The 57,671-nt window shown below is 37.5% G+C and carries 53 protein-coding genes, 2 pseudogenes and 1 riboswitch (2 of these 56 only partly in view); of the genes and pseudogenes, 16 read left to right on the plus strand and 39 right to left on the minus strand.

Annotated elements, in window-relative coordinates; all coding sequences use genetic code 11:
* Positions 1 to 668: the 5' portion of a VanW family protein gene (locus tag M948_RS37975; protein WP_021291778.1), read on the minus strand. Its footprint begins 205 nt before the window's first position; the window shows 668 of its 873 coding nt (coding positions 1-668); the start codon lies at positions 666 to 668; the stop codon falls past the left edge of the window.
* 311 nt (positions 669 to 979) lie between these two features.
* Positions 980 to 2,194: an NAD(P)/FAD-dependent oxidoreductase gene (locus M948_RS37980; RefSeq protein ID WP_021291780.1), complete on the minus strand. Its 1,215-nt coding sequence runs from the start codon at positions 2,192 to 2,194 to the stop codon at positions 980 to 982.
* Positions 2,195 to 2,511: 317 nt separating this feature from the next.
* On the opposite strand from M948_RS37980, the gene M948_RS37985 reads away from it, so the two are divergent.
* On the plus strand, positions 2,512 to 3,015 hold the full coding sequence (locus M948_RS37985) for an AMP-binding enzyme (RefSeq protein WP_021291781.1): 504 nt from the start codon (positions 2,512 to 2,514) through the stop codon (positions 3,013 to 3,015).
* Positions 3,016 to 3,271: 256 nt separating this feature from the next.
* Positions 3,272 to 4,555, plus strand: a complete 1,284-nt coding sequence (gene uraA / locus M948_RS37990; RefSeq protein ID WP_021291782.1) for a uracil permease — start codon at positions 3,272 to 3,274, stop codon at positions 4,553 to 4,555.
* Between the two features lie 260 nt (positions 4,556 to 4,815).
* Here the strand turns inward: uraA and M948_RS37995 are convergent, their stop codons facing one another.
* The 8 genes and pseudogenes from M948_RS37995 to M948_RS43730 all read right to left on the minus strand — a co-directional run bounded on the left by M948_RS37995 (position 4,816) and on the right by M948_RS43730 (position 13,106).
* Entirely contained in the window at positions 4,816 to 6,018 is a 1,203-nt protein-coding gene (locus tag M948_RS37995) for a cation:proton antiporter (protein WP_021291783.1), read from the minus strand.
* A 229-nt stretch (positions 6,019 to 6,247) separates the two neighbouring features.
* Positions 6,248 to 7,225: an ATP-grasp domain-containing protein gene (locus M948_RS38000; protein WP_021291784.1), complete on the minus strand. Its 978-nt coding sequence runs from the start codon at positions 7,223 to 7,225 to the stop codon at positions 6,248 to 6,250.
* Positions 7,226 to 7,238: 13 nt separating this feature from the next.
* A complete protein-coding gene (locus M948_RS38005) occupies positions 7,239 to 8,291 on the minus strand; it encodes an LLM class flavin-dependent oxidoreductase (protein ID WP_021291785.1) in 1,053 nt (350 codons plus the stop codon).
* Between the two features lie 87 nt (positions 8,292 to 8,378).
* A riboswitch (SAM riboswitch) is annotated at positions 8,379 to 8,497 on the minus strand.
* A gap of 68 nt (positions 8,498 to 8,565) precedes the next feature.
* Positions 8,566 to 9,923, minus strand: a pseudogene (gene dacB, locus M948_RS38010) (D-alanyl-D-alanine carboxypeptidase/D-alanyl-D-alanine-endopeptidase).
* The gene (locus tag M948_RS38015) at positions 9,924 to 11,591 is read right to left on the minus strand and encodes a YndJ family protein (RefSeq protein WP_021291787.1); all 1,668 of its coding nucleotides are present in this window, start codon (positions 11,589 to 11,591) and stop codon (positions 9,924 to 9,926) included.
* Positions 11,578 to 12,192: a DUF4166 domain-containing protein gene (locus M948_RS38020; RefSeq protein ID WP_021291788.1), complete on the minus strand. Its 615-nt coding sequence runs from the start codon at positions 12,190 to 12,192 to the stop codon at positions 11,578 to 11,580. Before M948_RS38020 ends, M948_RS38015 begins: the two co-directional genes overlap by 14 nt.
* Entirely contained in the window at positions 12,179 to 12,643 is a 465-nt protein-coding gene (locus M948_RS43725) for a DoxX-like family protein (RefSeq protein ID WP_231378691.1), read from the minus strand. Before M948_RS43725 ends, M948_RS38020 begins: the two co-directional genes overlap by 14 nt.
* Positions 12,644 to 12,749: 106 nt before the next feature.
* On the minus strand, positions 12,750 to 13,106 hold the full coding sequence (locus M948_RS43730) for a hypothetical protein (protein WP_231378692.1): 357 nt from the start codon (positions 13,104 to 13,106) through the stop codon (positions 12,750 to 12,752).
* Between the two features lie 181 nt (positions 13,107 to 13,287).
* On the opposite strand from M948_RS43730, the gene M948_RS38030 reads away from it, so the two are divergent.
* Positions 13,288 to 14,538, plus strand: a complete 1,251-nt coding sequence (locus tag M948_RS38030) for a DNA polymerase IV (protein WP_021291789.1) — start codon at positions 13,288 to 13,290, stop codon at positions 14,536 to 14,538.
* Positions 14,539 to 14,726: 188 nt separating this feature from the next.
* Here the strand turns inward: M948_RS38030 and M948_RS38035 are convergent, their stop codons facing one another.
* A complete protein-coding gene (locus tag M948_RS38035) occupies positions 14,727 to 16,337 on the minus strand; it encodes an alkaline phosphatase D family protein (RefSeq protein WP_021291790.1) in 1,611 nt (536 codons plus the stop codon).
* Positions 16,338 to 16,619: 282 nt separating this feature from the next.
* Here M948_RS38035 and M948_RS0122100 point away from each other — a divergent pair, with 282 nt between their 5' ends.
* Positions 16,620 to 17,252, plus strand: coding sequence for a sigma-70 family RNA polymerase sigma factor (locus M948_RS0122100; protein ID WP_021291791.1), 633 nt, complete (start codon positions 16,620 to 16,622; stop codon positions 17,250 to 17,252).
* A gap of 63 nt (positions 17,253 to 17,315) precedes the next feature.
* Positions 17,316 to 17,558 carry a helix-turn-helix domain-containing protein gene (locus M948_RS38040; RefSeq protein ID WP_021291792.1) on the plus strand — a complete coding sequence of 81 codons (243 nt, stop codon included), beginning with the start codon at positions 17,316 to 17,318 and terminating at the stop codon, positions 17,556 to 17,558.
* 388 nt (positions 17,559 to 17,946) lie between these two features.
* Here the strand turns inward: M948_RS38040 and M948_RS38045 are convergent, their stop codons facing one another.
* From M948_RS38045 to M948_RS38090, 10 genes are all read right to left on the minus strand, one after another.
* Positions 17,947 to 18,879: an aldo/keto reductase gene (locus M948_RS38045; protein ID WP_021291793.1), complete on the minus strand. Its 933-nt coding sequence runs from the start codon at positions 18,877 to 18,879 to the stop codon at positions 17,947 to 17,949.
* A gap of 145 nt (positions 18,880 to 19,024) precedes the next feature.
* The gene (locus M948_RS38050) at positions 19,025 to 20,227 is read right to left on the minus strand and encodes a phosphopentomutase (protein ID WP_021291794.1); all 1,203 of its coding nucleotides are present in this window, start codon (positions 20,225 to 20,227) and stop codon (positions 19,025 to 19,027) included.
* A gap of 5 nt (positions 20,228 to 20,232) precedes the next feature.
* Positions 20,233 to 21,393, minus strand: a complete 1,161-nt coding sequence (locus M948_RS38055; protein ID WP_021291795.1) for an alanine racemase — start codon at positions 21,391 to 21,393, stop codon at positions 20,233 to 20,235.
* 19 nt (positions 21,394 to 21,412) lie between these two features.
* On the minus strand, positions 21,413 to 22,543 hold the full coding sequence (locus tag M948_RS38060; protein ID WP_021291796.1) for an aminotransferase class V-fold PLP-dependent enzyme: 1,131 nt from the start codon (positions 22,541 to 22,543) through the stop codon (positions 21,413 to 21,415).
* Between the two features lie 2 nt (positions 22,544 to 22,545).
* On the minus strand, positions 22,546 to 23,460 hold the full coding sequence (locus M948_RS38065) for a phosphotriesterase family protein (RefSeq protein ID WP_021291797.1): 915 nt from the start codon (positions 23,458 to 23,460) through the stop codon (positions 22,546 to 22,548).
* Between the two features lie 23 nt (positions 23,461 to 23,483).
* Entirely contained in the window at positions 23,484 to 24,773 is a 1,290-nt protein-coding gene (locus tag M948_RS38070) for a YhfT family protein (RefSeq protein ID WP_021291798.1), read from the minus strand.
* 17 nt (positions 24,774 to 24,790) lie between these two features.
* On the minus strand, positions 24,791 to 25,150 hold the full coding sequence (locus M948_RS38075; protein WP_021291799.1) for a DUF2620 domain-containing protein: 360 nt from the start codon (positions 25,148 to 25,150) through the stop codon (positions 24,791 to 24,793).
* Positions 25,147 to 25,527 (minus strand): PRD domain-containing protein, encoded by a 381-nt coding sequence (locus tag M948_RS38080; protein WP_021291800.1) that lies wholly within the window; start codon positions 25,525 to 25,527, stop codon positions 25,147 to 25,149. Before M948_RS38080 ends, M948_RS38075 begins: the two co-directional genes overlap by 4 nt.
* A 61-nt stretch (positions 25,528 to 25,588) precedes the next feature.
* Positions 25,589 to 26,521, minus strand: a complete 933-nt coding sequence (yhfZ, locus tag M948_RS38085; RefSeq protein ID WP_021291801.1) for a GntR family transcriptional regulator YhfZ — start codon at positions 26,519 to 26,521, stop codon at positions 25,589 to 25,591.
* 79 nt (positions 26,522 to 26,600) lie between these two features.
* The gene (locus M948_RS38090) at positions 26,601 to 27,953 is read right to left on the minus strand and encodes a TRAP transporter large permease subunit (RefSeq protein ID WP_021291802.1); all 1,353 of its coding nucleotides are present in this window, start codon (positions 27,951 to 27,953) and stop codon (positions 26,601 to 26,603) included.
* A 136-nt stretch (positions 27,954 to 28,089) separates the two neighbouring features.
* Between M948_RS38090 and M948_RS38095 the strand changes: the two genes are divergently transcribed.
* Positions 28,090 to 29,673, plus strand: a complete 1,584-nt coding sequence (locus tag M948_RS38095; RefSeq protein ID WP_021291803.1) for a glycosyltransferase family 2 protein — start codon at positions 28,090 to 28,092, stop codon at positions 29,671 to 29,673.
* 25 nt (positions 29,674 to 29,698) lie between these two features.
* Here the strand turns inward: M948_RS38095 and M948_RS38100 are convergent, their stop codons facing one another.
* The 4 genes from M948_RS38100 to M948_RS42950 are packed head-to-tail and all read right to left on the minus strand — an operon-like array spanning position 29,699 to position 32,694.
* Entirely contained in the window at positions 29,699 to 30,865 is a 1,167-nt protein-coding gene (locus tag M948_RS38100) for an NAD(P)/FAD-dependent oxidoreductase (protein ID WP_021291804.1), read from the minus strand.
* A 25-nt stretch (positions 30,866 to 30,890) separates the two neighbouring features.
* Complete coding sequence (locus M948_RS38105) at positions 30,891 to 32,081, minus strand: NAD(P)/FAD-dependent oxidoreductase (protein ID WP_021291805.1); 1,191 nt, start codon at positions 32,079 to 32,081, stop codon at positions 30,891 to 30,893.
* The gene (locus tag M948_RS38110) at positions 32,078 to 32,380 is read right to left on the minus strand and encodes a (2Fe-2S)-binding protein (protein ID WP_021291806.1); all 303 of its coding nucleotides are present in this window, start codon (positions 32,378 to 32,380) and stop codon (positions 32,078 to 32,080) included. Before M948_RS38110 ends, M948_RS38105 begins: the two co-directional genes overlap by 4 nt.
* On the minus strand, positions 32,377 to 32,694 hold the full coding sequence (locus M948_RS42950) for a (2Fe-2S)-binding protein (RefSeq protein WP_081674785.1): 318 nt from the start codon (positions 32,692 to 32,694) through the stop codon (positions 32,377 to 32,379). The genes M948_RS38110 and M948_RS42950 overlap by 4 nt, the downstream gene beginning before the upstream one ends.
* A 129-nt stretch (positions 32,695 to 32,823) precedes the next feature.
* Here M948_RS42950 and dpsA point away from each other — a divergent pair, with 129 nt between their 5' ends.
* Positions 32,824 to 33,699, plus strand: coding sequence for a dipicolinate synthase subunit DpsA (gene dpsA, locus M948_RS38115; RefSeq protein WP_021291808.1), 876 nt, complete (start codon positions 32,824 to 32,826; stop codon positions 33,697 to 33,699).
* Between the two features lie 45 nt (positions 33,700 to 33,744).
* On the opposite strand, the gene M948_RS38120 is transcribed toward dpsA, so the two are convergent.
* Positions 33,745 to 34,116, minus strand: coding sequence for a hypothetical protein (locus M948_RS38120; RefSeq protein WP_021291809.1), 372 nt, complete (start codon positions 34,114 to 34,116; stop codon positions 33,745 to 33,747).
* A gap of 141 nt (positions 34,117 to 34,257) precedes the next feature.
* Positions 34,258 to 35,010 carry an SDR family NAD(P)-dependent oxidoreductase gene (locus tag M948_RS38125; protein ID WP_021291810.1) on the minus strand — a complete coding sequence of 251 codons (753 nt, stop codon included), beginning with the start codon at positions 35,008 to 35,010 and terminating at the stop codon, positions 34,258 to 34,260.
* A gap of 194 nt (positions 35,011 to 35,204) precedes the next feature.
* Here M948_RS38125 and M948_RS38130 point away from each other — a divergent pair, with 194 nt between their 5' ends.
* Positions 35,205 to 35,858, plus strand: coding sequence for a TetR/AcrR family transcriptional regulator (locus M948_RS38130; protein ID WP_021291811.1), 654 nt, complete (start codon positions 35,205 to 35,207; stop codon positions 35,856 to 35,858).
* 289 nt (positions 35,859 to 36,147) lie between these two features.
* Here the strand turns inward: M948_RS38130 and M948_RS38135 are convergent, their stop codons facing one another.
* Both M948_RS38135 and M948_RS38140 read right to left on the minus strand, forming a co-directional pair.
* Complete coding sequence (locus M948_RS38135; protein ID WP_021291812.1) at positions 36,148 to 37,608, minus strand: CoA-acylating methylmalonate-semialdehyde dehydrogenase; 1,461 nt, start codon at positions 37,606 to 37,608, stop codon at positions 36,148 to 36,150.
* Between the two features lie 70 nt (positions 37,609 to 37,678).
* On the minus strand, positions 37,679 to 39,049 hold the full coding sequence (locus M948_RS38140; protein WP_021291813.1) for an aspartate aminotransferase family protein: 1,371 nt from the start codon (positions 39,047 to 39,049) through the stop codon (positions 37,679 to 37,681).
* Between the two features lie 233 nt (positions 39,050 to 39,282).
* Here M948_RS38140 and M948_RS38145 point away from each other — a divergent pair, with 233 nt between their 5' ends.
* The 5 genes and pseudogenes from M948_RS38145 to M948_RS38165 all read left to right on the plus strand — a co-directional run.
* The gene (locus M948_RS38145; protein ID WP_021291814.1) at positions 39,283 to 40,914 is read left to right on the plus strand and encodes a PucR family transcriptional regulator; all 1,632 of its coding nucleotides are present in this window, start codon (positions 39,283 to 39,285) and stop codon (positions 40,912 to 40,914) included.
* Between the two features lie 152 nt (positions 40,915 to 41,066).
* On the plus strand, positions 41,067 to 41,285 hold the full coding sequence (locus M948_RS38150; RefSeq protein WP_021291815.1) for a hypothetical protein: 219 nt from the start codon (positions 41,067 to 41,069) through the stop codon (positions 41,283 to 41,285).
* Positions 41,285 to 42,790 (plus strand): sodium:solute symporter family protein, encoded by a 1,506-nt coding sequence (locus M948_RS38155; protein ID WP_021291816.1) that lies wholly within the window; start codon positions 41,285 to 41,287, stop codon positions 42,788 to 42,790. The genes M948_RS38150 and M948_RS38155 overlap by 1 nt, the downstream gene beginning before the upstream one ends.
* 16 nt (positions 42,791 to 42,806) lie before the next feature.
* Positions 42,807 to 44,420 (plus strand): amidohydrolase, encoded by a 1,614-nt coding sequence (locus M948_RS38160; protein ID WP_021291817.1) that lies wholly within the window; start codon positions 42,807 to 42,809, stop codon positions 44,418 to 44,420.
* Between the two features lie 33 nt (positions 44,421 to 44,453).
* Positions 44,454 to 45,455, plus strand: a pseudogene (locus tag M948_RS38165) (C45 family autoproteolytic acyltransferase/hydolase); the annotation flags it as partial.
* A 324-nt stretch (positions 45,456 to 45,779) separates the two neighbouring features.
* Here M948_RS38165 and M948_RS38170 read toward each other — a convergent pair.
* The 10 genes from M948_RS38170 to M948_RS38210 form a co-directional block, all read right to left on the minus strand.
* Positions 45,780 to 47,225 (minus strand): aldehyde dehydrogenase family protein, encoded by a 1,446-nt coding sequence (locus M948_RS38170; RefSeq protein ID WP_021291819.1) that lies wholly within the window; start codon positions 47,223 to 47,225, stop codon positions 45,780 to 45,782.
* Between the two features lie 21 nt (positions 47,226 to 47,246).
* Positions 47,247 to 47,993, minus strand: a complete 747-nt coding sequence (locus tag M948_RS38175) for an SDR family NAD(P)-dependent oxidoreductase (RefSeq protein WP_021291820.1) — start codon at positions 47,991 to 47,993, stop codon at positions 47,247 to 47,249.
* Positions 47,994 to 48,001: 8 nt separating this feature from the next.
* On the minus strand, positions 48,002 to 49,066 hold the full coding sequence (locus M948_RS38180; protein ID WP_021291821.1) for a tartrate dehydrogenase: 1,065 nt from the start codon (positions 49,064 to 49,066) through the stop codon (positions 48,002 to 48,004).
* Positions 49,067 to 50,290: a M20 family metallopeptidase gene (locus M948_RS38185; RefSeq protein WP_021291822.1), complete on the minus strand. Its 1,224-nt coding sequence runs from the start codon at positions 50,288 to 50,290 to the stop codon at positions 49,067 to 49,069.
* A 13-nt stretch (positions 50,291 to 50,303) separates the two neighbouring features.
* Entirely contained in the window at positions 50,304 to 51,770 is a 1,467-nt protein-coding gene (panF, locus tag M948_RS38190; protein ID WP_021291823.1) for a sodium/pantothenate symporter, read from the minus strand.
* Positions 51,767 to 52,063: a YhdT family protein gene (locus M948_RS38195; RefSeq protein ID WP_021291824.1), complete on the minus strand. Its 297-nt coding sequence runs from the start codon at positions 52,061 to 52,063 to the stop codon at positions 51,767 to 51,769. Before M948_RS38195 ends, panF begins: the two co-directional genes overlap by 4 nt.
* 490 nt (positions 52,064 to 52,553) lie before the next feature.
* Positions 52,554 to 52,997, minus strand: coding sequence for a VOC family protein (locus tag M948_RS38200; RefSeq protein WP_021291826.1), 444 nt, complete (start codon positions 52,995 to 52,997; stop codon positions 52,554 to 52,556).
* Between the two features lie 374 nt (positions 52,998 to 53,371).
* On the minus strand, positions 53,372 to 53,647 hold the full coding sequence (locus M948_RS43740; RefSeq protein ID WP_231378693.1) for a GNAT family N-acetyltransferase: 276 nt from the start codon (positions 53,645 to 53,647) through the stop codon (positions 53,372 to 53,374).
* Between the two features lie 9 nt (positions 53,648 to 53,656).
* Entirely contained in the window at positions 53,657 to 53,803 is a 147-nt protein-coding gene (locus tag M948_RS43745; protein WP_021291828.1) for a hypothetical protein, read from the minus strand.
* Positions 53,804 to 53,862: 59 nt separating this feature from the next.
* The gene (locus tag M948_RS38210) at positions 53,863 to 54,573 is read right to left on the minus strand and encodes a class I SAM-dependent methyltransferase (RefSeq protein ID WP_021291829.1); all 711 of its coding nucleotides are present in this window, start codon (positions 54,571 to 54,573) and stop codon (positions 53,863 to 53,865) included.
* Positions 54,574 to 54,969: 396 nt separating this feature from the next.
* On the opposite strand from M948_RS38210, the gene M948_RS38215 reads away from it, so the two are divergent.
* The 3 genes from M948_RS38215 to M948_RS38225 form a co-directional block, all read left to right on the plus strand.
* Positions 54,970 to 55,341, plus strand: a complete 372-nt coding sequence (locus M948_RS38215; protein WP_308437220.1) for a hypothetical protein — start codon at positions 54,970 to 54,972, stop codon at positions 55,339 to 55,341.
* 143 nt (positions 55,342 to 55,484) lie between these two features.
* The gene (locus tag M948_RS38220; protein WP_021291830.1) at positions 55,485 to 56,261 is read left to right on the plus strand and encodes a DUF2268 domain-containing protein; all 777 of its coding nucleotides are present in this window, start codon (positions 55,485 to 55,487) and stop codon (positions 56,259 to 56,261) included.
* Between the two features lie 253 nt (positions 56,262 to 56,514).
* Positions 56,515 to 57,671, plus strand: partial view of an MDR family MFS transporter gene (locus M948_RS38225; RefSeq protein WP_021291831.1) — the 5' portion only. The gene runs 103 nt beyond the window's last position; 1,157 of the gene's 1,260 nt are visible here — the first part of the coding sequence; the start codon lies at positions 56,515 to 56,517; its stop codon lies off the right edge, out of view.

Here is a 57,671-nt window from a genome sequence, read left to right on the forward strand (position 1 = left end):
ATTTGAATGCCTTTTAAATCCACTGCGTTGAAGAGGGTTGATGATACTTGGCATATACCTCCTCCAATACCTTCAGATAATTCTCCTTTTACAATAACTGGCGCTCGCTTATAACCTCTATTAGTCGTTCTTTCACCTACTACCTCATTAAAAGAAAATACTTCTCCTGGGAAAATAACATGATTATTGATTGCTTCTGCAGCTAATGCAATATTATGAGACCTTTCCTTATTCCCCTTTTTAAAATAAGTTACATAGCTGCCTAATTGATTTGTTCGAATTTCTTCCAATAAAGCCTTATCAACACGAGGATAAATTGGCTGCGTTGGGACATGGAATCCTTTAGCATCGTGATTATAAAATGTTTCTCTAAATTGAATATGAAACTGGTCCTCATCTATCGTAAATCCCGGTTTTTCACTTATGATACGACCATCATCAGCTATCTTCGCATTCGTTGGCGCCTCATAGACCCTTTTCTTTAAATTGGTTAAGAGGGACGCTAACTTATCCTGATTAATAAATGGTGTATCGGTATAATCAAGAGAATATTGATCTACTTCTAATTTTTCAATATAAATCGGCTTCGTATCTTCCGTTTCCTCAGCAGACAGGTTATATGGCAAGAAAATGATTAGTAACACACAACATATTTTTATTAATTTCATTTAATGACCTCCCTCAATTAGTATGAGAAAGTCTAGGAGAAGTCATTCGAAGAATTAATTCTAGGAAGTAAAACGTTATTGTTTACCAATACAACCATGCTCTAGTACAAAACACCATAAAAAACCACCTCGTGTAAATACACAAGGTGGTTTTTTCCTTACCTAAAGTCTCTAGAGTCTTCCATATAATCACTTAATACTCTATAGCCAATTACCGAAGCTATTACAAAAAATATCCCGCACAATGTTTTATTTTTCATTTCCCAAATACCTCCTCATTTGATTTCCTTGTTCTTTTTAAAATGAGTGTCTTAAAACGGACGAAATTTTCCTTTTTTAAGGACTAATTTAGTACCGCCCATTAGGAATAGTGAACGATTATCTACTACCTTTTTCATTGCTGCAGCTGCTTTTCCTTGAAGTTTGTAATCATCGAATACATTACCAATTCCATCAGACATACCGAGTGAAGCTACTGTCCCTTTATCATTAAAAACAAAGTCAGTTAACGGCTGATTTGTAAGTAATGCGCTTAAGTTAGCAGCAACAACGTCTGCTTCCTGCATTGCCAATTGTCCAGTCGGCGGATATGGACGATCTGCTTTTTTGTTCCAAACCCAAGAGCAGTCCCCAATCACAAAAATATTTTCTTCTCCTTGCATACGTAAGTCACTATCAACATTAACTTTTCCTTTTGTTAATTCAAATCCTGATGCACCTAAGACAGAGCTTCCTTTAACTCCACCAGTCCATACTACTGTTCCAGCTTTAATTAGCTCTTTGTCATCACCAACAATAAATCCTTCTGGAGTACATTCAGAGATTGGGGCGCCAATACGAATCTCTACCCCGCGATCTTCAAGCGATTGTTTTGCATAAGCAACCAATTCCTTATCGAACATCGGCAAAATAGAAGGAGCAGCTTCTACATTAATAATGCTTACTTTGTTTCGATCAATATCGTATTTTTTACATAATTCAGGGATACGATCTGCGAGTTCTCCTACGAATTCAATTCCTGTAAAACCAGCACCACCAACTAGAATGTTTAAGCTATCATCATCAACATTCTCTTGCGAATTATATTTTGCAAATTGATATTCTATGTGTTCACTAATTAAACGGCTGGAATCAATATCTTCGATTGCAAAAGCATGTTCAGCCATTCCTTTAATTCCAAAGTCATTTGATTCAAAACCAAGTGCAACAACAAGGTAATCATATTCAATCTCACTATTTTCTAAAACTACCCGTTGTTCATCTTTATTAATTTTTGTTACTGCATCATATACGAGTCTTACCTTGTTTGGATTAATTACATCGCTAATCATTACTCGTGCTTGATTAGGATTAATCGTTCCAGCAGCTACTTCATGTAACCAAGTTGACTCGTAATGATAATTATGTTTATTTACTAATACAATTTCCGCTTGTTCCGGTGATAGCTTTTGTAAGAGACGCTTAGTTGTGGTTAAACCAGCATATCCTGCGCCCAGAACTACTATTTTTGGTTTGTTTAAACTCATAAAACTTCCACCTTCCTATACTTTACATTCATTTTTACAGGAAAAGCGCTCTTTCATATAAATCATGATATCAATATCTCATTCAGAATCGCTTATACCCATTTTTACAATATATTAATCATATCAAAATTTTTATATTTAGGCTAATAATCCAGTGACAATTTTCCTTCCAGCAGTTATTTTATCTCTTAAAGCAACCTTTTCACCCGCTGATGTTAAAATTTTACACTTGAAATAAAACGCTTTCATAAAAATATGCTATAATCATATATAGTTATGTAAATCAACAGAAAGGAAATTAAAGGTGGGAAAGATTCATGAGTCAAACAAAAATCCGCGTGATTAATAGCATGGGTGAGGAAGTTGCACATAACGGTATGGAATTAGGTGACATTATTGTAAAAGGCCACGGCACATTACAACATGCAACAAACCATTCTTCAATGGAAGACGGCTGGATCTATACGGGTGACAAAGGGATTATTGACGAACAGGGTAATATTCAAGTCAAAGAGCCCTATAAAGATATTCCTAATGATCAAGGAACTATTTCAACTGTAAAGCTGGAACAATTATTATCACAACACCAACAGATTAATGAGGCAGCGGTCGTGCCTATCCCCCATCAATCACTTGGTGAAATAGCACATGCTTTTGTTGTGTTACAACCAAATCAGTGTTTAACTGCTCAAGAGGTGATGGACTATTGTAGAAACAATATAGAAGAAGCTTATTGTCCACATTCTGTTTCATTTGTAGAAGAATTACCAAAAACTTCAAGCGGAAAAATATTAAAAGTTGAACTGCAAAAATGGATATAAGCAATCTGATTACCTAAAAAGATGGGATTGACAGTTTACAGTCATACTGGGATAATAGGATAGATAAAATGATACGGTTACCTTTAATTCAGTCCCGTGAGACTGCCAAGGTGAACAGATAAGAATCTGTTTGTAAAAGTAAGTCTATCTTTGCTATCTTACTTTTACGAAAGCACCCTGCCTCGCGTCCGCAGGGTGCTTTTTATTTGAACTTTGATAAACGGTAACTGTTGCTCATCTTTAAGGAGGAATCATCATGGCAAATTATAAAGAAATTCAAGTAGATGAACGATTGCCGATATTAAAAAGTCTACCATTAAGTATTCAGCACTTATTTGCGATGTTTGGATCAACCGTGTTAGTTCCTATACTATTCGGTGTAAACCCGGCAACAATTCTACTAATGAATGGTGTCGGTACATTAATTTATTTATTTATAACCAAAGGAAAAATTCCTGCTTATTTAGGATCTAGCTTCGCATTTATCTCTCCGGTAACAATTGTATTAGGAAATTATGCTGGCGGTGATGGGTATAGTTATGCATTAGGTGGTTTCTTCGCTGTAGGTGTGGTACTGAGTCTCGTTGCCCTTATCATCAAAATAGCAGGAACAAATTGGATCGATGTTATTTTCCCACCCGCAGCAATGGGGGCTATAGTAGCTGTCATTGGGCTTGAACTTGTGCCAACTGCTGCGGAAATGGCAGGGTGGATTGCACCTGCTGATGCAGCTGCAAATTGGACGGTAGATGCTGATACGGTCCTTGTATCGTTTTTAACTTTAGCAATTACTGTCATTTGTTGGGTTACTTTACGCGGTTTCTTAAAAATCATTCCAATCTTAATTGGCATCATTGCAGGCTATATTATTGCTTATTTTTTTGGACTTGTCGATTTTACCGCTGTCAAAGAAGCAAGCTGGTTCTCATTACCAGAATTCTATCAGATAAAATTTGACTGGTCTGCCATATTAGTCATCCTTCCTGCAGCACTAGTACTCGTACCTGAACATATTGGACATCTGTTTGTAACTGGAAATATTGTGAAAAAAGACCTAACAAAAGAACCTGGGCTGGATCGCTCTTTAGCAGGTAACGGTATTTCTACCATTATCTCAAGTTTTTTCGGATCTACACCAAATACTACTTATGGTGAAAATATCGGTGTGTTAGCTATTACAAAAGTGTATTCCACTTGGATTATTGGGATTGCAGCAATGATTGCAATTATATTATCTTTTGTCGGTAAGTTAGCGGCGTTGATTTCTTCCATTCCAACAGCTGTTATGGGTGGTATTTCCTTATTACTTTTTGGAATCATTGCTACCAGTGGACTACGGATGCTCGTAGAAGCCCGTATAGATTATGGTCGTTCCCAAAATCTAATCTTATCAAGTATTGTCTTAGTAATTGGCGTCAGTGGGGCAACCATCCAAATTGGTTCAGTTGCACTATCTGGAATGGGGCTTGCTACCATCGTGGCAATGATCCTTAGTATTTTATTTAAAATACTAGATGTATTACATTTAACAAATGAATAGTAAATACACAAGAGGGTGACCCGAAAACAATCTAGATAAAAAATTCTGTACGATTACCATCTAAGGATTGGATAGCATTATCGTAAATCATTCAAATGAAACAGGCCTGATTTCAGCGGGAATAGCACGTTGTTATATTTCATTCGGTAAGCGTTTTTTGCTTACGAGTTAGCTGTATCGCGTGACCGTGGAATGCATGGCCTATTTCACATAGAGAATTAAGACAGGTAATGAATAATTCGCATCCGAATTATTCATTTTTAGTTATGCCTCAGTCCATTAGTTTTAAGTCTCTTTGTAAGCGGATAAACGCCAACACTCTGAATGATCAAAGACAGTAATATTATGGCGAATAACAATGGTATGATTGGATTATTTTTATCTACAGCTGCTTCTAGCCCAAGAACCAGAGCTACAGACATTGTGCCTTTTATCCCAGCCCAGGTAATAATAGCAGCATCTTTTATAGATATGGTTCGCTTCCAATTTATGCGCAATTTAGTAATTAAAGTAATTACGACAAACCGGACCATTAATGTACATATAAAAATAATAATAGCCAGGGCCCATTCAGAAGCAGCAAGATAATTTGCGGTTTGTACACCAATAAGTAAAAAAATTAAAGATAAAATAGTTAGTTCAATGATCTCCCAAAAACCATCCAGTTGATCCTTAAAATGCACTTCTTTAATATTTCTCCCAAATTCATAGGAAAGCATCATACCGGCAGTCACAGTAGAAAGGACACCTGATACTCCGAGTAACTCCCCTAAGTAAAAACTACCATAAGCAACGATAATACTTAGCATTACTTGATATTGACGATGGTACGTGTAATGAATGGCCTTACTCATTAACCAACCAAAGCTTACGCCGATTGCTACGCCCCCCAACGAAACCAAAAGAAATTCATTAATAAAACCGCTAAAATCAAAGCTCGTCCCTTTTGTATACATACTTAACAGCACACTGAATACAACAATACTTGTTCCATCATTTAGCATGGATTCACCTTCGACAATTTCTGCGACCTGTTGGTCATCGGACGACTTTTTTAGGATCGTTACAACAGAAACAGGATCTGTCGGAGATAAGATAGCAGCAATCAGCAATGCCGCTGCCAATGATAAAGATATGAATAAATTTCCAATAACATAAATGAGAACAGCCAAGATTGCGATTGTCAAAAATAAACCAAATGTTCCTAACGTTCCAATAAGTATTTTGTTTCGTTTCAGGGCTTGAGTAGGGAACTGATAAGCAGATATGAATAACAAAGCCGGTAGAAAAACATGAAATAAAAGTTCCTTTGTTATCGTAATATTGTCAAAATAATGAAACATCGATAACAACAAACCAAACAATACTAAGATAACCGGAGCAGGAAAAAATTCTTGTTTTTTATCTACAGAAAAAACAAGATACCCTATGATTACTAACAATAAAATCTGGTGTACAGTCATTGGTCATCCTCTTTCCTTTTGAAAACTAACTATCCTATAAAATTACCCTAAAGACAGAATATCAAACGCAAGTGGAAATACAAAAAGCCGTAACATGTTATCCATGTAACGGCTTATTAAGTTATTAAACACGACAGTTTATCACTAGAAAATCAATAGAAAAGGATCGATTACTAATTCTTAGCCCTGACTATAGTACATAAAGAATCGGCAATTCTAATGCTTTGTTCTATTTTTCGGTAAGGGAAAGAGAAGGCTGATCAGAATAGAGATTTACTTTATTTAATTTTTCTCCTAAATAAGTTGCTAGCTCAAGCATTCCAAAAACACCGCTTTTTGCTTCAGCATCGCTATTATAGTTGGTATTTGTATTAATATCATAGGTATATATGGTTCCATGTTCGTCTTCAATAAATTCAATACCTGCTACTTGAATATGATTAGCAGCCAGTACCTCTTTATATTTTTCAATAATGGGGTGATGGAACCCTTGTCGAATTTGAAATTTTTCATTCTGCGCTTGTTGTTCCCCTGCCGGACAAAATAAATCTTCAATCGTGCAGGCATCTGCAGGACAGAGTTCAAACCCTTCAGATGTGTCAACCTTTACTGCATATACGAATTCTCCACCTACAAATTCGCAGCGGGTAATAGATGCTGATGGAGAGGGAATGTATTCTTGTATTAGCGTTACACCATCAACGGGTTCTTCAAATGTTTCACTTTCAATATATTGTTCTAATGCTGCTTTGCTATGAAACAGTTGTACGCCTAACCCTTTTCCAGCTCGATTGTGCTTGGTAATAAATGATCTCCCTTCGAATAATTCAGCTGCTTCTGATAATTGCGATTTCCCAACAGCAGCCACTGTTCTCGGCGTTCTCACTCCATATTTTTCCAATTCCAAATATTGTTGGACCTTACTTACTTCTAGCTGTAATGCTCGACTACCATTAATTACTGTTCTACCATGATACTCCAACCATGCTAACACTGCATTCGTCAATTCAGGAGCAAAACGATTCCCTCTTGTATGCGAAGAAGCACTCATTCGATTATAGAAAATTCCTTTAGGTGGTTCACTTAATAAATCGACCGTGCCATCATTCAGTAACCAGTCTTCATAAGGTAATCCCAATTCTTCTAATCTAGCAGTTAAATGGCTTGTCCATTCTGGATTTTCATGTAGGATATATATTTTACTCATTACATATCTTCCTTTATACCGTTGTTTGTTCTTTACGTAGTTGTTCGACTAAAGGCATAACTTGTTCAGAAAAACGTTTCATCTCTTCTAACTGCGGAGAGCATTGTAATAATAGCAAATCAACACCTGCCCTCTCATATTCGAGAATTCGTTCCGCTATTTGTTCTGGTGTTCCTATTAAATGTGGACGTAATCCTCGATTAGATACAGAATAATCCTTTAACTGAACAGCTTGTTCTAACTGTGATTTTGAAGTGAAATCTCCAAATCCACTATATCCACTTGTGTCTTTTACCATGGTGATTCGTTCTAATTCCGTAAGTGCTGCCGCTTCTGTTTCCCGACAAATTACATAAGCTGCCATTCCAAATGATCGAATCGGATCTTTATTTGCTTTCCTTCTACGTGATTTCATATCTTTAATTTTGTCAGCAACCTCTTCAACCGTGCCACCATGCATGACATAAGCATCACATAGTGTGGAAATTACCTGCTTACCCTTTTCAATTTCTCCCCCAGCGTATAACATGGGATTGGGGCGTTGCAGCGGCTTTGGTTCCAATTTTGTATCCTCAATTTGATAGTACCTTCCATGATAAGAAAAAGTGTCCTCTGTCCATAAACCTTTTAGTATATCGATAAATTCTGTTGTTCTTGCATACCGCTCATCATGTTCTGTAAAGTCTCCACCATACTGTTTAGCTTCTTCTTCCCACCAACCAGAGACAATATTAAGAGTAAATCGCCCATTGCTCATGCGATCGATATTTGCAGCCATTTTCGCAGTAACCGCTGGGTGGTGAAATACTGGACGCACAGCAGTCATAATTTCTATTTTATTCGTTACTGCTGCTAACCCAGCTGCAGTAGACCATGCTTCTAATGAATCTGCTTCTATTCCTTTTATATCATTTAAATAAAGTTCCGCAATTAGCGTTGTATCATATCCCCATTCCTCTGCCGCTTGAATAACTGTCTTCGCATATTCAAAGGTTGGCGGCATATGTTCATCATCTACATTACGTAACCATCCACCAAATATTGGTAACCAAAATCCATATTTCATTGACTCCACTCCCAGATGAATTTTTCCCAAAACAAAAAACTCTTTTCCGATAAGAAAAGAGTTTGAAATCTTGTTATTTCAGTTCTCTTCTTATCTTTCAAGTCACATGGACTTGATGGATTTGGCACAGTCTTTTTATAAATGGTTATAAAAACCTGTTGCCGAGGCTTCATGGGGCCATATCCCTCCACCTCTCTGGATAAGAACACAATATTTAATTCACTATATTAAGCCTATCGCAAATATGCTTATCTGTCAATTTTGATAACTCTTATCATTCGGAATGGATCATCATATCCAATAGTTGATTCTCCATTCGTTTTCCTTCTTCCTCATCTAATAAATTATTGAACATAATGGAAAATACAATTTTTTCTTTGTTCGCTTTTTCTGCATAACCGGATAAAGTACTAATGGTATATAAACTGCCTGTTTTGGCCTGAACCGGTAACCCATGCATACGGTGCTGTAAGGTACCACCAATGTCCCTTTCTGATTCCCCCGCAACTGGCAAGGCGTGAAAATAGGTTGAAAACCATTCCTTTTTTTGAATCACATATAGTAACCAGGAAATTTGGTTTGCTGGTATCAAATTCATATGAGATATTCCGGATCCGTCTCGCAACACAATCCTTTTGTCTCCATCCCAAAATTCACAAGTTGTTTTTCTAACACATTTAATCCTTTTTCCCAACTACCTTCCCCATACACCTGCTTGCCCATTTCCTTTATCAAGATTTCACCAATTGTATTGTTACTATGCTTCATAAATGGAACCATCAATTTCGATAAGGGGATAGAATAACAAAAATGCAATAACTTTGTATTGGTTGGTACTTTAGCTATCTCCCACCCTCCACTATAGGTAATATGATGTTTAGTTAATGCCTGTTTGAACAAATCAACAGCGTATCCTGTTGGTTCCCATACCGATACCCACTCTTTCAATCCTTCGTGCCTATCGGGAATCTCGCCTGTTATCGTAATTAAATTGCTTCCATGTTGACGCTCAAATATTATATTTTCTTTTTTATTCGTTTCTACGGTAACTGCCTTATTATCTATTTCAATATATGTAGACTCCGGTGAAGAGGTAATTATAGGATTTTCCCCCAGCTTATTTGGTCTAATCTCCACCTTAATTGTTCCAGCATGATAGTCACTGTCTGGAGAAGCTGTTAAGGCTGAAATTTGCGCACCGTAATAATACGTTTCATCACTCCAAATCATATCTGGCGAGAGACGAACTGAATCATACCAAGTATCATCCCCAATAACCTTCCCTGAAATATGCTGAATACCCATTGCTCTAAGTTTGGCAGCAAATCCAGCGAAGTCTTTCGGTAATAAAGTAGGATCCCCTTTTCCTATTAGGTATACATTTCCTACTAAGCATCCCCCTTTTATTATTCCATCTGTACGTATCTCTGTCGAAAAGCGATACGCTTCACCTAATACAGCCAGACTGGCTGCTGCTGTCAACAACTTCATATTGGAAGCTGGACGTAATCTAGTGTCTGCTTTATGTTCATAAATCGTTTCACCAGTATCTGCTCGTCGAATACTAACACCAACAATTGCTCCAGCCAGTTTTGGAGACTGTTTCAGATATGTATCAATAGACTTCTTCACCTAATCACCACCTCTCTTCCCAATACCCACGGTTCTCTGATGTGCCTCTTTTATATTCTCGTTTTGTCGTTCGCTTGGCACAATATCATAATCTATGTTTAAAAAGGGAATAGAAAACAGCCACATTTGATGTTTTGCTTTAAGCTTTCCTTCATTTGTTTCTTCCACTTCAAACGTCTCTTCAATTGGGAGCTTAAATAAGCCTTTTCCAACAATTAAATAGATACCAGAATCTGCTTGTTCATATTTCAATTTTTTACTAGATAATTGTAACTTTTCACCATATTGACTTAACTCTAAAATGCCAATCATAGCTGTCCCTGGTAAAGGTAATGCGATGTTCATATACGTTTGATCGTTATTTTGATGGGAAGAATAAAGTGCTACAAAGATAACTTCGTTTTTGATCTTCCTCACCCACGCTCTTACATTGGTTCTTCCATCCATACGATCATCAATCGAGTGAATAGCACCTGTCATTTCCTGTCTTCTACTTGACAAAGGCAGATTCAATTGTTTTATGATACGACTAATTTGTCTATATATTATCGCTAGCGGTTTAAACCAGTTTTTCCACCTTACTTCAGCAAATAGCTGATAGTTTTTCGTATTCTCATAGAAATCAATAATCATTTGTGATAATGTATCCAGTTGAATTTCATTCGCATACTGTTCCATACAGTCTACTAAACCATTATAAAATTGGTTATCTGTCTTCCCTTTGATTATTTCCTCACCTATGATCCCCTTCCCCTTTATCTTACTTCGTGGAAATGGTTTATTCCTTTGGTTTGAAAAAGGAGGAGCAATGATCCAACCAGCTGTACCAAAGCCAGCAAACACAATTGAATTAATTATACCGTGAAAAAGAATCATGAAATCTATCGATACCGAAAACCATCCGGAAAGATTTCCAACTGCGTACAACAGTGAAAATAGAATAGAGACACATAAAGCTCCGTTTGATATGCAGATCAACCATTTTTGGAGACTACTCTTAAACACTACCTTAAAAGATAAGTGAATTAATCCATATATAGCGATAATATACAGAATAACAGATAAGAACTCTATTTTGACAGAAAAGGTTATACCTAATGCCACTATCACCGGAGAAATGATAATCATACTACTTACCCATTTGTACATTTTGGATTTATAGAGTCTTCCTAACAACCCTACAGAGATAGGTAATATGCATGCAGCATAATGAAAATGGTTTACTGTTAACCATGTAATCATCGGAGAAAAGCCGGTATCTATTGTTGCTATATGCGCAACAAACCACATGCCGCCAATAAGGATATATATAAGTCCGATATCGATGATAAATTCCTCAAAATACGCAAATCCTCTTTGAAGAAAACGTTTTACCCCATATAACGCAATCATGACTGTAAATAATAAATACAGTATTGCTAGTATGGTATCCATTGAGGTTTCTTGTGAAAATTGTAAAATAAAGATCGAAATGGAAGCCATTATCCCTGCATAAGGAAAGTATGTAGAAATCCAACTTTCTTCCTGCCTCAAAACAATATGTAACATACAAGGAACGAAAAGCAATTGCGCAGCAGTTAGCAATAAAAAATACCAGGAATGATTCCCTGTTAAAGCAATTATTATAAATAAAATACTATTCGCGCCCGCAACTTTAAGAAACGTCATCTTCTACGAACTCCCCTTCGTATGAAAAAATGGTTCCGATTAAAGGATTCGTCACGTTAACCTGAATATAATATACCGCTTTTGTTTCCAAATATTTTTCCGTAACTGTAGCCAATCCTTGTACGATTTTTGGTAATGGTATTTCTAAAAACGGGAATATAAGACGCTGTTCTTTAGAATTAATTCGTAATCCCCCATCCTTTGTTACTGATAATAATAAATCAGAATAACATTTAGAAGGCTCACCTAAATAGTCCTGAATAAGCTTTTGTTCCAAGTCGAGATACATGGAGGCATTAAAATATCGCTTCTTATCATTAAAATAAAATACCCTTTCCCAATGCACCTGCTCCATTCCGTTATTCCCTATCGTTTGTGTATTTATAATTTTAAACGGAACGCTTTTTCCTGTTTCCGGAAAAAATAACTTATATTTCTGACTGAATAAGAACAATGGAAATAACCACTTTGACTTATTAGTAATGTATCTCATCACTCCTTTTCCTTTGAATTGATAGCTATCTTTAAACTCATACCGTTTTTGTAACATAGGGTGTAGATGATAAAAATCATTCCCTAAAATCTTTTTATAAATGGACATTTTTAACTCCTTCTTGCTTTCGTTTACAATTTTTTGCCGTGGGAATATTCTTGTAAATAGTGAGTCCCACAATAGAAATCACCAACAATGCCATATTAAACGTTATCGGATTAAACGGATGAAAAAGTTGGCTTGGTACTGTTAAGCTGGATACAATGGCGAATATTAAGAAAATGACAATCTGTATTCTATATAATAACCCTCTATTCTTGTAGCCCAACCACAACAACCCAATTATTACCTCTACCATTCCAGTGACTATAACTAGTACCGATGCTTCGTTTGCTTTTATCGAGAAAGTCATTTGCATCATTGATAATTCAGCTGGGTGTTGGTGTATTAACTTGGAAGTAAGCCCATGATAGATCCAAACAAAACTAAAAAAGTAGATGAATAACCAACTACTAAAAAGGCGGAAATATTGTGACGAGGGACTATCTCCTGTTTCCACCCATCGTTTTAAAACATCGAAACTTATGGCAGTTGCCCAACTTATTAACGGGCGAAAAATTAGGAAATCAAAGTATTTCCCTAACCATCCAAACCTTGTTTTATAGTTATATTTTTAAAAATAACGTAGCATTTTCTTGTGGTTTGTATTCCCAATACCCCCCTCCTTCTTTTATAATTGATAGGTTTTGGTCTGTACCAAATTGTAAGGAAGATACACTTGTCCTATCCTTTGTATGAACTTTTCCTATACTTTTCCCCCATCCTTCTATACAGAAGCCAAAACCAATTTTCGTTTTGTAGGAGAATTCTTGAGGCTGCTCCTCACTTTCCCTTGGTAAATAAGTAATGGATGAAAAACGAAGGTCCCACTGTTCATGCAAGTTAGGGTTTTGTGTTATTTCCCATAGCGTATTGATGTCTGACTGAATTGGTAATTCTACATAGATTGGTTTACGCTTCATAGCTTTACCTCCTATCCCCATTTCAATATAACATATTCTTCACCCTCAAAATGGTGGTTCCCATAATAAACGGTATACAGAATTTGATAGTAATTACCTATACATGTATAAATTTCCATTGTATAAATTAGTTCTATTTGCATATAATAAGAACAAATGTTCTTATTGAAGGTGAATAACTATGAATTATGCATCGTACCCACGTAACGATGTTCTATGTATTGATATGCGTTCGTTCTATGCAAGTGTCGAAGCAGTTAAATTAGGAAAGGATCCAATGCAGGTACTACTTGCAGTAGTAGGAGATCCGAATCGATCCGGAAGTATCGTACTGGCTGCTTCCCCAGCTTTAAAAAAGAAATATGGCATTAGTAATGTTAGTCGTTTCTTTGAACTACCAGATGATCCAGATATATATATTGTGCCAGCACATATGGCCGATTACTTATATGTGTCTGCCGAAATAACAAAATTAATTAATCAGTATGTACCTAAAGAAGCTATTCATCCATATTCAGTTGATGAAGTCTGGGTAACCGTGAATGGCTTGGAAAAGCTATTTGGTAATCGTTGGGAAGTAGCCAATCGTATAAAACAAGACATTCTAGAATGCTTTGGAATTACGAGCTCTATTGGCATTGGCGATAATAAATTTCTAGCTAAGGTTGTAATGGACCTCCATGCTAAAAAACAAGGTATTGCAGAATGCAAATACGAAGAAGTAGAAGAAAAATTATGGCCATTCCCAATAGAAGAAATATGGGGAATTGGAAATCGAATGAAGAAAAACCTAAATCGTATGGGAATTGTAACACTTGGACAACTGGCTCGCTACGATTTAGATCATTTAAAAAAACGATTTGGCGTTATGGGAGAACAACTTTATTGGCATGCTTGGGGCGTTGATTTAAGCCCTGTACTTGGGAATTTCGTAAAAACAGAACAGAAAGGTTTTGGCCATGGCATTTCCTTACTGCGTGATTACTCCAAACAAGAAACAGAAGTTTGTATCCTTGATTTATGTGAAGAAGTATGCCGGAGAGCTCGAACTGCTAACATGGCCGGAAGAACGATTCACTTAGGAATTGGTTATTCAAAAGCCACAGGAGGTGGGTTCTCCCGTTCACGGTCTATTCCACTTCCGACAAATGTGACTATGGATGTTTACCATGTTTGTATGGATTTATTTTTAAACTTTTATGATGGGATAAGCAGTATTCGACGTGCTTATGTTACATTAGATCATTTATACGAAAAGCAAGATACACAGCTTGATCTATTCGAGGATAGAGCTAAAAAGACTGATATTGGTTATACAATGGATTCGATTCGAGCCAAACATGGTACTACTTCCATTCTTCGGGCTGTGAGTTATACGGATGCTGGCATTACATTAGAAAGAAGTAAAAAAATCGGTGGACACTATGCTTAAATCATTCAAATCAGGATGGAATAGTAAGAAAACGAATCATCTAAAGGACCACAGCTAACTCGGCTAAGTAAAAATCGCTTAGCCGAGTGGATCATCACGACCCCGCTGTTCCAGTTGGAGCCTCCCTATTTGATTTATTATTCAAATACCCTTACCTCGACCTTAAATGAAATAATTCAGCCTATTCATTAACCGTTCGTGTTCGACTTAGCAGATACTAATTTGTTGACTTCCTGTAGTCCAGGCTGTCCATTTTCTACGATAAAACTGGCATAGGTTTCAATTGGAGCCCCTTTCCTTGTAATATAAGGGAGAACAAGATGGTCGGTACGCCATTGATCAGGTGTAACATGGCAGCGAACATACCCACGTTGAGCATTATATAGCTTCACATGCTCATTTGCCAGCCAAATTGGACCAAGATGATCCGTTTCTGAACCATCGCTGTCTGAAGCAATAGAGGTAACCACAAATTCAGAAGCAATGGTTTCTGAGCAAGGATTATTAAAGTCTTCCTTTAGATTTGCAGCGGCATGCCGATGTATATCACCAGAAAGCACAACTGGATTGGTAATCTGATACTCTTTGAAAGCGGAAAAAATTCGATCTCGACTGCAAACGAACCCGTCCCACATATCCATACTATATTCTTCTCCTATTCCAGGATCACGATCTACTTGAGCCATGACTACCTGCTGAGCAAGGACATTCCAAGTAGCATTAGAATGCTGTAAGTTATTCATTAGCCATTGTTCCTGTTCCTCTCCCAAGATAGTTCGTTCTGGATCTAAGCGTTCTTCCGCCTCTGGACCACTCACAATAACGGAAGAGCTATAATCATCACGATATTGACGAGTATCTAGCACATTAAATTCTGCTAAGTTGCCATACCTTAAATTGCGATACAGTCTCATATCCGGTCCCTCAGGAGCCGATATACTACGAAGTGGTAAGTTCTCATAGTGCGCCTGATAGGCATCGGCACGTTGGAGCAAGAACTGACGCTCAGAAGCTCCATATTGTGAATCTTCATCGGCATAATTGTTCTCCACCTCATGATCATCCCAAGTAATAATCCATGGAAATGCTGCATGGGCTGCTTGCAAATCAGGATCTGTTTTAAACAATGAGTAACGCAGTCGATATTGATCCAGTGTAACAACCTTTGTATTGTGAGCATTTGAAAGTTCAACAGGACGCATCAAATTAGAAGTATTAATGGCATATTCATAAATATAATCTCCTAGGAAAAATACAAAATCTAAATCCTCAGCAGCCATATGTTTGTATGCTGTGAAATAACCATGGTACCATGCCTGACAAGAAGCCATTGCGAATGAGAGTGAAGAAATATCAGCATCTGCTGCAGGTGCTGTTTTTGTTCTGCCAACAGGGCTGACGTAAGAACCAGTTTTAAAACGATAATAATAATATCGACTAGGTTCTAATCCCTCTAATTCAACATGAACCGAATGAGCAAGCTCCGGCAAAGCCACAGCAAACCCCTGCTTCACCACCAGTTGGAAATTTTGATCCTCTGCCACTTCCCATTCTACTGGTATTTGATAGTCAGGCATTCCACCACAGCTATTCTCAGCAAGTGGTTCTGGAGCAAGCCTTGTCCATAATACGACACCATCAGGGTGAGGATCCCCAGAAGCTACCCCCAACTGGAATGGGTTATTATTAAATACAGGTACTACAGAACGAATTAACTCATTACTTGCAGGCTTCAACCCTTTTTTAATAACCGTTTTTAGTGAACCTTTCATCCCTTTAGAAAAATTATTGTTCATCATGTTTCTCCTCCCTATCTTTTCATAGAATTGATTGCGAGCTTTACATATTAAATACTCGCTTACTATATAAAGGCAAATAAATAATTAAAATCACAACCCTTTGTTAAAAAGTTTTTCTTTTAATTTAGAACCAAACTTAATAACTTAGGGTTTTTAAAAAAAATTAAACATTAAAATTATGTAATAGACCTAGAAATGTCCCTCTATATTTTATATAATGATATAAGAACAAATGTTCTGTTTTGATGTGATTTTTTCAAGCTATGTGGGGAGGAGAATATAATGGAAAAGCTGAATACTTCCTATGGACAAGCAGCAGAACCAGAAATACAGCAATTCATTAATGACAATCAAGCTCTATTTAAGAACAAATTAATGCAATCCTTTCTAAAAACACAAGAGCATAGAGAGTTATTGAAGAGGGCCATTCTAACAAACACCACAAATGCCAAACGACAGCTCGATAATGCCTTTAAGGATCATCACGCAGAAATACGATTAATTAGCCAATTGTCCAATACGGTAAGAAGAGAAGCAATCCGCTACGATCAAAAAAGAAAACAAGATTGTAAAAGACAGCAAAGCATCTTAGATCAACCTATTACCCACGATCTGAATTCTGACATAACCAACGTAGAAATATGGGAAGATCCACGAATAAAGCCTTTGGATGAAACAATTGTTGAACGGGATAACAAATTAGAAAACAAAGTTGAAAATCCTGCACTATATCAAGCTATTTGTTCTCTAACAACAAAACAAAAACACATTATCGAAGCTGCATACGTATTTGAGATGACTGATACACAAATAGCAGCCAAAGACAATGTATCTCAACAGGCCGTTACAAAGACAAGAAATAACGTCTTAGCGAAGCTAAGAAGAAAATTACTCGAAGATAAGACGATGCTTTAAGCCTTCTCTGATCACTTTTCACTGTTTTATTTAAATAAACGTTTAAACGATAGGAGAGATAGCATGGCTAAATTGGTAGATCTAACAAAACAAGCCCAAAATTCAGATACAGCAGCCATTTCTATTATTTTGGAAAGGTTCGAACCAAAAATTAAAGCATCTTTACAACAAACACCGATACAAGAACAAGCTGATCTATATCAGGAGCTAAGAATAAAGTTAATTGAAATGGTACGGGAATTCGATTTTAATAAGACATACAATTTCACTGAATTTAAGCAGAAACAATCCGAATTCAAACACTAAAAACTAGGAAAAGCAGAAAGATCTCGACAGCTAGAACTCCTAGTGGTAGTGGTTGAATGGTTTCAATTAAAGAACAGTTACCGATCAAAATAGAAAGGTACCCTTCCATCTAGCTACCCTAGCTGGATGGAAGAGGATCATTTCTATGACTGGAGGGCGCGAACGCGAGAATCCTGGGAAAGACCCAGCGATTTGATACCCCTGTATGTTAGGTTTCACAATGAGTCCCCACCGTTCTCTCGCGGAAATCGGTTGTTCACGCCTAATCGTCCAGAGAAAAAAAGCTTGTAGAAAACACAGGAGTTTCTCTACAAGCCGTAATTATTCTTCCATCAGATGCTTAGTTTAATCATCATACCGTGCGGAAAAAGCTTAACTTCAAACGAAATTACCCAAAGATATTACTTATTAATTGTACATCTGCTTCAGATAGAGCAATCTCTGCTGCTCGCTTGTTACTAAGTACTTGCTCGGGACGTTTAGCACCAGGAATAATGATATCTACGGAAGGACGAGTAAAGTACCATGCGAGTACGATATGCACAACCTCTTCTCCATAAGCATCAGCTATTTCTTTGAGTTGAGCTACTTTTTGCAGATTTTCTAGAAACTTCTCCCCTTGAAAGTTCGGGTTTTGCGCACGTAAATCTGAAAACACTGTATTTTTATCATATTTCCCAGCCAATAAGCCTGATTCAAGTGGGAAATAAGGAATAAATGTAATATTTTCATTTTCTGTATATGGGAAGTAATGCTTTTCTGGATCGCGTTTAAGTAGATTATATTCTGCTTGTAAAACATCAACATATCCATCTTTATTTGCTTCCTGTAACTGCTCTGGAGTAAAATTGGAAACACCAATGGAGCGAATCTTTCCTTGATCTTTTAATTCTTTTAATGCACCTACTGCTTCATCTTTCGGGGTATCATTATCAGGAAAATGGATATAGAATAAATCAATATAATCGGTTTGTAGTCTACGTAAACTATCATCCACTGCCTGCTTTAGAAAAGCTGGAGAATTATCTATTAAGGTGTCCTTACCTGCAAATTTATGGGCACCCTTTGTAGCAAGAACAATATCATCTCGTTTATATTCCTTCATCACTTCACCAATTAGTTCTTCGGAACGCTCAGGCCCATAAATAAACGCTGTATCGAGCATATTTATCCCATTATCTAACGCAGTTCTAACAACATCTTTTCCCTGTTCTTCATCTAACATATTCGGATAAATATTATGACCACCTACAGCATTGGTACCTAATCCAATTGGATACACTGAAATATCAGATTTACCCAATTTCGTAAACTTTGCCATGTATAAAACCCCTTTTCCCTATATTTTCGCTAACATTACAAATGTACCACGAACAAAAAAAATGAAACATTATATAACTTGAAACATTTCATCAACATCAAAAAGCAATTCATGTAAAACATGAACTGCATTAGTTAGAATCAGACTATTTATCAATAATTTCGGATAAGAAGCTTCTTCCTTCTGCAGTTGGAGGAAGGTGAAAGAATTCACAAAATGTAGCACCGACATCAGCCATTGTATTCCTCAGACCAATCGTTGTTTTCTTAACCTTTTCACCGAAGATTAAAATTGGTACATACTCCCTTGTATGATTGGCATGACCGATCGTAGGATCGTTTCCATGGTCGGCCATAACAATTAAAATATCATCTTCTCGCATTAATGGAATAAATATATCAGATAACCATTTATCTGTTTCATTTAATAGATCACAGTACCAATCCACATCTTGTGCATGCCCCGCCAAGTCTGTTTCTTGGATATTTACTAGAAAAGCTGCGTCTTCCTCTTCTCGCTGATAACATTCACCAACATAGTTAAGTAAGTTGCTTGTATTGACAATCGGATTGGCTGGACCTTCTCCATGCAGTACATCCGCTGTTTTTCCTAAACGATGCACCGTTATACCATGATTAGCAGCAATTACTGGAAACTGTTTTTCAATTTCAACGCCATACCCCATGTGAAAAACACGATAACCTTCCCCATACACATTTGCTTTTGGTGTATTTACGCCCCATTGACCTCTATGCTTTTCTTCTACGCAAGCTAGAATATGTTCAACAGATGTATACGGTCCACCAAAAGCGATAACACGCGTGGTATCTACATGCGCTCTCACCACCTGTCCTAGTTTTTTCACTTCTTTAAAAGGCAGTTGTTTAAAATCCGCTGTTATATTAATAATATTTCCATAAGCTGATTCCAAATTATCGGCAACTACGGCAGCATTATTGACTAATAAAATAGGACAATTGGTAAATGGATATGCAACATGATAACCTGCATTCTCTAATGCTGTCTTTATATACGAGTGGATATCTTTCATAAGCCTTTTAGTAGATTTTTTCGGACAACTTCCAGCTATTTCTTGGTGACCAAGATACGTGTCCGCGCCATGATGGGCTAATTTGGAATAACCATAAGCTTTTTGCGGAGCAGGCTGATTATCAACGAGCGTCCCTATGCCAGCCCCATACATATAAGGGATTTTTAAATCATCTTTTTTGGCTTTACGTATATGGTCGAATGTATTCGCTGTACAGTCAGAGGGTTGATAATCTGTACAATCCTCCATTGCACCAATCCCAAAGCTATCAATAACAATTAATGTCATTTTCGCCATAATTGTCACCACTTCCTTTCCAGATGGATCAGTTTAGGTGTACCGGACTGTATCCCTTCTACAAGTGCCACATGAGCTCTCGTTACAAATATTTGTGTTCGAAAAGAAAAAATAACTGAATCACCGATCGCTACTTGAAAACCATCCGGCTTTTTTATCGCTCCATAATAATCGATTACTTCAGGACTATTTTGCTCAGCAGTTACATAGCGATTAAGAATAGATTCACGTTCATTTCCAACTAAACATCCTTCCATTTGAGAGCGGCCATAAAAACCCCCCGCAATAACTTGATAGTGCTGCGATGTTTCATGAGATACTTCTGTAACATAAATCATTGCAGGAATTTCTGGCAGATCTTTAAAAGCATGAATTGGTGTCGTTCCTGTTAATCCATGCCCTGGTTCACCATGAGTCACACCTCGTTTAGCTAAATAAGGGATGGTTTCAATACTTGTTCCACTGGGGCCATTGACTTGTCGAACGGTGATTCCCTTTTCTTCGAGTATTTGTTTTGCTGTTAGTAATGTTGTAAGGTTGGCAGTAGCAATCATTTCACGCTTGGTATCCGCTAATTGCAAATTAGGAAAAGTAGTTACGCCGATGATTCGAATACCAGGTAATGGAAGTATTCGGTCTAGTTCTTGTTGCAGATCCTCTAATTGAATTCCACCTTCTTGGGATTCATAGATGCTGTCATCTTTTCCAACCACTTTTAATAAGATATCTTGCTTTTTTCCCACTTCTACTGCTGCATCTGATAATTGTTTGCCACGTTCGTAGGAAAAAATCGTGACAACTTCTGGATCCCAGCTCAAAACCTCTTTCCACTGATGCTTTCCTGGTTGTACTAAATGTCCAATATTCCCTATTGCTATTCCTTGATCAGCTAGTATTTTCCCTTCGTCAAAATCAACAGCTACCGCTTTTTTTATGCCGTTTTCTTGAATGAATTTTGCAATTTGCGGGAGTCGGCCAAGTTGTTTGCTCATAAAGTATAATTCCATTCCATATTGCTTCGCAGTATCTGCTATCATACGAGTATTTGTCTTTAGTGCATCTACATCAATGACATACGTATTTGGTGGAATCATTCCAGATTGATGCAAGGAAAGCCCAGTAAATAATAGTTCTGGATTTCGTTTCATTGTTGTTCGCAAAAACATAGAAGCACCCCTCCTTGATTTATTGCTTATTGACTGTTTTTATTGCTTTATCTAAAATATGAATAACGGTGTATGCTCCTGATTTCATCGGATTGATACGTAATCCAAATTCTTTTAACCGCGGCTGCGCTTCAATAAAGCTGCTAGAAACACGATAGATCATAGGAATTATTTCATATTTTGACTCAGCTCCAACAGGATGAGTAGCAGCACCAAGTAGATTGCTCTGTTGAATTACTTCTTCCGCAATTGGCTGTTCCAATTCAACAATGACATTTTTCGACTGTGCATTGCTCATATAAGCAGCTGCAATCCCTTTAATTAAACCCTCATTTAATTGTTTACAAAGCTCTTCTACTTGCTCATTTTGAGTTGCAAGCGAAACTGGCGCGAAGGTCATCATCCGGATTAGTTCCATTGCTTCATAACCTTGTACCTTTCCGCCGCCAGAATAATTCTTCTCCTGCAGCATATTAATCGCTCCTTGCTTTCCTACAATAACTCCAATCCCTTCTGGACCTAGTAATTTAAATCCTGAAAATGTAGAATAATCAGCTCCATACTCTATTCCAATACCATAAGTTTTCAACGCACAGTAATTATCATCTACCACGATAGGAAGTTCTGGCCGTATATGCTTCACCGTTTGAATCACTTTCTTAAGTTGATACGTATCGGTTGGCTGTTGTCTTGCATGTTGAATGTAGAAAACTTTACATGTATGATCAGTACTCAATGCATCCTCTATAGCGGATAAATCATTATAATTAATCGGTACCGTTTGAATCCCTAGTAGACGAATCGTCTCCTTTGTTGTTGTATAAACAGGGGCTGTATGAATAAACATGCTATCCCCTGCTTGAAGGAGCATACTTAAAATATTCCGAATTGCTCCCGTACCGGCACCTCGAACGAGTGCGGCTTTTTCCGTATCGAAGAAATCAGCAATGACACGCTCTGCTCTTTCCGTCTGTTCCGGTTTCTTATAACGTGGAGCAACACCGAGATCACCCATTGATAAAAATTGATGACCAGTAAAGTGCTTACTCATACAATGAACAAATTTAAATTGTAATTGTTGTGCTTCTGGAACCGTTAAAGTTGGTAGAACGGATGAAGCATATTTTAATGCAGCTGGTTTATAAGCCATGATTACCGCTCCTTTATGGAAAATGCATTCGCTGGATTATTGATAAGCAAATCTGAAATCACGGAATCACTCACTCCGCGCTCTTTTAATGCAGGAATAAACGTATTTAACACAAGATCATATCCTTCCCCGCCAAACTTACGCCAATGGGATTTCCGTGTTAGGTCTGCGGATAGAAGGATTTGCTTATGGAAACCTCTTTCAATAAAATCTATCAAAAAATCTAAACGCTCTTTATCTGGCCGATAATTATTCTTACCAATCGTGTCAAATCCAATAAACACTCCAGATGAAAGTACATCTAAAACCATTTCTTTATCCGGATTCAAATCTTGATGGCCGATGATGATCTGTTCTTTGGATACTCCCAATGCAAAAAACAAGTCTACTTGTTTACTCCCAAGCGTTCCTAGAGATGTATGAGTGGATATTGGCAATCCTGTAGCCAAACTAGCCATGCCAGCTCCAATAATTAGCTCTTTTTCAATTGGTTTGATTTCATTTATGCTGGTTCCTACTTCCCCAATTACTCCAGGGAAAACTTCTGTCCCTTCAACTCCTTCTTCACATTCCTTTATAAAATGTGCAGCAAATTGATTCCGATTCCACCCTTCAGCATATTCGGGAATGAAGGGGTCTTTATAAAAGCCTGTACATGTCACAATATGAACACCAGAAGTTTCACTTAATCGAACCAGTCTTTTAACGTCTCTTCCCATCCCATCATTCGTTAACTCGATCATGGATTGGCCTCCAGCTTGATGAAAATGCCCTAGCTCTTCGATCATCCCTTGTTCATCATCCAAAATCGTGTCAGGATCACCTTTTATTCGTGATAGATCAATAGAGAGATGTTCGTGTGCTGCACATACTCCTAATGCTTCTTTCGCAATTTTCCCTCGAACTGTTTGTATCATTAACGATCACTCCTATGCTGTTATTAGGAAACTTGCATTATTCCTAGTAATACGAATATATTTGCAAGCACACCAACTGCAATGGCACCAACTGGGCCAACCGCCATTCGGACAATAGGACGTCCTGCGACTTCATTTAGCAGATAGAAGCCTGCAATAAAGAAAAATCCAAAACCAGGAGCAATCATATTTGCTGCATTTGCTCCTCCAATTAATAAGGCTACTTCTAACAATTTCGTCATCGCACTCCGAATGTTTTCCCCTGAGTTCCTAACGCCAGGATACTTATCCAAAAATTTGGCAATAGAACTTAACAACATCACTTCTAGGAAAATAACGATGGCACCAACGATGACTGCTACCCAAACATTCGGTACAAATAGCCCTACAACAAATATCAAGGTAAAACCGACAGGGCTGTAAACTCCAGTTGCTATTGCTGTACTGGCAACTAAAGGAATGAAGCCAATAGCCCTAGCTGCAGCTGCGATCCCAGCATCTGTTTGCTTTCCTTCAGCTAATAGATTAAGTGAAATTGGATCGCCAGCCATTAATAGTAGATTCGTAGCACCTGCTATTAATGCACCAATAATCATAAAGAAAGCAACATTCTTCTTAATCTGCTTAACCTTTTCACTAAATATAGAGGCTAAGTCAACAGAAGCAGCTTCATCTGCTTTTTCTCTCATGGCAAATGCAAATAAAAAGATCATTCCTGCAATAAGCGCCATTCCCTCTTGATTAAGTGTAACGACATTATCCCCGATGCGTAGGAACTCACTATTATTCACAAATACTGCTAACTGTCTAATTAATGCTGCTACAATAAATGTAATAATTCCTTTCTTCACACTGAACTGCATGGCCACAGCTAAAGCTGGAAAAGCCATAAAGGTTACTACTACTGGTGTTCCTACTTCTCCCATCGGTTCAAGGAAATTAACAGGTAGGTATTCAAATAACTTCACAAATCCTTCTAACCCAATTAATAGCCCCCACCCATACAACCCACCTACAATAGCCGCAACTGCTGTACCCCATTTATTCTTCGGTGTCATTAACCCGATAATATCTGTTCCAAGTAGGATACTATGAATTAAAATAATGCTAGCAGTAATGGTAAACGGGATCCCAAAGCCAACTACTAAACCAAAGCTCATTGCAAAGGCGGTTAACCCTAATTCCCTCCGTTTTAATCGACCTTCTAAATGTTCGGATACGATCGGTCGAAGACCATCATTAAATACAGCAATATTCATATTGGCTAGTACAGCTGCAACTGCCCCAATTAAAATCACAAACATCATTTCCATCTTTTTCCCCCCCCTTTCTATGCTTTATTCTTTATACTTGATAGAATCATAGGTACAGCAACTTCCGTATGATCACCGGTAAAACCAAATGCTATCTTTCCATTACGTACTGCCTCATCTACTTTAGAAGCATCTGGCTTTTTACCTGGCATAGAAACTGTTTCACATTTGTCTCTGCCAATCATAGCAATTGCCATGGCAAGGGCTCCCCCTCCTCCAGTATGACAAGCACCAAAATAATAATCCGCCTGTCCTGTCTTCATCGCCATTGCTGCCTCCAAATCAGATTTAACAGACGTATCTATGGAAGGATCGATATCCTTAATTAATGCTTCGATCGTTTGCTTCTCTACTTGTCCACCAATAATTATTTTCATTTTTCTTTTCCTCCTTTATTTATGGATATGACATTGGTGTAATGCATGTACAGAAATTCTTTTTCTTCTTGTGGAAGCTCGTTCCCCCATTCTTTTTCTACATAACGGACCTGTTTTTCCGCTTCTCGATAATGCGTAGATCGTCTAATTTCTTCGATAATTTCAGGTGCGGGTGCTTCCATTGTTTCTCTCTTTTCTATTCGTGTTAATGCGGAAGGTAGATGTGTGAAAAGCATCTCTGATTGCTCTAAATCATGTAGCTTTAGTTTATCTACTAAATATTGAAATGCAGCTGAAGTTGTATAACTTGCTTGTTTTGAAATAACATCTCCTAGAACGAGAATCTGCAACCTATCTTCCAGCGTATGAATATTCAATTCTTATCCCCCTTTTTTAAAATACAGTTTTTTGTATATTGATGATAAAAAACCACCACGGTTAATAATGTGGCAGCTTTTCTTTCTTAACTACCTTTTGTTGTATGTCTAAAATGACATCCTTATCTAAACCCGAAATGTAATCTTTTACTTCATGTCGATCTTTTTCAATTAATATCACTGAGGTAGAAGCTTTGACCGATACCTTTTTTGCCTTCTCCGATTTAAAATCACCTATTTGAAACCTTCTCTTAGAACGATTTTCATCTGCATTCCATACTGCAGCATCAATATCTCCATTTAATAACATATCAAATAGCTGCATGTAATTTACAGGTACGAATTCAACTTGAAGGTTTTCGCACTCTAATAATGTAATTTGTGATTGATCTACAGAAGTATAATCGATCCCCACCTTCATCCCATCGCTTATTTGATTATTCAGATTACCTGTAAAAAATATTTGGTGGGTAGAAACATAGGTTTGAGGTCCAAAATTTAAGGCAATTTCTAAGTTTTCATCATTAACAATTTCTTGTTCGGCAGCTAATTCGGACATAATGGCAAAATCAGACCTTCTAGATTTCAATGATTCTAGCCGCTGTTTTGATCCCCTCATATAAGCTAAATCAATATTTGTTAACATAGATTCAGAGGCTTCAATCAATCCTGTAGCTAATCCTTCATACATCGAAGAATATGGTAAGGGCATGGCGCCAATTAATGATCCAACACCTGCAATTTCTCTTAATAATATAATGTCTTTTTTCCGTAGGAATGTTCCCAAATGACCCCTTGGTTCTAGACGAATAGCATGTAAATTTTCTAAAACCTTCAGGGCTCCCTGAACCGTTCCATTACCAATATCTAATTCTGCTGCTAAGTCGCTTACCTTAGGTACCCTCTCGCCTTCTTCTATATATAGCATTTGATATGCAATTTCTTTGGCAGCAAGTCCGTTTTTTGAAAATAAACTTTCCCAAATTCTAGTCATAGTTACTCCTTTTAAAATACAAAATATTGTATATTGTAATTATAGCGTTTACAAAAAATGTTTGCAATACTTTTTTCGTTTATAAAAACCAAACGAGTAAGCCGACCAATAAGAAATACATAGAATTAGGCAAAGCCAAAAACATTACTCTAAGTGGGTTCACTTTCTGATTTAATATCCCTCCAATTAACCCACATATTACAAAAGCCGTAAGCCCAACTGGTGGCATATTCTGTCCAGCTGCTGCAATATGAGAAGCTCCTAATGCAATTAGGGTAGGATCGACATGCATATTTTCTAAAATTGGGCCAAGGAATGTAATATTAACCGTTTGTGCAGTTGTCTGAGAGCCTGTCATCATTCCCACAATTACAACAGATAGCATACCACCTATTTTAACCATAGAAGTAGACAATTCCTGTGTCATAATCGCCATTTGATCGATTACTCCAGATGCATAAAATACTCCAACCATCATACCTGCACAAATTTGAATTTGCACCGTTTGATGCACTCTGATTATTCCGTCTTTTACTATTTTTTTGGCTTGGTTTCGAACATTTGTAAAGAGGAAACTCACGATACTAGCTACAATAATTGCAGATACTACTGGAAAAGTAACGCCTTGAATAATTGGTACTTTCATTAATAATTGTGAAATCATTGATAAGACTGGGAAATTCGTAAAGATATTATAATTAAAAATGGCATGCGTTAATACAATGATTAGTAGGACAAATAAAGGAATTAACGTAGTCCATCTTGCCTCTAAGAGTTGACCCAGCGATTCAGTTGGGATTAGGTCATTCGGCAATTTTTTATTTTTAACAAATCGAATGGATTCAATTACCGCAATGATTGCTCCTACACTTACCGTCAGAAAAGCTAAATGTAGTACTGGAGATGGATCTGTATTTACAAGCGAAGCTGACAAAAACACACCTTGTGTAATCGGTGGCATAATTGATCCTATCGATGACCCTAGTAAGATAATCATCCCAATTTGTTCTGGCTTCAGACGTAACTCTGACAATGCATGTATAACAAGGAAACCAATTACTGTAGCTGCGGCAATAGCATCACCTAATAACGAACCCGCGAATATTAATGTCATAAAAATAGCAATGATTAAACCTCTCGAAGACCGACCAAAGATCGCCCTTAAACTGAATAACGTCGTATCCACAGATCCTATTTTCACTTGTGTTTCGGCATAGATACTTCCAAAGATGGACAACATGATTACCCATGCCAAACGATCAATTCCATCAACCATAGCCACAAGCATTCCCCAAACAGTTAATTCAGAAATAATAGCAGATGAAATAGTGGCAGCAAGTAAAGCAACACGGATATCACCGCCGATTTTTGGTATTTGCTTTATTAAAGCAATGCCGAACAACAATCCTAACGGAATAATAATCATCAACATGTTAAATCACCTCTGATAATATATATGATTTATTATCAGAAAAATTAAAATTAAATCCGATGTAGAACGTTTCATATGACTGACAATATACTACTACAAGGACTTTTTTTATTATCCAAGGAGGTACGGAACAACAATGACGGACACTCGTGTCTTAATTGGTTCGCCAATTCATCAACAGCATCCCATTTTACAGGAATTCCTAACGGCGTTAACCGAAATTAAGAATACTACCTTTTCCATTGACTACTTATTTATCGACGATAATACCGATCAGCAATCCATTCATTTACTAAGAGAATTTTCAGATCATACACCTCATCAAACCAAAATCCTGAAACCTTCCCACATGAATCATCAAGGGTATGCAAGGGATGAAAATACTCATATCTGGAATCATCAAGCAATTTGGAAAGTAGCAGCATTTAAAAACCGTATCATCGATTATGCAATAAAGGAAGAATACGATTATTTATTTCTTATTGATTCTGACTTAATCATTCATCCAAATACAATTAAGCACCTGATTCAGATGGAAAAAAATATTATCTCCACCATCTTTTGGACGAAATGGCAACCAAATACGAATCCACTTCCGCAAGTATGGATGAAGGATGAATATACATTATATCCATCTGCTTTAGGCGAACAATTATCTGATGAGGAAAAAAATAGACGCAGCATGGAATTTATTAATACGCTTAAAAACCCAGGAACGTATGAAGTTGGCGGATTAGGAGCTTGTACCTTAATTCATGCAAATGCATTAAAAAATGGAGTTAATTTTAACCCCATTCAAAACATCTCCTTTTGGGGAGAGGACCGACATTTCTGTGTTCGAGCTCAAGCGCTTGGTTTTCAATTATTTGTAGATACCCATTATCCAGCATTTCACATTTATCGTAGTTCTGACCTAAATGAAGTGCAAGAATATAAGGATGAAAACACAGTTCGTATTAGTCCAATTGAAGTAAACGAAATCTTGTCTAACCGAACAGGCAAAACTAAAAATAACAAGCTTACACTTTCGATGATCATGAAAAATGAAGCATCACGTTATTTAGAACGTATTTTAAAAATGCACCGCAATTATATTGATGAAGCAGTTATCATTGATGATGGAAGCGACGATGATAGCATTGCCATTTGTCAGAAGCTATTGGAGGGAATCCCATTACATCTTGTGCAAAATCATGAGTCAACATTTTCCAATGAAATTGAATTACGAAAACAACAATGGGAAGAAACCATTAAAACCAACCCAGATTGGATTTTAAATTTAGACGCAGATGAACTTCCTGAAGCAGCGTTTACTACCGAAGTAACCAATCTAATGAATCAATCAGATATGGATTTATATAGTTTTCGACTCTATGATATGTGGGATGAAGAAAACTATAGAGAAGATAAGTATTGGAAATCTCATCAATCTTATCGGCCGTTTCTCCTCCGTTATCAACCTCATTTTGACTACAAATGGCAGAAAAAACGCTTGCACTGCGGTAGGTTCCCAGCCAATATATTTCATTTGCCTAATACGACTTCATCTTTACGAATCAAACACTTTGGATGGGCAGATGAAGAAGAACGTGCGATAAAATATAAACGGTATTTACAGCTTGACCCTAAAGGTGAGTTTGGATGGTTGGCACAATACCATTCGATTCTTGATAAACAACCAAAACTAATAAAATGGGAAGAAGATAACACGAAACACTAAAAGATCCCAATAGTATGGGACTTTCTTATGTAATAGTATGTTGAAGCCGTGAGAGCTTTAGAGATGTAAGCCATCGCTGATAAGATGGATCTCGGTCAATTAACCCCTCAACTAATTCACCTGTTACTGGAGCCAATGCGATGCCATCTCCTTCATGCCCAGTAGCGATAATAAATCCTTCCATCTCTTCAATCTTATCGATAATTGGTAGACCATCCCCAATAAATGGGCGGAAACCAACCATTGAACGGATAATTCGCGTAAAATTTAACGTAGGAACGATCCTGCTAGCATGCGCTGCTATCATAGAAATAAGTTTATGATCAATGCTTTTTTCATAGCCTTTGAATTCTCGACTACTTCCAATTAGGAGATTACCACTTTCTGTTTGACCAAGTGAGAGTCCAATTCCATATGGAGGGAGTTCTGTTTTAGTTTGCTGGGAGAGGTGTTTTGCGGCTAAATAGTCAGAGCATAAAACATTCCCTTGCACGATTGGTTTGATCTTTTCAGAGATGAGGATAACCCCTCTTCTCGGGATCATATGTAAATGTACATTTGCCATACCTGCAATGATAGGAGCGTACGGTCCAGCTGCATTTATGACTAACTTAGTAGCAAACCTCCCCTTTGTAGACTTCACTCCTTCTATCCTATCATTTTTACAAATTATATCAGTAACTTCTGTATGTGTATGGATTTTCGCGCCTCTTCGTTTAGCTGCTTTCGTGAACGCTTGTGTTAATAACAATGGATTAACCTCTGCATCCTCTTTACAATAGGTAGATGCAAGAATGTTCGGTGATAAACATGGTTGTCTTTCTAACGTTTCCTGTTGATCTAAAAGATCTATTTTAAGACCTGCTTTCTTTCGACTTTTCGCATATTTTTTCATAAAAGAGAGGTGTGACTCCTTGTTAATTACTACCATCCCTCCACTCGGTTTGAAATCAATGGGTGCATCTAATTCTTGCTCAAGATATGCAAAACGTTTTCTACTGTGTCGTGCTAATTCCACTGCAATATCAGCTTTCTTTGATTGAAGGAAAATGGCTTTATCACAAGCCCCCGAAGTCTGAGCTCCTATATCTCCTTTTTCAAGAAGGATCACCTTCCTATTGGCAGCAAGATGATACGCAATAGATGTACCAATTACTCCTCCACCAATGACAATAGCATCAGCACTTTCCATGATGATCATCCCCCCATCCATACGTCTATTCTAATTGTTTCCAGAGTGTCTTCACCTTTTCCCTGCCTTGCCCGATATTTGCTTGAAATGAGAAAACAGCTCGGTCCCTCTCATTCTCTACTCGCTTTCTTGCTTTGCGAAGGATATTACGACTGCTCTTTAATTTTCCTAGTTTTGAACTGACTGCAGTACCTGCAAGTTCCCCTTGTGCCATTGCTACCTTTGCGCCTTCTATACCAGTAATATTTCCAGCAATAAAAATCCCTGGTTGGCTCGTTTCCATCTCTCCATTATATAAGGGGATTTCTCCTCCTAAAGAAGGAATATAACTCGTTGCGCATCCTACAGCTTTCGCCAAATCTAAGAGTGGATATAACCCCCCTGAGAGACACACACAATCAACATTTATTATTTGAGACTTTCGCTTTATCCGACCACGATGATCATAGGATCCAATATTTATTTGTTCCACTTTATCTTTCCCTATGATGTCCGTAATTGTTTTTTTTAGATAAATAGGGACACCCCCTATCTTCATTCCACTTTTCGGATACAATGCAGTAGCAATTGTCTGTATTCTGTTACCTTGAACCAATTTACCCATCGTTCTCAACCAAACATTTGGAGCTAAGTGAGAAAGGTTCGATAATTCCTTCATTACTTGTTTTGGTTTTAAATCAATACCTGACTCAGGAGGAAAGAGAAAGATTCCAACAACATCTATCCCGCCTAATTTCATTGCCTGTGCTACCGTTAACGACAAGGCATCTATTCCAATGATAGCTGCTTTTTCACCAGGCTTAATTCGATGAAAATTAGTTAATACTTGAGCAGCACCTATTGTCATTACTCCTGGTTTTGTCCACCCTGGTACAGGGACAGACTTTTCCGCAGCGCCAGTAGCTAAAATAATATTCTTCGTTTCTAGTAATTCACCTTGATCTAACATAACTTTCCAGTTTGGATCGATTCCCCAAACCTCTCTTTCATAAAAACAAGGGATACTTAGTTTATTAATGGTACTAGCCAAGTTTTCAGCAACCTCTTGACCAATCCACCAATCCCCTTTTCCATCTTGATGTAACTGGCCGTTTAATTTCCCACCAGGTATAGGTTGTTCATCAATAAGGGCTACATTAACTCCATGCGAAGCTGCTTTTATTGCAGCGCTCATCCCTGCAGGTCCAGCCCCAATTACTACTAGATCATAGCTCATAGCGTTGTACCTCGCTGCGATTCAATACACATATTATTTTGCACACGTTTCATACAAGCGCGTACGCTTCGCTCACCATCCACTGTGACACGACATTCATAACAATGGCCAACCCCACAGTATAGGCCCCTTGCTTCATCATGTTTCTCCGAATATCGTAATGTACGTATTCGATTTGCAAGTAATGCGGCTGCTATCGATTCATTTTCAAATGCCGAATATTTAACACCATTATAAATAATCGTTATTACTTGCTGATCTAATGATTTTAATATTGGATGCTTTTCTATTCTCATCATTTAGCATCCTCCTGATGACGAGCTAAATCAACTAGTCGGACCGGACGGATTATCGTAGAATACGATGGTTCTATAACGTTAATACCGTCTTCACCATGATCTTGTTGTACGATATCGTTAATGATTTGCCGGCACGTTCTTCCCTGACAAATTCCCATACCAGCACGTGTTGCTAATTTTACTGCTTTCATTGTTCCCGCACCATTCTCTATGGATGTTATAATTTCTCCATATGTGACTTCTTCACATCTACAAATTATTGTATGCTCTAAGATAATAAAACCTCCTATAAAGAAACTGTCATAAGGGACAATCGTACATTGGTAAACTAATAAAGTGAGACTATTAGTTTATGAAACATCACGAACTACATCATCGTTCTGTTTTTATTTATTTTATGATACTTATTTTGAAATTAGAATTTTATAAGAGAGGTGTTTTTTATGAATACAAATAAGCATGTAATGTTATTAGGAGGGGATGAAAGGTATTTACATGTCATTGATTCCTTAGCCAAAGCAGGGATACGAATTTCATTAATTGGATATGAGCAACTGTCATTTAATGAACCCAATATTCAACACGTTGGTTTAGACAATGCGGATTTTTCTAGTTTACGTGCAATTATTCTACCTGTAGCTGGTACGGATCTAAAAGGAAAAATAGAAGTAACCTATTCCGATAAGCAGGTTTATCTTACGGAACAGCTTGTTTCATGCACACCTAAACAATGTGTTATTTATTCAGGTACGGCAAACCAATACTTACAACAAATAGCGGATGTTACAGATCGAAAGTTAGTAAAGCTTTTTGCCAGAGACGATATAGCTATTTATAATTCAATTCCAACAGCCGAGGGTACATTAAAACTTGCCATTGAACAATCGGATGAAACGATACATGGCGCTAATGTTTGTGTATTAGGATTTGGAAGAGTCGGAATAACTGTAGCTCGAGTTTTTTCTGCTGTCGGTGCAAATGTTTCGGTGGCAGCTAGAAGTTCAGCTGCAGTTGCTCGTATTACAGAAATGGGCTTTCATGCTATTCCACTGAATCAACTCGAAAAAGCTATTGGTCAAATGACCATCTGTATTAATACAATTCCTTCTCAAGTAGTTGATCAGTCAATTATTTCTGCTATGTCTCCATCAGTACTGCTAATTGACCTCGCTTCTAAGCCTGGTGGTACGGATTTTGATTTTGCATTGAAACGAGGAATCTCAACTTTTCATGCGTTGGGTTTACCGGGTAAAACAGCACCTAAATCGGCAGGGAAGATTATTGCAACTGTTCTTCTGGATTTATTGCAAAGCACATAGAATTAAGAAGAAGCTGATTTCCACAGTTCAGCTTCTTTTTATCCCTCAACTCCATTTTAAGAAAATGTTTATTTTACAACAATCTTGATTCGTAGACGGCGCCTTTTTACTAAATTTCAGTTGTAAGTCATCCGGGGTAAATCCCACTTCAACATCGGCTGTAAGGTGTAATGTTTGAATCAATCGTTTTACTTCTGCTTTATTTGACTCCTGTGCTGCTTTCATTACTTTCTCATCAAATTCTTTCGACGTAGATAATTTGTCAAGAACCATTTTCACATCATCCATTAATTTTAAGCTTTCATTTGCCGATTCATAAAAATGCGCTGGATTAACTGGAGGGAGCTCTCTTACTAACCAGCTCGTTGGTACATAATAGACATAGCTTGGTATATAATATGGTGCATAATAATACATATACTCATTCCCTTCCCAATATAACTATCCTATACTAAAACTATATGCATATAGGCGTGAGGAAGGGAAAATTTTTGAACAACATCCCCATAAAAAAAGGATTGCCCATATGGGAATCCTTCCTTAACAAATATGGTATTGTTATTTTGCTACGACTCCACCGTCTACAGGTAATTCTACACCAGTAATATGATATGCTGCATCTGAAGCTAAGAATAATACTGCTTCGGCAACTTCAATGGGCCTACCCAATTGTGGTAATGCTGTTTGTGAAAGGAACCATTGTTTCATATCCTCTCTTTCAAAAAACGTTGCACTCATTGGGGTCTTAATAAAACCTGGATGTACCGAATTCACACGAATATTATCCTTCCCATAATCAACAGCCGCAGCTTTTGTTAACATTCGAACGCCTCCTTTTGAAGCTGTATAAGCGCCCGCTCCTTGACTACCAGTTAAACCTGCAATTGAGGAAATATTAACGATTGAACCGCCCTTATTTTCACGCATATGTGGTACTGCCAGTTTTATTCCTAAGAATGTGCTTGTAAGATTTATATTTATAATTTGATGCCAACGTTCTAGCGTTAATTCTTCCATTGGTTCAGGTTGTGAAATTCCTGCATTATTAACTAACACATCTAATTTCCCAAAAGCATCCATTGTGGACTTTATTACATGTTTCCAATCATTTTCAGAAGTTACATCATGAGTTAAAGCCAAGGCTTCCCCGCCATTTGATTTTATCTCTTTTACCACTTCTTTTACCGCATCTTCTTGAATATCAGAAGCAATCACTTTCGCCCCTTCTTTAGCAAATAAGAGTGCTTCTTCACGCCCCATTCCACTTCCTGCTCCGGTGATGACCGCGACTTTTTTATCTAATCGTCCCATTTTCTTACCTCACTTTTTAAATAATTTAATGATAGATTAACTATCATCACGATAACTATATTGTAATACGATTATCCTAAGGTGCCAATTAAACTGCTCAAACCAGTCCAACAAATTGACGAATAGCATTTAGTTTGCTACATTTTAAAATGATATACATAGAAGAGATCATCTAAGGATAAGGAGATTAGGATATGAATCCTCAAGATAGATGGAAACAAGAACGCTTAGACGGTAAGCTTAAACGAAAAAATAATATTATCCAAGCAGCTGAAAAAGTTTTCGCTGCAAAAGGGTTTGAAAACACGACCATGCAAGATATTGCTGATGAAGAAAATATTGGTATAGCAACAGTGTTTCGTTACTTCCCCAAAAAAGAAAAATTAATTGTAGCTGTAGCAATTACTGTTGTAGAGAAGTATATTCCAGTGTTTGAATCATTTGCTAGTATGAATGGAACTTGTATAGAAAAATTGGAGGCCATGTTCGATTTTTTTACATCGGAAATTCAATATGAGAAATTGGAAAACACTCAACTGCTGGAAGTTTTTAAAAGCTATGCATCCTTACAATCGGAACCACTCGAAGATATCAAAGCCTATAACACGTCTCAGGCTAAAATTTCTTCCATATTGGCAGCCATTATCGAAGAGGGAAAGCAAGACGGGTCTATCCGTACGGATATTTCAGTCCATGATGTATTAACAACTATAACCAATACCTTTGGCTTGTTTTCAAGGAAACTTCTATTATATGAACGTATTCCCTTGTTAAAAGGTGATCTATCTGCCGATAAACAATTAACGATTCTCAAACACATTTTCTTGGACTATTTACAACCAAGATAGAAGTGATTGAGACTCACAAAAACCAGTAGCTCTAATTCGAATCCTCCGTTCATTCTTTAACGGCAATCTAACCCCCTCTGTTTTTCTACGGGTGCAGCTAAATCGGGTAAGCAAAAAATACTTACCCGAGTAGCTCTTCGAAGTCTAGCACTTCCATTCCGTCGAATGCAAACACCCTTTCATAATACGAACAAAAAAATCCAAACCACGATCCGAATATACCTTCGTATATGCAGATAATAGTTTGGATTACGCTTGATCTAAGCTCCTTTCGCCTTGACCTTCTCTATTATACCCATCTTGTAGTAATTACTTTTTTTCTTGTATAGAAATGCAATCCATCCTTGCCATTTGCATGTAAATCACCATAGAAGGATTGTTTCCATCCAGAGAATGGAAAGAACGCCATAGGTGCAGGCACACCAATATTAACTCCAAGCATACCAGCATCAATTGTTTCACGGAATTGACGGACACTTCCTCCATCACCTGTAAAAATACACGCCCCATTAGCGAATGGAGATTGATTTGTAACACGAATTGCATCATCTAAATCCTTTACTCTAACGATCGATAATACGGGTGCAAAAATTTCATCCTGCCATATTTTCATTTCTGTTGTAACTTGATCAAAGATGGTAGGACCTACAAAGTAGCCTTCACGTTGTGCTTCAATATCATTTCTACCATCTCGCACCATTTTTGCACCTTCTGCCTCTCCTGACTGGATATACTGAAGCGTGCGCTCCTTATGTTGCTCACGAATGACCGGACCTAAAAACACTCCATCATCAAGCCCATTACCGATTTGTATTTCATTCGCTTTTTGGACTAATTCGTCAATAAATGCATCTGCAATTGAATCCTCAATTGCCACAACCGAAGCAGCCATACATCTTTCTCCAGCTGATCCAAAAGCAGCATTAAGAATTTGTGTACTAGCATTGTCTAAATTCGCATCTTGTAAAACAATCGAATGGTTTTTAGCACCAGCTAATGCTTGCACACGTTTCAGATTATCGGTACCACGCTTGTAGACATACTCAGCAACTGGTTGGGAACCGACAAAAGATATAGCAGCAACTTGATGATGATCTAATAATCCATTTACCACATCATGAGCACCGTGTACGATATTTAACACTCCATTTGGTAAACCAGCTTCTGCAATTAATTCTGCAAGCCGGTTAGCTAATAAAGGAGTACGTTCTGATGGCTTCAATACAAATGTGTTCCCAGTAACAATAGCCATTGGAAACATCCAACATGGTACCATCATAGGAAAGTTGAAAGGAGTTATTCCACCTACAACTCCGATCGGGTAACGATATACCCCTGATTCAAGCCCATTGGCAATACTTGGTAATTGTTCTCCCATCATTAATGATGGTGCACCAGCTGCAAACTCAACATTTTCAATTCCTCGTTGTACTTCCCCCTGTGCTTCCTTGAAGCTTTTCCCATTCTCAATGGTAATAATTTCAGCAAGTTCATCCCAGTGATCTACAAGTAACTGCTGATACTTAAATAATATTCGTGCACGCTTCGGTACAGGTACTTCCTTCCATGTTTGAAAAGCGTTAGATGCAGCTTCTACTGCATGATTTACATCTTCATGAGTAGAAATCGGCACATTGGCAATTACCGTGCCCGTCGCTGGATTAAAAACGTTTTCGGTTTGATTAGATGATGCCTCGATCCAAATACCTCCAACGAAGTTTTTTAGCGTTTTACTTGTTGTTTGCGTCATGGAATGCCTCCTATTTCATACTTATTAAAAAATTCATATTATACATATACTATCGTTTTTTTATAGAATTTTAAAGTTTACTTGTTTCATTTGCTTCAAAGACCTGTTTGATAATTGCTATCATAAACTCTAATTCATCATCCGTTATTGAAAGGGGAGGACAGAGTGTAATAATGTTATTAAAACCTGCTACGGTATCTCCATTCTTACCAATGATTAAACCATGATCTTTACATTCTTTAATAATTTTTGCAACACGTTCTGGCTTTGCTGGCTGTTTCGATGTTTTATCTTCCACCAGTTCTATTCCCAGCAATAACCCGATTCCTCTTATATCTCCTACATATGAGTGATTGTTCAGCTCCTGTAGTTCATTTTTCAAATGTTCGCCCAAGACCGCTGATTGACTGGTTAAATTTTCTTCTTCCATGATTTCAATATTCTTTAAAGCGACTGCACATGCTGCAGGATTCCCTCCGAATGTATTCACATGACGGAAATAATTATCGGCTGATTCATTTGTAAAAACTTCATATATATCTTTGCGAACGGCAGTCACAGATAAAGGGAGATAAGCACTTGTTAACCCTTTTGCCATTGTAATAATATCTGGCTTAATATCATAATTCATATGCCCAAACATTCTCCCAGTTCTACCAAAACCACAAATTACTTCATCAATGATTAGTAAAACTCCATGACGCCTGCAAATATCTTGAACAGCCTTGACATAAACAGGATCCGGGATTAATATGCCTCCTCCTGTGATTATTGGTTCCATAATGACAGCTGCAATTGTCTCTTCCTGCTCCCAAATTATTGTATCTTCAATTGCTTTTGCCTGTTGTAAATTATATTCCTCAATGGATAAGTGGTCGGGTTTTCGATAATTATCTGGTGGGGCCACATGTAAGAATCCTGCAGTTAACGGTTCAAATTTATACTTGCGTAATGGTTGACCTGTTGCTGATAATGCCCCCATGGAACTGCCGTGATATGCACGATACCGTGAAATTATTTTATATCTTGATGTGTCCCCTTTTTGTTCATGGTATTGCCGAGCTATTTTGAACGCTACTTCATTGGCATCTGAACCACTATTTGAATAAAAGAACATATAATCATCATCTAATAACTCATTTAACTTATCCGCAAGTTCAATTCCAGGTATATGGCTTTGAGTCATTGACATATAAGCCATTTGGTTCATTTGTTCATAAGCTGCCTTGGCAAGGACTTCTCTTCCATAACCAACATTTACACACCATAATCCAGACATCCCATCCAAATATTTATTCCCTTGATAATCAATAATCCATGAACCCTTAGCTTCCTTCGCAATAAGTGGATGTGATTTGTCGTTGTATTTTGAAATATGATGCCATACGTTTTCTTGATCTTTTTCTAAAATAGATTTCCCTTGATTTCTCACCGCTTTCATTCACACATCTCTCCTTCTTATTTACAATTTGTGTATCTTTACCAAACCTTAAATTGTACGTGTCAAATAAAAATGAAATCGTTGTTATAACTGGGCCAGAGACAATTACGATTGGATTTGACACCCTCTTGACTTTGCTACATAATTGTATTTTACAAATAATTTTTAATATTATCATTTTACAATCTGTTAAATAATTTTCATTTTACTTTGACGTTATGGAGGAATGTCTGTTGATAAGTGAATTTGAGTTAACGGTAGGTGACGTCCTGACAAGGGATCTATTCAAGAACGCGAAAGTTGTAGCTGGAGAAACTGGTTTAAAACGACAAATAAAGTGGACACATATCCTAGAGACAGAAGCATTTGATTCACTAATTAATGGATCCGAGTTAATACTTACAACTGGAATTAACCTTGAACTCGACAATTGTGCAACAACAACCTATGAGCGATTATTGCAAAAAGATGTAGCAGGAATATGTATTGAGAAAGGGCCCTATTTCAAAACAATTTCTACGGATATTAAGAGATTTGCAGATAAACATGCCTTTCCAATCATCATTTTTGAAGAGGTCGTTCGATTCGTCGATATCACACAAGATTTGCACAGCTTGCTAATTAACCAGCATCACCAAATGTTAAATCAACTAAGCACATTAACCCATAAATTTAATGAACTTTCTTTAGCGCCAAATGGTATATTAAAAATCTTACAAGCATTACATCATTATTTTGGCCAACATTCCCTCTGTTTACTTGAAGACTCAAAATCGTATTATTATCCTCCAGAATCTAAAATAGATCAAGAAAACATTCTATCCTATATATCTACGAAATTAACAAACAAACGACAATCTGGAATTATTTCTATTTATAATGAAACATTCGCCATTGCGCCAGTATTTGGATTAGGACAGATCTGGGGTTACTTATGTTTAAACATAACCAAGAATCTAAACGAAGAATTCTTGCTATCTGTGTTGGACCGAGCCTCATTAGCGATCGCCCAAATCCTATTAAGAAATCGCACCATCGAAGAAAGAAAGCTAAATTCAGAAGACGAATGTGTACGGACATTATTACAGGGAAAACCTTATAATCAAAGCGATCTACACACATTCCTCCCCGTTGCAAGTACAAATTTATACTTCCGGGTTTTTATCATCAAAACGGAATCTCCAGATTCTGTTATAGGTGAAGATAATTGGGAAGAAATTAAAATTCAACGTACCATTTTGATTCGATCCCTATTTAAACATGCCGGATATTTTCCTGCCGTTTCAGTTAGAAAAGATGAAATAGCAATTATTTGTTCATTTATAGCGGAGACACATGTTAATAAAAGTACCAAACAATTTTTACAGGTAACCAAGAATCTATTATCCGCAACATTATTAAATAATAAAATAACGTATATAGGGATAAGTGGGCTGCACCAAAATGTAAGTCATATTTCTAAGGGGTATGCCGAAGCAAACGATGTCATTTATTTAAATAAACAACAACTAAGCACTACTTATTTTCATGATGAAATAGGTATCTATCAGATTTTACTACCTTTACAAAAAGACAAACAATTACAACTTTTTATAAATGACTATATAGGTGAATTAATTTTCCTTGATGAAAATTCAGACAGTGAACTTCTTAAAACCCTAGAAGTTTATTTAGCATGCAGAGGCTCAAAAAAGGAAGCAGCAGAGAAGTTATTTATTGTAAGACAAACACTCTACCATCGATTAAGAAAGATTGAGCAATATATAGGAAAGGACTTTATGGATCCTGTTAAACGCCTTGCCATCGAAACAGCAATAAAGGCTTATTATATATTAAAGAATCGACATTATTTGGACAATAAGTAAAATACAGCAATTAATTTTTTAACATTCTGATAAAAGAATCTATTCTTTAATTACTATAAACTATAATACAACCCTCGGTTATCCAATGATTGATTGGCTTGTTACAGGAAATAAAGGTAATAAATTACAATTCAATTGAGGAGTGTTGTTTTATGAAATCTACTTTTATGTTACCGAAAACGAGAAAAGGGTGGATCAGTTTAGCCTTGATTGTTTTCGTAATCATTCTCGGCAGCTGGCCGGTAATACCTTTCTTCAACAAGGAAACGATCGTCTTCGGGATGCCAATGCTCATGGTATGGTCTATCGTTATTATCGTTATCACTACTTCTACCTTATGGTTCATTAATAAGATAGGAGGGGTTAAATAATGACCATGTATATACCACTGCTCATTACCATTTCATATATGATTATTGCCGTTTTACTTGGATATACAGCAGGCAAGGGAAAAGATATGAATAATGCAGAAAATTGGGGTGTCGGAAGTAGAAGCATGGGACCGATAACCATGTATTTGTTAATTGCTGCCGGCGGGGTTAGTGCTTACACCTTCATGGGTTCACCCGGCTGGGCATATTCTAAAGGAGTTCCCGCTTTATACGTGGTCGTATATTTAACCTATATGGGGGTTATCGCATGGTATTTTGGACCAAAGGTTTGGGAATTAGGTAATAAATACAAATATGTTACCCAATCTGCTGCTATCTCCGATCGTTATGAGAGCAAACCATTAGGAGGTTTAGCATCCATCGTCACTTCTATCGGCGTGCTAGCTTATGCTGTACTTCAAACCACTGGCGCTGCTTATATACTTAATGTGATGAGCTATGGAATGATCCCAACATGGGTAGGAGTGTTTTTATCTTTAGGTGTGATATCTATTTACCTTTATCGAAGTGGCCTAAAAGCTATCGGTATCACCAATGCCTTCCAAGGTGGGCTTATGTTCGTCGTTTCTTGGTTCGTTGGCCTATGGGCAACCAATCAATTCACCGGAGGGTATTCTTTTCGACCAATATTTGAACGTGTTCAAGCTGATATTCCTGAATTTTTAACGTTACCTGGTGGATTAGGAGACATGAATGTTACTTTTTGGACTACTTCTATATTAATCTCGGTTTTTTCTATTTGGCAAACCCATTGGATTCAATGGATGGGAGCCGCTTCTAAACAATCTATTAAACGTGCAGCTACTTTGTTGCCAACGTTTTATATTGTGCTTATACCTATGATTGCCGTTGGATTTATTGGTATCTTCATGTACCCTAACCTGAATAATCCTGATACGGTTGCCATTCAAATGGCTGTTGATAATATGCCAGTAGTTGTCGCTGGGTTACTAGGTGCAGGTACTTTAGCGGCAGCAATGTCGTCCAGCGAACCTTGTATACATGCAACAGCTCTCAGCTACAGCAAGGACGTTTTACAGCCTTTATTTAAATGGGATGAGGTTACTGCTGGAAAATGGACAAGACGATTAATTTTCCCCATTATGGCTTTTATTATAGCACCCATCTCCATAATGGAACCTGCTAGTCTTGTATATATTTTATTAATCGGCTATGGATTCATTGGCCAAGCTTTTCCATCAATTATTGGGATGTTCTTTTGGCCAAGGGCTACAAAATACGGTGCATTCTGGGGGTTATTTGCAGGTTTTGTAGTTACTGTACTATTTTCTTTCGTTATTACCCACCCATTAGGCGTTCATGCAGGCATTTGGGGTTTGCTAATCAATACATCTGTATTTGTACTAGTCTCACTCGTTACCAAACCTGCTTCTAAGGCTACAATTGAACGTTTTTTTCCAGATCGATATGAAGAATTATATGAAGATGAACATGTTAAGAAAATGCCAGAAACTTCAGCATAGGTAAGGAGGAATTGTGATGAACAAGCAAATCTATATAAACGGTGAGATTTTTACCGTAAATGAGCAAAATCAAATTGAAGAAGCGATTGCTATTGAGGGAAATAAGATCATCGCTGTAGGAAAGAATGAGCAGATTCTACGCTTACAAGATGATACAAGTACGGTCATTGATCTACAAGGTCAAACCGTAATACCAGGATTTATTGATTCTCATCTTCATATTACGATGTACGGAACCAATGAGCTTTCGATTTCCTGTAAAAGTGAACAAATAAAATCTATTTCCGATTTACTGGATAAATTGAAAGAGCAAGTACAACTAACTCCTAAAGGAGAGTGGATTCGAGCATGGGGATATAATGAGCAAACAATGGAAGACCAACGACTGCCTACCAAGGAAGAATTAGATACGATATCTTCAGAGCATCCTATTTTAATAGCCCGCACTTGTGGTCACATCTCTGTTGTTAACAGTTATGCTTTAGACTTAGCTGGTATTAACAAACGCACCCCTGACCCATCTGGGGGGCGATTTGAGAAAAATGAATCTGGTGAACTTACTGGAACAATGATTGAAAATGCTCACATGAAGCTATTTTCTATCGCCTCATTTACCGAGCAAGAAATGACCAAAGCACATGCAGTTGCTTCAAAACAATTTGCTGCCAAAGGGATCACTTCCATTCATGATGCTACTGGTTATGGGTTAGAGAATCTTCGTATGTTACAACAAGATGCAAAAACAAATGTAATCAAACAACGTGTGTATGCAATGGTAGGTGCGCTAAGTGGTGCCGAGAACATCGTGAAGCATATGGTTGCTTCCGGTATATTCACAGGACTAGGAGACAATAAATTCCGAATCGGTCCTGCTAAGCTATTTTTAGATGGAAGCAGTAGCGGTCCAACTGTGTGGACAAGGTCACCTTACACAAGTGACCCTAGTAACTTCGGAGTTTATTATTTCACACAAGAACAAGTAGATGAATTACTCATTCCTGCCCATCAAAAAGGCTGGCAGATTACTGCACACGCTCAAGGAGATGCTGCTATAGATATGTTGCTTACGACGATTGAAAGGGCATCTGAACAGTACCCAAGAAGCAATCCTCGCCATCGGATTGAACATGCTGGCATCGCGAGCCCTGATTTAATTAAGCGAATGAAAGAGCAAGGGGTTATTCCCATTCCAAACCCGGCATTTCATTATGAATATGGTGATGGATACGTTAAAAACTACGGAGAACGTGCTGCTCAAATGTATCCTTTAGGAGATTATCTAGATGCAAGGATTCCTGCAGCAATTGCTTCGGATTGTCCTGTTACCGATTTTAATCCTCTGCGAGGCATTCATACAGCAATGACCCGGCAATCTCAGAACGGCCAAGTAATTGGAGAAAATCAACGAATTACTCTTCTGGAAGCCATCCGTATGTATACAATTAATGGAGCATATGCTTCATTTGAAGAAGATATCAAAGGAAGCATTGAACCTGGAAAATTAGCTGACCTCGTGCTCTTCGATCGTTCCCTATTGGATTGCGAGATGGATGATTTACTAAACGCACAAGTGGAATGGACGATGATTGATGGAGAACTGGTCTATCAAAAGGAAGCAGTACATGAATAAACAGAATAAGGTACACTAGTTGGGACCTCTTACGAAATCGGTTATCAGCATGGCAAAACAGCTACGAACTCAATCAATAATAGCCTTAAAACCTATGAAAAAATGTTTAGCGAAAATGCAGGAATGACTTGGGACGAAGCATGTACAAAGGCGTTATTACATGTACCTGCCATCAAGAAAAATTATCCACACTATTTAGAAGAAATGACTGGGATTGCAAATGGAGCAGGAGTAGCTTTTGAAGATATTCTTGCTCTAAATACCCGCAGTGAGATAGCTTTACTTACCTCTCCTGATGGCTGTACTTCATTTGCTCTATCAAAGCCAAAAACAAAAAAGACTTGGTTAGCGCAAAACTGGGATTGGAAGGAGTCACAAGCTGATTCGATTATTCACCTCGAAATTCAGCAATCATCTCTCCCAACCATTGAGATGATTACAGAAGCAGGAATTATTGGAAAAATAGGATGTAATAGTGCAGGAATTGGTGTCTGTTTGAATGCATTAAAAACAAATCAATGGCAACCAAAACTACCAATTCATCTTGGATTAAGAGCTATCCTTGATTCAAGAACATTTGATGAAGCCATTTCAAAAGTCGATGATAATCAAATAGCCTCAGCGGCTCATTTTTTTATCGCATCAAATTCAGAAGAATTGGTTAGTATGGAAGTATCCCCAGTTCACACAGCCAAGATCCGGCCGAGATTCGGAATGCTTCAACACACGAACCATATTTGTTCGGAACCAATGAAACAAGATATGGATGAGATAACAAAGCCTGACTCGTATCAGCGATTACATACTGCTGTAAAGCTGCTGGATACGCATCAAACCGGACAAATAAATCAAGCTACCCTTTTCCATTGGCTAGCTGATCACCAAAATTATCCTAATTCAATTTGTCGTCATAATGATCCAAATCAAGCAGAACCAGACAAGGTGGAAACGGTTTTTAGTATTGTTATGAATCTTTCAGATCATCAATTAGACTGGGTTAAAGGTAAACCATGCGAATTTGATAAATTCAAATAAGGGTAGGGGAACTTGAGTGTCCCAAACCGACAGAACCATTTTATTCGTTAAACCGATGGCATGCTTTCCGCGGGAACGGTCTCAGCTAACCCGAGTAAGAAAAATCACTCCCGGATTGAAGCATCACTACTACTTGTACTGTCCCCGCAGGAGTCATGCTTTCATTCTCTATTAATAACCATTTTATTCATTGCTTTCCGTAATAGTAATTCATCTTTTTAAAAAAAACGAATAAAAATCCCAACCAGGATCCGATTGTAACTGCGTATACTCGGATCAAAGTTCGGATTTTTCACCTAAATCACTTCGGTCTCTTCCCCGTCCTTATGACATATATTTAATAGCGACATTTTTAACTTGCGTATAATTATATAAAGCAATCCACCCTTTTTCTCTGCCAAACCCACTTTTCTTATACCCACCAAATGGCATTTGAATCCCGCCACCGGCTCCATAATTATTTATAAAAATCTGTCCGGACTGAATACGATCTGCCAAATAGTGAGCCCTACTGATATCCTTTGTCCATAAACCCGTGACTAGTCCGTATTCGGTACTATTTGCTAAAGCTAATGCTTCCTCCGTATCATTGAATGTAAACACGCTAATAACCGGACCAAATATTTCTTCCTGAGCAAGCTTGCTATTTTCTTGAACTTGATCAATAATAGTTGGCTCCATGTAAAAGCCACCTTCATTTCCTTCAATGGTTACCTGTTTTCCACCTACTAAAATGGATGCTTCTGATTTTGCCAGCGTTAAATAGGACTGAATACGCTTAAACTGCTTTTCATTTAATATCGGTCCAATATCCATGTCCTTGATTCCTGGGCCAATGGTTAACGTTTGAAAACGTTCCAGTAACCTTTCAATAAATTGGTTTTTAAATGAGGATTCAATTAGCAACCTAGAACCCGCAGAACAAGTTTGTCCTGCGTTTTGAATGATTGCTCGAGTGACACCTTCTACTGCCTTATCTAGATCGCAATCAGAAAATACAATATTTGGTGATTTTCCACCAAGTTCTAGTGTCACTGGTACAATATTTTTGTTTGCTGCATTTGCTACTGCAATCCCTGTTTCAACGGATCCAGTAAAAGTTAAATGGTTAATTAATGAGTGCGAAGATAATGCTGCACCGGCTTCATTCCCATATCCCGTAATATGATTAAACACGCCATCAGGTAAACCGACGTCATGAAAATATTCTGCAATCTTCATAGCAGTCATCGGTGTATCCTCCGCGCTTTTTACAATGACTGTATTGCCCATCGCAATTGCAGCTGCAACACTCCGCGAGAGAATCTGGATGGGATAATTCCAAGGTACAATATGGGCAGTTACTCCAATTGGTTCACGAACAACATAATCGATTATTCCTGACTCAATAGGGATGGTATCTCCCATCACTTTATCGGCTGCACCAGCATAAAACTGAAAATAACGAATTGCTGCATCAATATCAGCATATCCTTGTGATAATGGTTTACCAACATCAATTGTTTCCAATGCTGCTAGTTCATCTCGGTCTTTTTTAATCATTTCTGCAATATGATAAAGAATATCACCACGTTCATGAGGTTTTACTTTCCACCACGCCTCCTTTTCAAATGCCTGTTGGGCAGCATGTACTGCTAAATCTACATCTCCCTTTTGACCTCGTGGAATCGTAGCGATTACTTCTCCATTAGCAGGGTTTTTCACCTCAATCAATTGCTCGCTTATACTCTCTCGCCAATTTCCATTAATATACATTTTTAAATTCTTCACACCTATATTCCCCCACATCAGCTATATATTTCTACCGCCATCAACATGAACAACACTACCGGTAATCATAGCTGCCTCATCTGATAATAAGAATTTCACGGTATGTGCGATATCGACCGGTTGTAATAATTTTCCTAAAGGAACACTCTGCTCAAATACTTGCCTTTTCGATTGTTCCACATCTCCACCCGCCTTGGTAAATTTACCAAGCATTCCTGTATCCGATGGTCCAGGGTGGACGATATTTACATTGACATGGTACGGCGCAAGTTCTAGTGCTAATGCCTTTGTAAATGATTCAACTGCACCTTTTGACGCAATATAGGCTTGTAAACCTGTTCTTGGTTTAGTTGTAGATACTGATCCTATATTCACAATTGAACCTCGTTTTCTCTTTTTCATATAGCTAGCAGCTGCTTGACAAGTTAAAAATGTCATCGTCATATTCATATTCATAATTCGATGCCATTCCGCTAAGGATACTTCTTCGATAGGGGATGCCGCCTGTGCAGTACCAGCAAAATTAACTAATCCGTCAATTTCTCCAAACGCTTCGGTAGTTTCTTTTAGTACATCTTCTATCATGCCCTCCTGCAAGAGATCTCCTTGCACAGCTAGAAAATTACCAATTGCTTGATAGCGATCGTTGTCTAGATGAAGGTCACAACCTACGACATTGGCATCTTCATTTAATAGTAAATCGGCGAAAGCTCGCCCCATTCCCCCTCCTGCTCCAGTTACGATAATCGTTCGTCCTTGAAATGACATAGATTCACCTACTTTTTATACAATTTGTTAATTATTGCATCTCCTACTTCATTTGTGGTTGCTGTCCCCCCCATATCTGGTGTAATGACCTTCTTGGTAGATACTACGTTTTGAATACCGGCGAGAATCTTATCATGGATATCTTGCCTATCAAATTGCTCATACATTAATGCTAATGACCAAATCTGAGCAATGGGGTTAGCAATTCCTTTTCCCGCAATATCAGGAGCTGAACCATGTACAGGTTCAAACATGGAAGGGTAATTCCCTTCAGGATTGATATTTGCTGATGGGGAAATCCCCAATCCACCTACAATGGCAGACCCAAGATCAGATAAAATATCACCAAACAGATTAGAAGCTAAAACAATATTAAAATCATAAGGTCTTTGGACAAAATAAGCAGCTAATGCATCAATATAATATTTCTCATAATTGATAGTTGGGTATTTTTCAGCTACGCTTTCAATCGTTTGATCCCAGAATTTCATGGAATGGATAATTGCATTTGATTTCGTAGCATTCGTCAATTTTTTAAGGCCATGTTTGTTTGCATAGGAAAAAGCAAATTCTGCGACCTGAGTAACTCCCTGCCTTGTCATTACACTATTCTGAATTGCCAACTCCCTATTCTCTCCTTCAAACATCCTCCCTCCAGCATTGGAATATTCCCCCTCCGCATTTTCCCTTATCAATACAAAATCAATTGGTTTATTCACATGATGACGTAATGGATTATCTATACCATCTAATAATTTAATTGGTCGGAAGTTTACATACTGCTGAAAAGATTTACGGATTGGCATAATCATTTCCCAAATTGTAATATCATCCGGAACTCGTTCGTCCCCAATCGCACCAAAAAGAATAGCGTCATAATGCTGCAGTTGCTCTAAACCATCCTTCGGCATCATTCGGTTTGTCTGTAAATAGTAATCTGAATTCCAATCAAAGACATCGTATTCGATTTGAAATGAATCATGTTCATTAATCGCCTCTATGAGTTTTAATGCTTCATTCATAACTTCAATACCAATACCGTCACCTGGAATAACTGCGATTTTTTTACTCACTTAATCCCCTTCTTCCCTTAAAAATTGTAAAGCGGCCGTTCGATAAATCTGCGTTGTCTCCCCTAATTCTTCGATGTCAACATATTCATTAATTTGATGCGGAATATCTCGATCCCCAGCTCCAATGGTTACAATTGGAACGCCATGTATATGCAAAAATGTTCCATCCGTCGCTCCAGGAACACCATTAAAGGTTGGCTTTTTATGTAAGACCTTTTCTACAGCATGACAGACAGCAGTAACTACGGGATTTCCTTTATCTGTCTCTGTAGCAGGACGATCTTCGATAATCTCATAGGCTGCCGAAAAATGTGTATCCTGTGTTTTCAACTTTGCATATATGTGGTCAATTTTCTGAAGTAGTTCTTGATGGTCTTGATTTGGTACAGTTCGAATATCCAAGGTAACCATACAACTTTCTGGGATTACATTAATTTGGGCATCTCCTGTAACCGGTGCTTGTAGAATTGTTGGCGTTATACTTGGCCATCTTAAATAGGGGTGTTCACCATGAATGTCCTGCTCTTCTTTTTCTAATTGTTCTAACGCTGTAATTAGTTTTGCCATTCGCCAATTTGGATTAATACCACTCCAAGATATGGCACCATGAGCCATTTTTCCATGAACCGTAACCTTCAGGCGTAAAGCACCTCTTTGCGCAATACATACTTGATTTTCTTCTGGTTCACAAATAATTGCACCATCGACATCATCAGCCCAGCCCTGATTAATAAAATGTTTAATACCAAGCATTAAACTCTCCTCATCAACAGGAATACATAGAATGATCTTCCCATTAAAATGTTCCTGATCTTCAATTATCGACTGAACCGCGGTAATCATACAGGCGAGATTACCCTTTGTATCATTCGTTCCCCTTCCATACATTTTTCCATCCACAATTTCAGCACCGAAAGGCGGATAATTCCAACTCGATGGATCCCCTTCTGTTACTACGTCAGTATGCCCTTCAAACAACAATGTTTTACCAGGTTTACCAGAATCAACAATCCCAATTACATTTGGACGTCCTGGTGCAACTTCCTCCACATATACATCGATTCCAATTTCTTTTAAGTAGGCAGCTACAAACTGAGCAACTTGTTCTTCATTGCCATTTGGTTTATCTGGTCGATATACACTAGGAATACGCACAAGTTTTTGCGTCAATGATATAGCACGTTCTGTGTCTCTTTTCACTTGTTTTGATTGGACAATTTTCATTATAAGCCTCTCCTTATGCATTTTTTAATGAAGTTGCAGGGAATTCATACGCTTCTTTTTTAAATAAAAGACTAAAGACAATAAAAGCAATAAATGATAGGATTACAGGTAAGGTAACTGTATGAACACCTAGTAAATCGCCGTATGCTTGGTTATAAAAATGAATAACAATATATGTGCCTATTCCTACTATCATTGAGGCAATAGCACCTTGTTTATTGGCATATTTCCAATAAAGCCCCATCACTAATGGCCAAATAAATGCAGCCTCCAACCCTCCAAATGCAAATAAATTTAGAAAGATAAGTAATTCAGGAGGTTGTATAGCCAATAGGAAGGCTACTATTCCAAGAAGTCCGGTAAATCCCATACTGATATTCTTCATTTGTTTATCTGATGCAGTAGGCTTGATATAATTCATATAAACATCCTTCACCACGGAGGAGCTAACAAGTAATAGGAGCGAATCAACGGTAGACATCATAGCAGCCAATGGAGCTGCCAGTACAATCCCCGCAATCCATGGCGGCAATACTTCTAACGCTATCATCGGGATAACCTGATCGGCCACTTCAATTCCCGGCATGATCGGCCTTGCAAATACGCCAATAAGATGCATATTTAACATAATAACCCCGACGACTACTGTTCCTATAAGGATTGCCCGATGCATCGATTTGGCATTACGATAAGACATTGCTCTTACAGCAACTTGTGGTAGCGCCACTACCCCTACACCAACTAATATCCAGTAGGATGATATGTATAACGCTGTTAGTTGCCCATCCTGGCCATAAGGTGTAATGAGATTGGGATTCTCGCTTGCTAAATCTGCGAATAAAGCAGAAATACCCCCTCCTGAAACAACGACAGCAATTAATAAAATAAATGTACCGACTACCATTACAAAGCCTTGAATCGTATCGGTGATAGCTACTGCACGAAAACCACCGATAGTTACATATATGAGTACAGACAAGGTAAATATGAATAAGGCAGCGGTATACGATAATCCGGTTAGAGATTGAATTAAATAAGCACCACCCACCCATTGAGCTGCCATTGCAGAAAACAGAAATACGATAATACTTCCAGCGGATAATAGTACAACCGCCTTACTTTTATAGCGTTCTTTGAGAAAATCAATTAATGTTACTGCTTGAAATTTTCGAGTCACAATAGCAAACTTTTTCCCTAAAACAAGCAGTACAAAATAACCTGTAGCTACTTGGGTCATGGCTAGAAGCACCCAACCAAACCCTATGGAATAAGCTGCACCTGGTCCACCAAGAAAACTGGAAGCGCTGCCATAAGTTGCTACCATCGTCATTGCTAAGACGATCCCTCCAAATTCTCTACTACCTAGAAAATAATCACTTAAGAAAGAATCTGATTTCGCCATTTTTCGATTAGACCAGATTCCGACAAAGAATACAATCAATAGAAAAACGAGTAATGGTGTAACTACTTCCCAATTCATGCAGAGTGCACCTCTTCCTCTTCTTCAGTATCTTCCAGCGGCATATCTACTAAAACAAATTTCACAACGATAAATACCAGTAACACCATAACTAGAAAACCGACAATACAGCTAAAAAAGATCCATGCAGGAAACCCTAAAATATATGTGTACTCTTCAGGTGGCTTAGAACCAAGACCATATGCGAATCCGTACCACCATAGAATATTAATAATTGCTAATCCGCATCCAATCAGTGCTTCTCTATGAGCTACTTTATATCGAGTGTCTTCTACATACTTCTTCTTTCTCACCCCAATTCACCTCCTAAATTTTTATCTAATCGTTATAAAAATTCATATTTTCAATTTATTTATAGTATATCTATTCGTTAAACTTGAAGCATTAGACAAATTGTCAATTCCATTCGAATAAAATAAGACATAATGTAAATAAAAATGACAAAAGCAGGCAAGAATATAATCGGTTTACAACAACTTTAAAAATATTGGCTTGCATCTTTGTAAGGTTATGTCATGTACATAGATAGGTAATACACTTCCATACAGTTATAATTAGACTATCATATATCGAGGAGGTTAATTATGAAGCGAATGATTAATATCGTCATACTGGTATTCGAAGTATTCATAAATGGAAAACAAGTTGCCAAAAAACTAAATAAGGAAACCATCTAATACGAATTCCTCAATAACCACTTTCAACGTAAAAACCACTTCTGATAAATATAGAAGTCCCTCATATAGGACTTCTATTAACCATACATAGCATTAAATATATCGCTTACTCTTTTATAATTAACATTTCGTTTTCATCAAATTCCCACATGTCTCCGTAAGCAACTTCCCAATAAAAGCCATTGGGATCTTGAAAATATCCGCTATACCCTCCCCAAAATACTTTCTCAGGGGCTTTAATAATCTTAGCGCCAGCCTGTTCTGCCACTGCAAATACATCATCGACCTCTTGCTTTGTTTTCCCATTATACGCCAACGTAATCCCCGAAAATCCGTTTCCAACTGCTGGCGGATTTTTTTCATCAATATCATTCACTAAATGATCAATCTGAAATAACGATATTTTGGTACCTGCGTTATTAAAGAAAACGACTTCTGGATTTGCTTCATCGCCATGGACGACTACATCAAACCCTAAACCATCACGATAAAACTGTAACGACTCTTTCATATTTTGAACACCCAATGTGACTAAATTTAACCGGTTCAACAAACACCCCTCCCAAAAAACTACTTCCTTACCATTTCGACCTAAATCACTAAATTCCTTTAAAATAAAATAACGTAATTGGTGAATGAATGCATTGTCTGAACTACGGCATGCTTCTGCGGGCATATCATCAGCTATTTTCAGGTAAGCCCTGGACCATCACGAATCGTGTTGCTCTGATGAAGTTACGGACAAGCTTAAAATTGAACAAAATCATCCGAACAATGTTGATAATCGTTCGGATGCTTCTTTATCTAAAATACTTTTGTCTCGCTTTCCTCCACTGGTATTATGCTAAAAATACAGGTGAGTACTCCACCACACCTTAAATTTCCTCCAAAGCACCTTTTTTCAGTTCTTTAACCATATACATTTCATTCATACGGGGCCGCAATATTGTACTTCGATGCTAGTTCGAAGCCAAATCTTGGGTAATACGTAGCATGGCCCATGACAATAACGACAGCATGGTTTAACTGCTGCGCCGTTTGCAACGTATTATTTATTAATGCACTACCGACACCTTGATTTTGATACGCAGGTAAGACGGATACTGGGGCTAATGCTAAGCCTTGGTATGAATGATTATCATCGTGTATCTGCACCTTTGTTAACAATATATGTCCGATAATCTTCGTTATTTTTCTCATAGACGATAGCTAAATCAGCAATATATTCATTGGATTTACGTAAATCATGAACCAGCTGATGTTCTTTTTTTTGCTATACGGGGCGTACTTAAATGCTTGCTTGATTACATTCTTTGTTTGTTTGTAATCGGTAGCTTTTTCTTTTCGAATCGGCATTTTATCCCCCCCCTAATGATGGTCTTATTTATTTTAAAGGGGATGGTTAAAAAAACCAATTATTTGCTACATGTAAAAACTCGAAAACCTAACTTATCTTTTAATGTTTCCGTTAGTTCTTGATGAAAAGCCAATAGATCAAACGTTTCGTCATTGACCTCTTGAGAAAGATCGAAATCATTAGCGTCCTCTATATCAAGTTCATTCGCAGATAAAATTGGCTGCTGCATATGAATGTTTTCAAACCCTGCTTGTTTCAATCTTATTTCCCATTCAGATTCAGAAATTAACTCAGAAAATCGATAAAATGCAGTTACCATTTCAACTTCTTCTTTCGTTAGTTCTTGTTCCACCACCATTTCAATGGCTAACAGCTTACCACCTTGTTTGACCGCATGGGAAACACGAGGAAGCGATTGATTGAGATCAGTAAAAGAGAGCACAGATTCCGATAAGACCATATCATATTGTTTGTCTACAGATAGACACTCAACATCAGCCGTTAAAACCGTTATTGGTAGATCTCTAGATAAAAACCGTTTCTTTGCTTTTTCCAACATGACTGGATTATAATCTACAGCAGTAACTCGGCACCGATAGGTATCTGCAATATAGGCGGCTGTCTGACCCGTCCCACAACCGATATCCAATACAGAAGTTTGTTCATCCATGTTTTCTTTTGTTAATAATGTTTTTGTTAAATACAAACCACCTGGATGAGCACCACCGACACCTAACAAAGCTAAACCTTCAAGATAATCTAATCCCATTCCACTTCATCTCCTCTCATTCTTCTACATTACTTTATGTTAAAACTGCTTGTAGAGACACTTATCTATAGAGGCAAATTCATTCTTTACATGGTTTTTTCTTATGAATATCAGAATCTGAAAACGAATATTTGTTCGTTACCCTTTGGAAATTCATATGAAAATAATGATATAATAAGCAAATCAGTGTGTAGAGATATTGGTCTTTGACCAAAAATATATGTCTTATGATACATCTGCCATCTGAAAAATTTTAATATGGAGATGATCATATGCATGAAGAAACAAGATTACCACGAAACGGAAAGGAATTTGCATTATTCTTAGGTATCATATCGATACTATCTGTAAATATCATTGCCCCTTATGGGATTTGAATTTGGATTTAGTAAAGATGTGTATATTAGAACCTTACAAGTAATTCCTTTTGTATGGATTTGTGTCATTTTATTAGTAACCCTTGTTGCAAATCCAATTGTTAATCAACTTGTACAAAAATTTGTGGCTCCCGCAGACGGTTTTAATGCGAGAGTTTTATTTACGATCTTATTTAGTGTAACGATTCTTTCGATTTTATTAACAGTAATTGGAACTTGGATTGGTTTGAGAGAGATTAGTATGGAACCGATCCGCACATTCTTTTATGACTGGCCGCGTAACTTTTTCATTGCATTCTGGGTTGAAGCGTTAATTGCACAGCCAATAGCAAGGTTTACGATGAAAAAATTGCATGTAAGTCAGGAACGAAAAGCTGTAAATGCTTCATAAAAATCAAAATGACAAGTGTCAAAAGCCGATTGATTTAAAAAACAATCGGCTTTTTTCATGCTCCACTTTCTTTCAACCTTTGAAACATCTACTTTATAAAACATATGCTATCACAAGTATCTATTAGTGAAGGAGATCGTTCAATGAGTGTCATTCGCACAGATCGCTGGTTAGAGAAAAATTACAAACACCCAATGAAAGTGATAAAACAGCTAGAAAAAACATTTTCTGGTGTTGATGCAGCAGACATTTATGCTCACCTTACGCAATTTGGCCTATCATTGGAGCCAAAGCACATCAAGCAATTGACAGAAACAAACCACTGGAAAATTGTTGAAAAAGATTATAATTATTTAAAAGAAATTTGGAAAGGTCCCAATATTCCTATTTTTATCTTTCCATCAAACGCAGCTAACCGTAAATTAAAACAGGATTATAACAGTAAGGCTGGTTTAACTTTCAAGGATAAGATTTTTCTATTTCTAGCTGAAATAAATACAGAATCCGAAATCAAGGCATTATTTACCCATGAATACAACCATACCTGTCGTTTAAATCGTTATCCTAAGCAAGAACAGGCTTACACATTACTGGATACGATTATATTGGAAGGGCTAGCAGAAAACGCAGTACGTGAAAGACTAGGGGATGAACATACAGCGATTTACACCGGAAGTTATAACGACGAAGAATTAAAGCAAATGTGGGAGAAGATTATTATGCCAAATCACCACGTTCTCAAAAGCGATCGAAAGCACCAGCAGCTACTATATGGATTTCATTTTTATCCGAAAATGGCTGGGTATTGTGTTGGTGATTACCTTGTAAGAAAGTATATGAATAAACATAAGGTTTTGACGAAAGATTTATTTCACTTGAAAACTGAAGACATAGCTGAATTGGGGAAAGTAGAAGAATGATATTGGGGGATTGAATTGAATTTATGAAAACCACCGCATACGTTTTAAAACCATACGGTGGTTGAATAGAAAAGATCATTACTTCCAAAGAACTTATGTTCTGTTTATGGAACAGTTTAATAAACCCGTCCATTGCTTGACTTCTATAATTTTAGTATAACTTAAAGCTAAATATAAGTCTATATTTTTTCAGAAAATTGTTTTAATGTAAGGGTACTTATTTTTTCACACCGATTCGATAGGAGGCGTTCACATGCAATGGGTAGCTTGGGATCAGAATTTAAAAATCCGATTAATTGGAGAAACATTGTTTAATATGCTGTTTTGGATGTATTTTCCCTTTCTTACTATCTATTTTAGTGAGGCTCTAGGTAAGATGACTGCAGGTATTATGATGACCGCTCCTTCTATAATTAGTATTATCGGCAGCATGTTAGGCGGTTATTTAGCCGATCAGTTTGGCAGACGCTCTACAATGCTAATTGGATCCTTTCTACAGGTAGGTATGTTTGCATTATTTGCACTCTCTATTTCGCATTGGATTGATTATATTGCATTTATTACCATAAGTTTTGGAAAATCACTTTATCGACCTGCTAGTGCAGCAATGGTAGCTGATCTGGTACCCAAAGCGAAACGTCGCAGGGTGTTTGCTACTTTTGCAACAGCAAATAATCTTGGTGCTGTTTTTGGACCAGTGATTGGTGCAGTGTTATTTTTTAATTACCGAAGTGAACTTTTATGGTCTTGTACATTAATAACGCTTTTATATTCTCTCGCCATCCTCTCTTTGATACGTGAAACCATGCCAGAACCCAGGAGGAAGCATGAACATACATACAATATGTGGTTACTTTTAAAGGAACAATTCTTGAACTACCGATTAATCTTCCGTGATAAAACCTTTTTTCTATATATTTTAGCTGGAGTTTTTATAACTATTTCTATTATGCAATTGGATCTATATTTGGCAATATACGTGAACGATTATGTTCCTTCTCAAGCATTGTTTCACTGGAAAGGATGGTCGCTGACCCTTGATAGTGAGAAAGTTTTCGGATGGATGATCGGTTTAAATGGATTGTTATTCGTACTATGTATCATACCCGTCACCAAACAATTAGAAAATTGGAGCGATCGAAATGCACTTGTTCTATCAGCAATATTATCAGGCATAGGCATGTTTTTGGTAGGGTTAGCAGCTAATGTATGGTTATTATTTATCTTTACAGTAATCCTTACACTAGGAGAAATCATACATGGACCAGTAGTTCAAAATTTTGTTAGTAATTATGCTCCTAAAACTGCGAGAGGACAATACATGGGAGCCGCTGACCTACAGTTTTCTATTGGACGATTTATAGCGCCATTGACAGTCATCCTTTCCACTTCTTTCTCACCACTTATCGT

This window comes from Virgibacillus sp. CM-4, from assembly GCF_000445495.1.
GTDB lineage: Bacteria > Bacillota > Bacilli > Bacillales > Amphibacillaceae > Virgibacillus > Virgibacillus salexigens.

Excerpts from the sequence above, each read along its gene's own strand:
- M948_RS38175 (WP_021291820.1), bottom strand. The coding sequence starts at position 47,993 with ATGTCATTTCAAGGACGAACGATTATCGTAACTGGAGCAGGAGGGGGA.
- M948_RS38155 (WP_021291816.1), top strand. The coding sequence starts at position 41,285 with ATGACCATGTATATACCACTGCTCATTACCATTTCATATATGATTATT.
- M948_RS38140 (WP_021291813.1), bottom strand. The coding sequence starts at position 39,049 with ATGAAAGCGGTGAGAAATCAAGGGAAATCTATTTTAGAAAAAGATCAA.
- M948_RS38090 (WP_021291802.1), bottom strand. The coding sequence starts at position 27,953 with ATGTTGATGATTATTATTCCGTTAGGATTGTTGTTCGGCATTGCTTTA.
- M948_RS0122100 (WP_021291791.1), top strand. The coding sequence starts at position 16,620 with ATGGAAAAGCTGAATACTTCCTATGGACAAGCAGCAGAACCAGAAATA.
- M948_RS38000 (WP_021291784.1), bottom strand. The coding sequence starts at position 7,225 with ATGAGTAAAATATATATCCTACATGAAAATCCAGAATGGACAAGCCAT.
- M948_RS38050 (WP_021291794.1), bottom strand. The coding sequence starts at position 20,227 with ATGGCGAAAATGACATTAATTGTTATTGATAGCTTTGGGATTGGTGCA.
- M948_RS38110 (WP_021291806.1), bottom strand. The coding sequence starts at position 32,380 with ATGATGAGAATAGAAAAGCATCCAATATTAAAATCATTAGATCAGCAA.
- M948_RS38060 (WP_021291796.1), bottom strand. The coding sequence starts at position 22,543 with ATGGCTTATAAACCAGCTGCATTAAAATATGCTTCATCCGTTCTACCA.
- M948_RS38040 (WP_021291792.1), top strand. The coding sequence starts at position 17,316 with ATGGCTAAATTGGTAGATCTAACAAAACAAGCCCAAAATTCAGATACA.
- uraA (WP_021291782.1), top strand. The coding sequence starts at position 3,272 with ATGGCAAATTATAAAGAAATTCAAGTAGATGAACGATTGCCGATATTA.
- M948_RS38065 (WP_021291797.1), bottom strand. The coding sequence starts at position 23,460 with ATGATACAAACAGTTCGAGGGAAAATTGCGAAAGAAGCATTAGGAGTA.
- M948_RS38105 (WP_021291805.1), bottom strand. The coding sequence starts at position 32,081 with ATGAGCTATGATCTAGTAGTAATTGGGGCTGGACCTGCAGGGATGAGC.
- M948_RS38160 (WP_021291817.1), top strand. The coding sequence starts at position 42,807 with ATGAACAAGCAAATCTATATAAACGGTGAGATTTTTACCGTAAATGAG.
- dpsA (WP_021291808.1), top strand. The coding sequence starts at position 32,824 with ATGAATACAAATAAGCATGTAATGTTATTAGGAGGGGATGAAAGGTAT.
- M948_RS38045 (WP_021291793.1), bottom strand. The coding sequence starts at position 18,879 with ATGGCAAAGTTTACGAAATTGGGTAAATCTGATATTTCAGTGTATCCA.
- panF (WP_021291823.1), bottom strand. The coding sequence starts at position 51,770 with ATGAATTGGGAAGTAGTTACACCATTACTCGTTTTTCTATTGATTGTA.
- M948_RS43745 (WP_021291828.1), bottom strand. The coding sequence starts at position 53,803 with ATGCCGATTCGAAAAGAAAAAGCTACCGATTACAAACAAACAAAGAAT.
- M948_RS38185 (WP_021291822.1), bottom strand. The coding sequence starts at position 50,290 with ATGAAAATTGTCCAATCAAAACAAGTGAAAAGAGACACAGAACGTGCT.
- M948_RS38120 (WP_021291809.1), bottom strand. The coding sequence starts at position 34,116 with ATGTATTATTATGCACCATATTATATACCAAGCTATGTCTATTATGTA.
- M948_RS38075 (WP_021291799.1), bottom strand. The coding sequence starts at position 25,150 with ATGAAAATAATTATTGGTGGACAAGTAGAGAAGCAAACGATCGAAGCA.
- M948_RS38005 (WP_021291785.1), bottom strand. The coding sequence starts at position 8,291 with ATGAAATATGGATTTTGGTTACCAATATTTGGTGGATGGTTACGTAAT.
- M948_RS38130 (WP_021291811.1), top strand. The coding sequence starts at position 35,205 with ATGAATCCTCAAGATAGATGGAAACAAGAACGCTTAGACGGTAAGCTT.
- M948_RS38220 (WP_021291830.1), top strand. The coding sequence starts at position 55,485 with ATGAGTGTCATTCGCACAGATCGCTGGTTAGAGAAAAATTACAAACAC.
- M948_RS38030 (WP_021291789.1), top strand. The coding sequence starts at position 13,288 with ATGAATTATGCATCGTACCCACGTAACGATGTTCTATGTATTGATATG.
- M948_RS38135 (WP_021291812.1), bottom strand. The coding sequence starts at position 37,608 with ATGACGCAAACAACAAGTAAAACGCTAAAAAACTTCGTTGGAGGTATT.
- M948_RS38070 (WP_021291798.1), bottom strand. The coding sequence starts at position 24,773 with ATGGAAATGATGTTTGTGATTTTAATTGGGGCAGTTGCAGCTGTACTA.
- yhfZ (WP_021291801.1), bottom strand. The coding sequence starts at position 26,521 with ATGACTAGAATTTGGGAAAGTTTATTTTCAAAAAACGGACTTGCTGCC.
- M948_RS38055 (WP_021291795.1), bottom strand. The coding sequence starts at position 21,393 with ATGTTTTTGCGAACAACAATGAAACGAAATCCAGAACTATTATTTACT.
- M948_RS38015 (WP_021291787.1), bottom strand. The coding sequence starts at position 11,591 with ATGACGTTTCTTAAAGTTGCGGGCGCGAATAGTATTTTATTTATAATA.
- M948_RS37995 (WP_021291783.1), bottom strand. The coding sequence starts at position 6,018 with ATGACTGTACACCAGATTTTATTGTTAGTAATCATAGGGTATCTTGTT.
- M948_RS37980 (WP_021291780.1), bottom strand. The coding sequence starts at position 2,194 with ATGAGTTTAAACAAACCAAAAATAGTAGTTCTGGGCGCAGGATATGCT.
- M948_RS43740 (WP_231378693.1), bottom strand. The coding sequence starts at position 53,647 with ATGAGAAAAATAACGAAGATTATCGGACATATATTGTTAACAAAGGTG.
- M948_RS38020 (WP_021291788.1), bottom strand. The coding sequence starts at position 12,192 with ATGTCCATTTATAAAAAGATTTTAGGGAATGATTTTTATCATCTACAC.
- M948_RS43730 (WP_231378692.1), bottom strand. The coding sequence starts at position 13,106 with ATGAAGCGTAAACCAATCTATGTAGAATTACCAATTCAGTCAGACATC.
- M948_RS38210 (WP_021291829.1), bottom strand. The coding sequence starts at position 54,573 with ATGGGATTAGATTATCTTGAAGGTTTAGCTTTGTTAGGTGTCGGTGGT.
- M948_RS38150 (WP_021291815.1), top strand. The coding sequence starts at position 41,067 with ATGAAATCTACTTTTATGTTACCGAAAACGAGAAAAGGGTGGATCAGT.
- M948_RS38100 (WP_021291804.1), bottom strand. The coding sequence starts at position 30,865 with ATGGAAAGTGCTGATGCTATTGTCATTGGTGGAGGAGTAATTGGTACA.
- M948_RS37985 (WP_021291781.1), top strand. The coding sequence starts at position 2,512 with ATGAGTCAAACAAAAATCCGCGTGATTAATAGCATGGGTGAGGAAGTT.
- M948_RS38125 (WP_021291810.1), bottom strand. The coding sequence starts at position 35,010 with ATGGGACGATTAGATAAAAAAGTCGCGGTCATCACCGGAGCAGGAAGT.
- M948_RS38035 (WP_021291790.1), bottom strand. The coding sequence starts at position 16,337 with ATGATGAACAATAATTTTTCTAAAGGGATGAAAGGTTCACTAAAAACG.
- M948_RS38095 (WP_021291803.1), top strand. The coding sequence starts at position 28,090 with ATGACGGACACTCGTGTCTTAATTGGTTCGCCAATTCATCAACAGCAT.